This is a genomic window from Thiothrix sp. UBA5583 (genome assembly GCA_002425225.1).
GTDB classification, from domain to species: Bacteria; Pseudomonadota; Gammaproteobacteria; order Thiotrichales; family Thiotrichaceae; genus Thiothrix; species Thiothrix moscowensis.
On the sequence record DILV01000032.1, the window covers coordinates 1 to 57,051 of the forward strand.

At 54.3% G+C, this 57,051-nt stretch carries 58 protein-coding genes (1 of these 58 only partly in view); 33 read left to right on the plus strand and 25 right to left on the minus strand.

Annotated features, from left to right (window positions below):
* A partial coding sequence (locus tag B2U47_RS13705) for a restriction endonuclease subunit S (RefSeq protein WP_296688417.1) occupies window positions 1-872 on the plus strand: 872 nt, incomplete at its 5' end.
* A gap of 199 nt (window positions 873-1,071) precedes the next feature.
* Here B2U47_RS13705 and B2U47_RS13710 read toward each other — a convergent pair.
* From B2U47_RS13710 to B2U47_RS13725, 4 genes are all read right to left on the minus strand, one after another.
* The gene (locus B2U47_RS13710) at window positions 1,072-1,881 is read right to left on the minus strand and encodes a DUF2189 domain-containing protein (protein WP_296678908.1); all 810 of its coding nucleotides are present in this window, start codon (window positions 1,879-1,881) and stop codon (window positions 1,072-1,074) included.
* Window positions 1,882-2,016: 135 nt separating this feature from the next.
* Window positions 2,017-2,439 (minus strand): nuclear transport factor 2 family protein, encoded by a 423-nt coding sequence (locus B2U47_RS13715; protein WP_296678911.1) that lies wholly within the window; start codon window positions 2,437-2,439, stop codon window positions 2,017-2,019.
* A complete protein-coding gene (locus tag B2U47_RS13720; protein WP_296678913.1) occupies window positions 2,439-3,182 on the minus strand; it encodes an SDR family NAD(P)-dependent oxidoreductase in 744 nt (247 codons plus the stop codon). The genes B2U47_RS13715 and B2U47_RS13720 overlap by 1 nt, the downstream gene beginning before the upstream one ends.
* Before the next feature lie 4 nt (window positions 3,183-3,186).
* Complete coding sequence (locus B2U47_RS13725) at window positions 3,187-3,768, minus strand: glutathione peroxidase (RefSeq protein WP_296678915.1); 582 nt, start codon at window positions 3,766-3,768, stop codon at window positions 3,187-3,189.
* Window positions 3,769-3,954: 186 nt separating this feature from the next.
* On the opposite strand from B2U47_RS13725, the gene B2U47_RS13730 reads away from it, so the two are divergent.
* Window positions 3,955-6,162: a response regulator gene (locus B2U47_RS13730; protein WP_296678916.1), complete on the plus strand. Its 2,208-nt coding sequence runs from the start codon at window positions 3,955-3,957 to the stop codon at window positions 6,160-6,162.
* Between the two features lie 52 nt (window positions 6,163-6,214).
* Here B2U47_RS13730 and B2U47_RS13735 read toward each other — a convergent pair whose 3' ends face one another.
* On the minus strand, window positions 6,215-7,903 hold the full coding sequence (locus B2U47_RS13735) for a potassium channel family protein (RefSeq protein WP_296678919.1): 1,689 nt from the start codon (window positions 7,901-7,903) through the stop codon (window positions 6,215-6,217).
* Between the two features lie 15 nt (window positions 7,904-7,918).
* Window positions 7,919-8,302, minus strand: coding sequence for a DUF6394 family protein (locus B2U47_RS13740; RefSeq protein WP_296678921.1), 384 nt, complete (start codon window positions 8,300-8,302; stop codon window positions 7,919-7,921).
* 197 nt (window positions 8,303-8,499) lie between these two features.
* Here B2U47_RS13740 and B2U47_RS13745 point away from each other — a divergent pair, with 197 nt between their 5' ends.
* The 6 genes from B2U47_RS13745 (at window position 8,500) to B2U47_RS13770 (ending at window position 14,393) form a co-directional block, all read left to right on the plus strand.
* Window positions 8,500-9,501, plus strand: a complete 1,002-nt coding sequence (locus B2U47_RS13745) for a glycosyltransferase family 2 protein (protein WP_296678922.1) — start codon at window positions 8,500-8,502, stop codon at window positions 9,499-9,501.
* Window positions 9,498-11,057 carry an ArnT family glycosyltransferase gene (locus tag B2U47_RS13750; RefSeq protein ID WP_296678924.1) on the plus strand — a complete coding sequence of 520 codons (1,560 nt, stop codon included), beginning with the start codon at window positions 9,498-9,500 and terminating at the stop codon, window positions 11,055-11,057. The genes B2U47_RS13745 and B2U47_RS13750 overlap by 4 nt, the downstream gene beginning before the upstream one ends.
* Window positions 11,047-11,802: a phosphatase PAP2 family protein gene (locus tag B2U47_RS13755; RefSeq protein ID WP_296683433.1), complete on the plus strand. Its 756-nt coding sequence runs from the start codon at window positions 11,047-11,049 to the stop codon at window positions 11,800-11,802. The genes B2U47_RS13750 and B2U47_RS13755 overlap by 11 nt, the downstream gene beginning before the upstream one ends.
* A gap of 10 nt (window positions 11,803-11,812) precedes the next feature.
* Entirely contained in the window at window positions 11,813-12,880 is a 1,068-nt protein-coding gene (gene lptF, locus B2U47_RS13760) for an LPS export ABC transporter permease LptF (RefSeq protein ID WP_296678928.1), read from the plus strand.
* The gene (gene lptG / locus B2U47_RS13765) at window positions 12,877-13,944 is read left to right on the plus strand and encodes an LPS export ABC transporter permease LptG (RefSeq protein WP_296678930.1); all 1,068 of its coding nucleotides are present in this window, start codon (window positions 12,877-12,879) and stop codon (window positions 13,942-13,944) included. Before lptF ends, lptG begins: the two co-directional genes overlap by 4 nt.
* 272 nt (window positions 13,945-14,216) lie before the next feature.
* Complete coding sequence (locus B2U47_RS13770; protein ID WP_296678932.1) at window positions 14,217-14,393, plus strand: PD-(D/E)XK nuclease domain-containing protein; 177 nt, start codon at window positions 14,217-14,219, stop codon at window positions 14,391-14,393.
* A 126-nt stretch (window positions 14,394-14,519) separates the two neighbouring features.
* Here the strand turns inward: B2U47_RS13770 and B2U47_RS13775 are convergent, their stop codons facing one another.
* The 7 genes from B2U47_RS13775 to B2U47_RS13805 form a co-directional block, all read right to left on the minus strand.
* A complete protein-coding gene (locus B2U47_RS13775) occupies window positions 14,520-14,747 on the minus strand; it encodes a hypothetical protein (RefSeq protein ID WP_296678934.1) in 228 nt (75 codons plus the stop codon).
* 135 nt (window positions 14,748-14,882) lie between these two features.
* Window positions 14,883-15,848, minus strand: coding sequence for a hypothetical protein (locus tag B2U47_RS13780; RefSeq protein ID WP_296678935.1), 966 nt, complete (start codon window positions 15,846-15,848; stop codon window positions 14,883-14,885).
* A 132-nt stretch (window positions 15,849-15,980) separates the two neighbouring features.
* Window positions 15,981-16,667: a lysozyme gene (locus B2U47_RS13785; RefSeq protein ID WP_296678937.1), complete on the minus strand. Its 687-nt coding sequence runs from the start codon at window positions 16,665-16,667 to the stop codon at window positions 15,981-15,983.
* Between the two features lie 45 nt (window positions 16,668-16,712).
* Window positions 16,713-17,354 (minus strand): M23 family metallopeptidase, encoded by a 642-nt coding sequence (locus B2U47_RS13790; protein WP_296678939.1) that lies wholly within the window; start codon window positions 17,352-17,354, stop codon window positions 16,713-16,715.
* Between the two features lies 1 nt (window position 17,355).
* Window positions 17,356-18,366, minus strand: a complete 1,011-nt coding sequence (locus B2U47_RS13795; RefSeq protein ID WP_296678941.1) for a hypothetical protein — start codon at window positions 18,364-18,366, stop codon at window positions 17,356-17,358.
* Between the two features lie 174 nt (window positions 18,367-18,540).
* Entirely contained in the window at window positions 18,541-19,182 is a 642-nt protein-coding gene (locus tag B2U47_RS13800; RefSeq protein WP_296678943.1) for a LuxR C-terminal-related transcriptional regulator, read from the minus strand.
* A 157-nt stretch (window positions 19,183-19,339) separates the two neighbouring features.
* On the minus strand, window positions 19,340-19,432 hold the full coding sequence (locus B2U47_RS13805) for an RtcB family protein (protein ID WP_296679795.1): 93 nt from the start codon (window positions 19,430-19,432) through the stop codon (window positions 19,340-19,342).
* A gap of 122 nt (window positions 19,433-19,554) precedes the next feature.
* Here B2U47_RS13805 and B2U47_RS13810 point away from each other — a divergent pair, with 122 nt between their 5' ends.
* Together B2U47_RS13810 and rtcR are read left to right on the plus strand one after the other, a co-directional pair.
* Window positions 19,555-20,277 (plus strand): MipA/OmpV family protein, encoded by a 723-nt coding sequence (locus B2U47_RS13810; protein WP_296678945.1) that lies wholly within the window; start codon window positions 19,555-19,557, stop codon window positions 20,275-20,277.
* 6 nt (window positions 20,278-20,283) lie between these two features.
* The gene (gene rtcR / locus B2U47_RS13815; RefSeq protein ID WP_296678948.1) at window positions 20,284-21,885 is read left to right on the plus strand and encodes an RNA repair transcriptional activator RtcR; all 1,602 of its coding nucleotides are present in this window, start codon (window positions 20,284-20,286) and stop codon (window positions 21,883-21,885) included.
* 31 nt (window positions 21,886-21,916) lie between these two features.
* Here rtcR and B2U47_RS13820 read toward each other — a convergent pair whose 3' ends face one another.
* Window positions 21,917-24,190: an NADP-dependent malic enzyme gene (locus tag B2U47_RS13820; RefSeq protein ID WP_296678950.1), complete on the minus strand. Its 2,274-nt coding sequence runs from the start codon at window positions 24,188-24,190 to the stop codon at window positions 21,917-21,919.
* A 443-nt stretch (window positions 24,191-24,633) separates the two neighbouring features.
* On the opposite strand from B2U47_RS13820, the gene B2U47_RS13825 reads away from it, so the two are divergent.
* The 9 genes from B2U47_RS13825 to B2U47_RS13865 all read left to right on the plus strand — a co-directional run bounded on the left by B2U47_RS13825 (window position 24,634) and on the right by B2U47_RS13865 (window position 35,999).
* A complete protein-coding gene (locus B2U47_RS13825; RefSeq protein ID WP_296678951.1) occupies window positions 24,634-25,527 on the plus strand; it encodes a (Fe-S)-binding protein in 894 nt (297 codons plus the stop codon).
* 34 nt (window positions 25,528-25,561) lie between these two features.
* On the plus strand, window positions 25,562-30,490 hold the full coding sequence (locus tag B2U47_RS13830; protein ID WP_296678953.1) for a 2-oxoacid:acceptor oxidoreductase family protein: 4,929 nt from the start codon (window positions 25,562-25,564) through the stop codon (window positions 30,488-30,490).
* Window positions 30,491-30,663: 173 nt separating this feature from the next.
* On the plus strand, window positions 30,664-32,016 hold the full coding sequence (gene rsxC, locus B2U47_RS13835) for an electron transport complex subunit RsxC (protein ID WP_296678955.1): 1,353 nt from the start codon (window positions 30,664-30,666) through the stop codon (window positions 32,014-32,016).
* Window positions 32,013-33,056 carry an RnfABCDGE type electron transport complex subunit D gene (locus B2U47_RS13840; RefSeq protein ID WP_296678957.1) on the plus strand — a complete coding sequence of 348 codons (1,044 nt, stop codon included), beginning with the start codon at window positions 32,013-32,015 and terminating at the stop codon, window positions 33,054-33,056. The genes rsxC and B2U47_RS13840 overlap by 4 nt, the downstream gene beginning before the upstream one ends.
* Window positions 33,053-33,712: an RnfABCDGE type electron transport complex subunit G gene (locus B2U47_RS13845; protein ID WP_296678959.1), complete on the plus strand. Its 660-nt coding sequence runs from the start codon at window positions 33,053-33,055 to the stop codon at window positions 33,710-33,712. The genes B2U47_RS13840 and B2U47_RS13845 overlap by 4 nt, the downstream gene beginning before the upstream one ends.
* A complete protein-coding gene (rsxE, locus tag B2U47_RS13850) occupies window positions 33,709-34,353 on the plus strand; it encodes an electron transport complex subunit RsxE (protein ID WP_296678961.1) in 645 nt (214 codons plus the stop codon). The genes B2U47_RS13845 and rsxE overlap by 4 nt, the downstream gene beginning before the upstream one ends.
* Window positions 34,346-34,933 carry an electron transport complex protein RnfA gene (locus tag B2U47_RS13855; protein ID WP_296678962.1) on the plus strand — a complete coding sequence of 196 codons (588 nt, stop codon included), beginning with the start codon at window positions 34,346-34,348 and terminating at the stop codon, window positions 34,931-34,933. Before rsxE ends, B2U47_RS13855 begins: the two co-directional genes overlap by 8 nt.
* Window positions 34,930-35,130 carry a chemotaxis protein gene (locus B2U47_RS13860; protein WP_210219118.1) on the plus strand — a complete coding sequence of 67 codons (201 nt, stop codon included), beginning with the start codon at window positions 34,930-34,932 and terminating at the stop codon, window positions 35,128-35,130. The genes B2U47_RS13855 and B2U47_RS13860 overlap by 4 nt, the downstream gene beginning before the upstream one ends.
* 14 nt (window positions 35,131-35,144) lie before the next feature.
* Window positions 35,145-35,999, plus strand: a complete 855-nt coding sequence (locus tag B2U47_RS13865; protein ID WP_296678969.1) for an oxidoreductase — start codon at window positions 35,145-35,147, stop codon at window positions 35,997-35,999.
* A 62-nt stretch (window positions 36,000-36,061) separates the two neighbouring features.
* Here B2U47_RS13865 and B2U47_RS13870 read toward each other — a convergent pair whose 3' ends face one another.
* Window positions 36,062-38,932, minus strand: a complete 2,871-nt coding sequence (locus B2U47_RS13870) for a toll/interleukin-1 receptor domain-containing protein (protein WP_296678971.1) — start codon at window positions 38,930-38,932, stop codon at window positions 36,062-36,064.
* A gap of 160 nt (window positions 38,933-39,092) precedes the next feature.
* On the opposite strand from B2U47_RS13870, the gene B2U47_RS13875 reads away from it, so the two are divergent.
* Entirely contained in the window at window positions 39,093-39,398 is a 306-nt protein-coding gene (locus B2U47_RS13875; protein WP_296678973.1) for a ribbon-helix-helix domain-containing protein, read from the plus strand.
* Window positions 39,395-39,811: a putative toxin-antitoxin system toxin component, PIN family gene (locus tag B2U47_RS13880; protein ID WP_296678975.1), complete on the plus strand. Its 417-nt coding sequence runs from the start codon at window positions 39,395-39,397 to the stop codon at window positions 39,809-39,811. The genes B2U47_RS13875 and B2U47_RS13880 overlap by 4 nt, the downstream gene beginning before the upstream one ends.
* Window positions 39,812-39,824: 13 nt before the next feature.
* Here B2U47_RS13880 and B2U47_RS13885 read toward each other — a convergent pair whose 3' ends face one another.
* Together B2U47_RS13885 and B2U47_RS13890 are read right to left on the minus strand one after the other, a co-directional pair.
* A complete protein-coding gene (locus B2U47_RS13885; protein WP_296678977.1) occupies window positions 39,825-40,283 on the minus strand; it encodes a PIN domain-containing protein in 459 nt (152 codons plus the stop codon).
* Complete coding sequence (locus tag B2U47_RS13890) at window positions 40,261-40,506, minus strand: DUF6364 family protein (RefSeq protein ID WP_210219112.1); 246 nt, start codon at window positions 40,504-40,506, stop codon at window positions 40,261-40,263. Before B2U47_RS13890 ends, B2U47_RS13885 begins: the two co-directional genes overlap by 23 nt.
* Before the next feature lie 129 nt (window positions 40,507-40,635).
* Here B2U47_RS13890 and B2U47_RS13895 point away from each other — a divergent pair, with 129 nt between their 5' ends.
* From B2U47_RS13895 to B2U47_RS13920, 6 genes are all read left to right on the plus strand, one after another.
* The gene (locus tag B2U47_RS13895) at window positions 40,636-41,826 is read left to right on the plus strand and encodes an ATP-binding protein (RefSeq protein ID WP_296678980.1); all 1,191 of its coding nucleotides are present in this window, start codon (window positions 40,636-40,638) and stop codon (window positions 41,824-41,826) included.
* A gap of 10 nt (window positions 41,827-41,836) precedes the next feature.
* Entirely contained in the window at window positions 41,837-42,460 is a 624-nt protein-coding gene (locus B2U47_RS13900; RefSeq protein WP_296678982.1) for a LysE family translocator, read from the plus strand.
* Between the two features lie 267 nt (window positions 42,461-42,727).
* On the plus strand, window positions 42,728-43,735 hold the full coding sequence (locus tag B2U47_RS13905) for a TRAP transporter substrate-binding protein (RefSeq protein WP_296678983.1): 1,008 nt from the start codon (window positions 42,728-42,730) through the stop codon (window positions 43,733-43,735).
* 170 nt (window positions 43,736-43,905) lie between these two features.
* The gene (locus B2U47_RS13910; RefSeq protein ID WP_296675690.1) at window positions 43,906-44,526 is read left to right on the plus strand and encodes a TRAP transporter small permease; all 621 of its coding nucleotides are present in this window, start codon (window positions 43,906-43,908) and stop codon (window positions 44,524-44,526) included.
* Complete coding sequence (locus B2U47_RS13915) at window positions 44,523-45,806, plus strand: TRAP transporter large permease (RefSeq protein WP_296675692.1); 1,284 nt, start codon at window positions 44,523-44,525, stop codon at window positions 45,804-45,806. Before B2U47_RS13910 ends, B2U47_RS13915 begins: the two co-directional genes overlap by 4 nt.
* Before the next feature lie 12 nt (window positions 45,807-45,818).
* Window positions 45,819-46,310 carry a universal stress protein gene (locus B2U47_RS13920; protein WP_296675693.1) on the plus strand — a complete coding sequence of 164 codons (492 nt, stop codon included), beginning with the start codon at window positions 45,819-45,821 and terminating at the stop codon, window positions 46,308-46,310.
* A 189-nt stretch (window positions 46,311-46,499) separates the two neighbouring features.
* Here the strand turns inward: B2U47_RS13920 and B2U47_RS13925 are convergent, their stop codons facing one another.
* The 4 genes from B2U47_RS13925 to B2U47_RS13940 form a co-directional block, all read right to left on the minus strand.
* On the minus strand, window positions 46,500-46,829 hold the full coding sequence (locus tag B2U47_RS13925) for a hypothetical protein (protein WP_296675696.1): 330 nt from the start codon (window positions 46,827-46,829) through the stop codon (window positions 46,500-46,502).
* Between the two features lie 24 nt (window positions 46,830-46,853).
* Window positions 46,854-47,453: an EndoU domain-containing protein gene (locus B2U47_RS13930; RefSeq protein ID WP_296675697.1), complete on the minus strand. Its 600-nt coding sequence runs from the start codon at window positions 47,451-47,453 to the stop codon at window positions 46,854-46,856.
* Between the two features lie 84 nt (window positions 47,454-47,537).
* Window positions 47,538-48,239 carry a hypothetical protein gene (locus B2U47_RS13935; protein WP_296675700.1) on the minus strand — a complete coding sequence of 234 codons (702 nt, stop codon included), beginning with the start codon at window positions 48,237-48,239 and terminating at the stop codon, window positions 47,538-47,540.
* Window positions 48,236-48,775 (minus strand): RNA polymerase sigma factor, encoded by a 540-nt coding sequence (locus B2U47_RS13940; RefSeq protein WP_296675703.1) that lies wholly within the window; start codon window positions 48,773-48,775, stop codon window positions 48,236-48,238. The genes B2U47_RS13935 and B2U47_RS13940 overlap by 4 nt, the downstream gene beginning before the upstream one ends.
* 157 nt (window positions 48,776-48,932) lie before the next feature.
* On the opposite strand from B2U47_RS13940, the gene soxB reads away from it, so the two are divergent.
* Window positions 48,933-50,678 carry a thiosulfohydrolase SoxB gene (gene soxB / locus B2U47_RS13945; RefSeq protein ID WP_296675706.1) on the plus strand — a complete coding sequence of 582 codons (1,746 nt, stop codon included), beginning with the start codon at window positions 48,933-48,935 and terminating at the stop codon, window positions 50,676-50,678.
* 78 nt (window positions 50,679-50,756) lie between these two features.
* Here the strand turns inward: soxB and B2U47_RS13950 are convergent, their stop codons facing one another.
* On the minus strand, window positions 50,757-51,077 hold the full coding sequence (locus B2U47_RS13950; protein WP_296675709.1) for a hypothetical protein: 321 nt from the start codon (window positions 51,075-51,077) through the stop codon (window positions 50,757-50,759).
* 100 nt (window positions 51,078-51,177) lie between these two features.
* Here B2U47_RS13950 and B2U47_RS13955 point away from each other — a divergent pair, with 100 nt between their 5' ends.
* The 3 genes from B2U47_RS13955 to B2U47_RS13965 are packed head-to-tail and all read left to right on the plus strand — an operon-like array spanning window position 51,178 to window position 53,655.
* The gene (locus tag B2U47_RS13955; RefSeq protein ID WP_296675712.1) at window positions 51,178-51,831 is read left to right on the plus strand and encodes a protein-L-isoaspartate O-methyltransferase family protein; all 654 of its coding nucleotides are present in this window, start codon (window positions 51,178-51,180) and stop codon (window positions 51,829-51,831) included.
* A complete protein-coding gene (locus tag B2U47_RS13960; protein WP_296675714.1) occupies window positions 51,800-52,153 on the plus strand; it encodes a rhodanese-like domain-containing protein in 354 nt (117 codons plus the stop codon). The genes B2U47_RS13955 and B2U47_RS13960 overlap by 32 nt, the downstream gene beginning before the upstream one ends.
* Window positions 52,154-52,173: 20 nt before the next feature.
* Entirely contained in the window at window positions 52,174-53,655 is a 1,482-nt protein-coding gene (locus B2U47_RS13965; RefSeq protein ID WP_296675717.1) for a TolC family outer membrane protein, read from the plus strand.
* A gap of 6 nt (window positions 53,656-53,661) precedes the next feature.
* Here the strand turns inward: B2U47_RS13965 and B2U47_RS13970 are convergent, their stop codons facing one another.
* A complete protein-coding gene (locus B2U47_RS13970; protein ID WP_296675719.1) occupies window positions 53,662-54,057 on the minus strand; it encodes a hypothetical protein in 396 nt (131 codons plus the stop codon).
* Window positions 54,058-54,087: 30 nt separating this feature from the next.
* Window positions 54,088-54,279 (minus strand): hypothetical protein, encoded by a 192-nt coding sequence (locus tag B2U47_RS13975; protein ID WP_296675722.1) that lies wholly within the window; start codon window positions 54,277-54,279, stop codon window positions 54,088-54,090.
* 149 nt (window positions 54,280-54,428) lie between these two features.
* Between B2U47_RS13975 and B2U47_RS13980 the strand changes: the two genes are divergently transcribed.
* Window positions 54,429-55,001: a DUF1415 domain-containing protein gene (locus B2U47_RS13980; protein WP_296675729.1), complete on the plus strand. Its 573-nt coding sequence runs from the start codon at window positions 54,429-54,431 to the stop codon at window positions 54,999-55,001.
* Window positions 54,998-55,555: a rhomboid family intramembrane serine protease gene (locus B2U47_RS13985; RefSeq protein WP_296675731.1), complete on the plus strand. Its 558-nt coding sequence runs from the start codon at window positions 54,998-55,000 to the stop codon at window positions 55,553-55,555. The genes B2U47_RS13980 and B2U47_RS13985 overlap by 4 nt, the downstream gene beginning before the upstream one ends.
* A 3-nt stretch (window positions 55,556-55,558) precedes the next feature.
* Here B2U47_RS13985 and B2U47_RS13990 read toward each other — a convergent pair whose 3' ends face one another.
* On the minus strand, window positions 55,559-57,051 hold the 3' portion of the coding sequence (locus B2U47_RS13990; RefSeq protein WP_296675734.1) for an ABC transporter ATP-binding protein. The gene runs 292 nt beyond the window's last position; the window shows 1,493 of its 1,785 coding nt (coding positions 293-1,785); its start codon lies off the right edge, out of view; its stop codon occupies window positions 55,559-55,561.

Below are 57,051 nucleotides of genomic sequence, written 5' to 3' on the forward strand. Positions count from 1 at the left end.
GGGAAGGGCTGGGGATGGGGGGTATGCCCGCATGGGCACGCATCGCCACCCATTTCGACACCTTGTTCACCACCGAACACAGCATCGACCAGCTCAAGCAAACCATCCTGCAACTCGCAGTCATGGGCAAACTCGTCCCGCAAGACCCCAACGACGAACCCGCCAGCCAATTGCTGCAAAAGATTGCTGCGGAAAAAACCCGCCTCATCAAAGAAGGCAAAATCAAAAAAGAAAAACCGCTGCCAGCGATTACTGACAATGAAAAACCATTTGAATTACCGAATGGGTGGGAGTGGTGTCGCATTGGTGCTTTTACTAGTATTGGAACAGGAGCTACACCTGCAAGATCCAACATTGATTATTATCACCCGGCGGAAGTTAATTGGGTAACAAGTGGTGAAACTTCAGAAAACTTTATTTTCAATGTGAATGAGAAGATTTCACTGAAAGCAGTGGAAGAGACAAATATTTCAATTTATCCTATCGGAACACTTATTATCGCCATGTATGGGCAGGGAAAAACAAGAGGGCAAATAACAGAATTAGCAATTGAAGCTGGAACTAATCAAGCATGTGCAGCGATTCAACTTATTGAACAGGCATTGGAACACAGACGATTTATAAAATTATTTTTTCAGAAGTCATATGAAGAATTGAGATCATTTTCTGCTGGTGGAGCACAACCAAATTTAAATTTAAGTAAAATATCAAACACTGTTGTGTCATTACCACCCCTCGCCGAACAACACCGCATTGTCGCCAAAGTCGACGAGCTAATGGCATTATGCGACGCAATGAAAGCGCAAATCAGCGCAGCCCAGGCAACACAGTTGCAGTTGGCGGATGCGCTCGCAGCGCAGCAAGTCATGTAAAGATTACGGCGCTATCAATCCCCAACAATCTTACAAATTACTCAACATACTGAGTAATTTTACTCGCCACACCAGAAACAACAAGGCTGATCCCAGACCCAACACAAAAAATCCTTGCCGGTAAAACGCTCTCATCTACCCGGCAAGGAAATCTGGCCACAAACAGCCAATCACACAACCCTCAGGAATGGGCCGACGTTCACTTCACCATATCGCGGTAAGCGTGCCAGCTAGCATGGGCAATCAATGGCATGGCGATAATCAGGCCAATGTTAAAGGTCAGGATGCCCGCACCAATCACCACGCTAATGGTCAGCGCCCACAACAACATGGTCAGCGGGCTTTTCAGCACGACACGGACACTGGTGGTGGCTGCTGTCACAATATCCACCTTGCGTTCCAGCAACATCGGGGCGGTGACAACACCGGTGATGAAAGCGAACAAAGCAAACAACAGGCCAACGCCAAAGAAGGCCAGCACAAACATCCAGCCATCATTCATCGTGATCAGCGCATTCCACAACCCTGCATAACCTTCGGCAGACACCGCGACCTGATTAAAGAAAATGCCGGTAATCACCGCTGACAGGCGTACCCAGAACACCATCAGCATTCCCAGCATAATGGCGTACAAACCCAGACTGATGCTATTTTCGCGGATGCCGCCGAGGGAAGTCATGAAACGTGCGGGCTGACCCTGCTCAATCTGGTGGCTGAGCGCATACAAACCCAGCGCCAGGAAAGGGCCGACCAGAAAGAAACCAGTGGTAGCCGCCACGAAAAAAGCCGGGTTGCTGGCAGACACCATCCCCATCAATACCCCGATCAGGGCAAAGATAATGCCGTAGGCCAGACTGGCGGAAGGGTTCACCTTGATGTCATCCCAACCTTGCCGTAACCAGCGCTGGATGGCTGCCGGTTCAACGTGTTGCACAGGGTAACTTTTAAACAGTTGCTCGGCATGGGGAGCCACGGAAGCCGTAGCCGGTTTGCTGACATACTGTTCCATTTTTAACCTCCTTTTGAAACGAATGGCTGAATCAAGTTATTTCCTAGCTTTTTACTCAGGATTGGCCAGACTATAACCCTTAGCATCAGTAGCAGCAACAAACCCCGTAAAAACAGAGGTCAAGCCAGCACAGCCTCACTGCGGCGTAGCCAGTTTGCCCCGCAACCAATGCATCAGCCACCCCAATACCGGCAACTTGCTGTAAACATGCTCTGCCGGATCCCAGTAATCTACATGCTCCAGCGCCAGCCCCGCCGCATTGAAGCGCACCACACTCGTACCAGGAATCTGCCAAGGTTCACCCTTCAGGGTTTGAAAGTGGTAATCCCAACGGATGAACAAGGTTTCCCCATTCACTGCCCATGCCTGCACCACAAAGCGCGAATCACGGGTAGTGGCGTACATGTGCGCAAACACCCGCGTAATCGCCTCCACCCCGCGCACATCATTAAACGGGTCTTTGAACCGCGCATCCGCCGCAAAAATATCCGCCAAGACTGCCAGCCCGTCAGGTTGCAGCGTGGTAAAGGTTTGCAAATAACGCTCGATATGCCGCATCACAGCGCTCCCTTGGTCAGTTTGAAATACAGCCAGTACGGCAAGATACGCAGCAGTTTCATCACATACGCAAAGCGCTTGGGGAACACAATCTCGAAGTTGTGGCGCGGCAACTCACGCAGGATGGCTTGCGCAGCATCCTCCGCTTCCAGCAGAAACGGCATCTTGAAAGTATTTTTGTCGGTCAGTGGCGAGCGCACAAAACCAGGGTTGATCACCCGCAACAACACGCCTTTGGCTTTCAATTCCAGATGCAGCGATTCCGCCAGACTGATCACGGCTGCTTTGCTGGCACTGTAGGGGGCTGATTTGGGCAAGCCTCGATACCCGGCAATACTGGCAGTGACCAGCACCTGCCCACGCCCCTTGGCCAGCAGCAACGGCAACACCGCCGCCAACCCGTTGACCACACCCAGGTAATTGACTTCGCACAACTGGCGGAACAAACCGACATCAAACGCCGCTAGCGGCATTGGCGTGTAATCCCCCGCATTCAACACGCACAGTTCAATCTCACCGCACTCCCGGCTAATCGCGGCGGCGGCAGCGTGCAGAGCCGACACGTCGGTGACATCCAGCGGATAGGGCCGCAACAAGGGGTTACGTGCCTGCATCGCCTGCAATGGCTCAAGGCGTCGCGCACTAATGGCAACACTCCAGCCGTCAGCGGCGAGTGCAAAGGCAAGCGCTTGCCCAATGCCGGAACTCGCCCCCACCAGCCATGCCACCCGTTGCTGTGACATAAGGCTATTGCGCGGCGGGCAAATTGGCTTCGATCAGTTTCACCAGCTTGTCACTTTGCGGGGTCACAAAGCTGCTGAAACTGCCGATCAGTTCGCCCTTGGTGTTCAGGACGTATTTGTGGAAATTCCACGCCGGGTATTCGCCCGCCATCTCACCCAAGGTTTTATACAAGGGTGAAGCGTTGGCTTTCGCCGCGTGGGTTTTCTCAAACATCGGGAATTTCACCCCGTAGGTTTGCTGGCAGAAATCCTTGATTTCCTGTTCCGAGCCGGGGTCTTGCCCCGCGAAATCATTGGAGGGGAAACCCAGCACCACCAAACCCTTGTCCTTGTAATCGCTGTACAGCTTTTCCAGCCCCTCGAACTGCCCGGTAAAGCCGCACTTGCTGGCGGTGTTTACGATCACCACCACTTTACCAAGGTATGCTTTACACAGGTTTACCTCCTGCTCATTACCCAGTTCCCGCAGGGTGAAATTGAGCGCGGCGGGGCAACCGCTATCGGTGGGCGTGCCTTGTACTGGTTCAGCCATCACGTTGGCAGCGGCGAAAAAGCTCATTGCCAGCCCCAGAAATTGTTTCAACATGAATTCACCTCAGTCGTATCAGCGTGCAGCCAGTATGACACGGGCAATTGTGCCCGCCCGAATAGCGTTACAATAAGTGAGGCAGATAGTCGGGAATGTATGGAAAACCCCCATACACTGGCGGTATTCTGCCTGTTACCGTAACCTCACAAACCATAATAACGATAAAAACGGATAGCAGCGCACATGATGAGCAACCGCCTTTCCAAGCAAGCACCCGACAGTGATGCCCCCGCCCAGCGGAACACCCTGCTGCAAGCCGTTGCCGGTGCAGTCAGCCTCCTGTTATCCAGCCAGGATATTGACCTTGCTGTACAACAGGCTCTGGCAATCATTGGCAAGGCCACCCAACAGGATCGGGTGTACCTGTTCGAGTATCATGTTGACCCGGTTAGCGGTGAAAACCTGATGAGCCAGCGCTATGAATGGGCACAGACCAACGTCAGTATCCAGATCAATAATGCCGACTTGCAGAACCTGTCATTCGACGCCCTGTTTCCGCGCTGGTTGCAGTGGCTGTCACGCGGGCAGGCGGTCGCAGGGCTGGTGGCACATTTTCCGCAAAGTGAACGTTCCATTCTGGAACCGCAGGACATTGTGTCACTGATGGTGGTTCCGGTCATGGTCGGTGGGCAATTCTGGGGGTTCGTCGGCTTCGACAACTGCCACATGGATTACCACTGGAGGCAAGAGGAACAGGCCATCCTGACATCAATGGCAGCCTCGCTGGGCGCAGCCATCATGCGCCACCGCGCCGAAGCCGCCTTGCTGGAATCCAACCGCAAGCTGGAACAGGCCACCGCCCATTCACTGGCGCTGGCAAACCAGGCAGCAGAAGCCAATAAGGCCAAAAGCCTGTTTCTTGCCAACATGAGTCACGAAATCCGCACGCCGATGAATGCCATCATCGGCATGAGCCACCTTGCCCTTGCCACCCGGCTGGACAAACGCCAACAGGATTACGTGCTACAAATCCAGAACGCTGCCAACTCCCTGCTGCGCATCATCAACGATATTCTGGATTTTTCCAAAATCGAAGCAGGCAAGCTGGCACTGGAAACCACCGCGTTCCGGCTGGAAGATGTTGCCACCCACACCATTACCCTGTTGCGCCAACAAGCACTGGCAAAAGGTCTGGAACTGTTGCTGGATGTGCGTGCCAACGAGTTGCTGGGGGATGCAGGCACGTTTCTGGGCGACCCGTTGCGGCTGGAACAAATCCTTACCAATCTGCTGACCAATGGTGTCAAGTTTACCGACAGCGGCTACGTGCTGCTGAGCATCGACGTACTGGAAAAAACTCCGGCAGCTTACTGTCTCCAGTTCCGGGTGGAAGACAGCGGCATCGGCATGACCCCTGCGGTGATGGACAACCTGTTTCAGGAGTTTTCCCAGGCAGACGGCTCTACCACCCGCAGGCATGGCGGCACAGGGCTGGGGTTGAGTATCGTCAAGCGCCTGCTGGATCTGATGGAAGGCAGTATCAGCGTCACCAGCACACCGGGGCAAGGCTCCTGTTTCACCTGTACCCTACCCCTGGCAAAGCCCTCCAGCCAGAACGCCGGAATCCCGAACAACACACCCCGCCAGCGTAAGGCACTGGTAGTGGATGACCATCTGCCCGCCCGTGCCGTGTTGCGGCGAATGCTGGGGCATTTTGGTCTTGATTGCCAGGAAGCAGAATCAGGCGAAGTTGCCCTAGCAAAGCTCACACAAGCAGATAGCGCTTACGATTTCGTTTTCACTGACTGGGTAATGCCCGGTATGGGCGGCGAAGAACTCATCAATAGCATCAAGACCCTGCCTGATATTCACCAGCCCGTCATCGTGGTAGTGTCCGCCCACGATCTGGAACAAATTCACACCTACTGCGAACGCCAGCATATCGTGCATTTCCTGCCCAAACCGGTATTGCCAAGGGATTTGTACCCGATCATCCAGCAAGCTGTCGCTGACACAACCCCGGCTAGGCACACCGAGGGCAACGATGATGCCAACCTGATCCGCGACATGCGTATTCTGGTGGTGGAAGACAACCCGATCAACCAGTTGATTGCTGCCGAAATCCTCACCCAGTACGGAGCCAACGTCGATTGCGCCAACAACGGGCAAGAAGGTGTGGCGATGGCCACGGCTGCCAATGGGCAGTATGACGCAGTATTGATGGACATCCAGATGCCGGTCATGGATGGTTACGAAGCCACCCGCGTACTGCGTTCCCAGCCGCGTTACACCGACCTGCCCATCATTGCCCTGACCGCCAATGTCATGCAGGAGGAACGTGAGCGCTGCCTGAGTGTGGGCATGAATGCCCATGTTGCCAAACCGTTCCAGCCGGTAGAGCTGTTGCACACCCTTGCTGCCATTGCCGCCACCCGCAGGACAAGCGCTTGAAAACCTGAGAGGCAATTACGCATAAAGGGAATTTGTCAGTGAGGCGGTTGTGTTAACAATAACGTAACAAGCGCCTCCACACATCCCCACCGGAGGTTTCCTGACCTGTCAACAGATAATGCAGGACATTTTCGTTCTGGGTTGCCCATTGCATATCATGGCTGGTCGGGTAGGAAGCGCACATCAGCAGCCGGTCACTGACTGCCAGACCCGTATCAGCATCCGGTAAAACCATCACCTGTTCCTGACGTTTCAATAATAACGGGATCACAGGTAATTGTGCTTCACGCTTGCGCGGGTCACGCAGCAAATCCCGCAGGGTCACACCATGCGCCAAACAACCTTTGTACAGGGCGGGTGTGCGGGTCTTGTTGATCTTGATTTCCCACAGGTAAGGTACTTCATCGGTGGTTACGCCCAGAATCCGGCTCACCAGCAGGTTGGCCCAGTCGTCATCACGGGCTTTCACTGCCTCGAGGAAATGGCTGATCAGCGGGGTACGCAACAGGGCAAAAATCTTGTGGGCGACAACATCACCACGTTTCATGATCAGGTTGAAATTGGCTTTGTCAAAAATGATGCCGTTATCACGCTGGTTCTGGCGTGCCACCATGAAAATGTCTGGTTTCAGCTCCCGCGCCGTCATCAGGATGGAAAGGTTGTTGGCGTCGTTATCAGTTCCGGCAATGATACCCACGGCACGCTTCAGACCCGCATCCAGCAGGGTGGAAGCCTCCACCCCCGAACCTGCAATCGTGCCAGGTGGTGCATTGGTACGCACGGGGTCAGTTTCGATGACCTGCATCTGGATGCCTGCCTGCTGCAAATGGCGACACAACGCCTTACCAAAACGCCCGTAGCCAGACAAAATCCACACACCGGGTTCCGGGAACAGTGGTTCACGCAAGACCTCATGTGGCACGCCCGTCATCCAGGTGAACAGGGTATACATGCCGGGGGAATGGATCGCCATCGCCAGCCGTCCGGCAAAGGTTTCAAACGGGTCGATGACTTCGTTTTTACCGAAGGAACGGATATTCGCCCCTGCTTCCGCCGATTCTACCCGCGCCAGCACGCGCAGGTCTGGGTTGAGCAGATAGGCACTCAGGGCCACCATCTGGTTGGTCTGGTCGGAATCGGTCAGGGCAATGATACCTACACAGTAGTTATGGGTAATGCCTGCCATTTCCAGTACTGCCGGTTTGGCTGCATCTGCCAACAAACCCAGTGGGCGGCGGATATAATCATTGAGTTCCAGTTCATTGATGCGGTTTTCATCCCGGTCAATAACCACCGACTTGATGCCTTCGTCTGCCAATGCCTTGACCAGAATCCCGCCGGTATCACCGTAGCCACACACCAGATAAAACGGAGTACGCAAGCGTTTCACACTACGCTGAAAGGCATACTCGGTACGCAGCCTGCGGAATGCCGGGTCTTGCAGCACAGTCAGTAGTGAACCAATGCTGTACAGCCAGCCGATCACAGTCAGATGGATAACAAACACCATCCACAGGCGTTGTGCTTCCGTAAAGGCATAGGGGATTTCCCCGAAACCGATGGTGGAAGCCGTGTAGCTGACGACATACAGTGCGTGGAAAAACGACATGTGCCACGGCTGGCCTTCTGCATCTTGCCCCGGAATCAGGGTAAACCCCAAGACCGACACTGCATACATCAGGATCAGCACAATCAGCGGCGCACGCATCCGCCGCAACAGCACATAAAAAATGTCAGGCATGGCTGCCTCCTGCGCTTAGCGACGTACTGTCATGGTTTCAGCAACCAGCAGGATGACGGAGACAATGTTTGCCAACAACGCCCCACCGGAGAAGGACACCACCGCCACCGTTGCTTCGGTATCCATCCCTGCTGGACTGATGTGGGCAGCATAGCCCCAGATCAGGGCTGCCATCAGCAACTGCAAATCTGCTACCAGGCTGGTTGCCAGAAAAATTGCGCCCAGATGGGTACGGTCGCCAAATTTCAACACGGTGGCAATCAGGCTGACGACCAGAGCGGCAAACAGTTCGTACACGTTATGGTGGGCAATATTGTCAATGTCGCCAATGAAAAAACCGAAGTTGAGCGTCAACGCCAACAGGATGAAAAAACCGAAAATTACCTTTTCCGAATTCATGAATGCCTCTCAACAAAATGGATCGCAGCGATGCCCCAAAGCATAGCATCATTACTTTGCCAAACTGGCTGAAATTGCCAGGTGCGACTGAACTTGCTCTCTCCACCACAGCCAACGGCGCACCCGCAGGATGCTGTCGCCCTTGCGCCGGTTTAACGTATAATCCTGCGCTAACCTGATAACTGGACTTTGATTCAATGACAACTTCTGTTGATACCGTCAGCATCATCGTGCCGTTCTACAACGAGGAGGGCAATGTCCTGCCGCTGGTGGAACGGGTTGGTGAGGCACTGGCGAACTTTTCCTGCCCGTGGGAACTGGTGCTGGTCGATGACGGCAGTACTGACCGGACGCTGGATCGCCTGCACGAAGCCGTCAGCAAACACGGCAAGCACATCCATATCGTTGAGCTGCAACGCAATTTCGGGCAAACCGCTGCCATGCAGGCGGGTATCGACGAAGCACGCGGCAGCCTGCTGGTCACGCTGGATGGCGACTTGCAAAACGACCCAGCAGATATTCCCGGCATGATCCAGGAGTTGCACGAGCGTGACCTTGACCTGCTGGTCGGCTGGCGCAAGAACCGCAAGGACACGTTGGTAATGCGCAAGATTCCATCACGCATTGCCAACCGCCTGATCCGCGAAGTAACCGGGGTACACCTGCACGACTACGGGTGCAGCCTCAAGGTTTACCGCGCTGCTGCCATGAAAGGCGTGCGCTTGTATGGGGAAATGCACCGCTTCATCCCGACCTGGATTGCCACGGCTGTGCGCCCTTCCCGCATTGGTGAGCGAGTGGTCAACCACAATGCGCGTTTGAGCGGGGAATCCAAATACGGTATTTCGCGCACCTTCCGCGTGATCATCGACCTGTTGTTCATGTGGTTCTTCATGCGTTTCCGCGCCCGCCCGGGGCATTTCTTCGGCACTATCGGGCTAGCATTCGGCCTGATTGGCTCGTTGATCCTGTTCTGGCTGGGTATCGACAAATTCCTGCTGGGCAATGACATTGGTACACGCCCGATGTTGCTGGCAGGGGTCATGATGGTGATAACTTCCATCCAGTTCATCACCACCGGCATCATTGCCGAGTTGCTGACGCGGGTGTATTTCGAGTCATCCAACCGCACCCCGTATATCATCCGCCCACCGCGTGACGCAGACCAGCGCGGCTGGCACGAGCCGCCTGCCGCATGAGACTCGCATCCGGCTTGCGTCACTGGTTGCTGCAAAGTGGTGACGGTTTCCTGTTGCCACTGGTAGTGCTGGCATTTTTCTGGCAACTGGGTGCTCCTGCACTGTTTGATCTGGATGAAGGAGCGTTCACGGCGGCTACCTGGGAAATGTTGCAGCGGGGCGATTTCATCACCACTTACCTGAATGGTGAGCCGCGTTTCGACAAGCCTATCCTGATCTACTGGCTGCAAGCCATCAGTGTGTCGCTATTCGGGCTGCATGAGTGGAGTGTGCGCCTACCGTCAGCACTGGCGGCAAGTGCCTGGGTGATGGCGACCTATTACTTCGCCAAACCACGGATGCCGCAACAGAATGCGATGCTGGCTGCGGTGATGGTAGCCACTTCCGCCATGATCATCATCATCGGGCGGGCAGCCACCGCCGACGCAGTACTCAACCTGCTGATTGCCCTGAGCCTGTTCGACATCTGGCGTTACTGGGAAAACCCGACCCGCATGATTCTGTTCCGGGTGTTTTTCTGGCTGGGGCTGGGCTTTTTGTGCAAGGGGCCGGTGGCGGTTGCCATTCCGTTTGTTACCAGTGCTTTTCTGTATATCAGCCACGGACAGTGGAAAAACTGGCTGAAAACCGTGTTCAATCCTTACGGGCTGGTGGTGTTTCTGGCAGTGGCAGCGCCGTGGTACATCCTTGAATACCGGGATCAGGGGCAGGCTTTCATCGACGGTTTTTTCCTCAAACATAATGTCAGCCGTTTCTCGGACACGATGGAAGGGCATGGTGGGGTAGTCTGGTACTATCTGCTTGCCTTGCCGTTCATCATCATGCCGTTTGGCGGGTTGCTGATGCAGTTGAGGAAGCCAACGACCGTAACCTTTGAACACTTCCTATGGTTCTGGTTTGCCTTGGTGTTCTTGCTGTTCTCGCTTTCCAGCACCCAGTTGCCGCATTACCTGCTGTATGGCATTACGCCCTTATTGCTGTTGCTGGCGAAACACTGCGGGGAAACCCCCAACCGCTGGTTGGCGCTGGTTCCGCCAATCCTGCTTGCCGGGGTATTGCTGTTCCTGCCGGAACTGCTAGCAACAGCAGCAGCGCAAAATCCGGGTGAGTATTTCCAGGGATTGCTGGAACAATCCCTCAAGGTAACGGGCACACACTACCGTGCAGCCACGCTCATTTACCTGCTGGCACTGCTGTTGCTGCTGCTGTGGCCCAGGGTGCAAAATTTCTGGCGACTGGTAGGAGCTGCCGTATTGCAAACCCTGTTCCTGACCAGCATCCTGATTCCGGTGGTGGCGTGGATTCAGCAAGCCCCAGTGAAGGAAGCCGCCCGTTTCGCCCGCCATTACCTGAACGATTCGGTAGTGGTGATGGATGGGCTGAACATGCCCAGTTTCACCACCTACCGTGAACGGGTGACACCGCAACGCCTGCCGCAAGTGGGTGAATACGTATTTACCGAAAGGGGTTCACTGCAACCGGCAGAAGATTATCAGACAGTGTTCCGTCAGGGCGGCGTGATGCTGGCAAAGCGGGTGAAAGACAGTGCGCGATAGGCTTGAAACAGTGGGTGTACCCGTCATGTTACTGGCATTACTGACGCTCATGCTGGCTATGCTAGACCTCAATATGCCACTGTTTCTCGACCTGCAACCCTGGTTGCGGTTGTTGCCGGATGCTGCGTGGGCAAACCTTACCCTGCTGGGCGATGCGCTGGTATCGCTGGCCTTGCTGAGCCTGCTGGCCTTCCGCTACCCGCAACTGCTTCCGGCTGGCTTGCTGGCGGGTCTGATTGCCACGCTGTTCACCCGCAGCCTGAAACCATTGCTGGCGATGGAACGTCCGCTGGCAGTGCTGGGCGAACAGGTACACGTGATTGGCATCGACCTGCAAAACTTCAGTTTCCCTTCCGGGCATACCACCGCCGCTTTTGTGCTGGCAGGCGTGTATGCGCTGGTGTTGCAGCGCGAGCGCGTAACTGCGGTGCTGTTCCTGCTGGCCTTGCTGGCGGGCATCAGCCGTATTGCGGTGGGGGCACACTGGCCGCTGGATGTGCTGGCAGGTGGCGCTTTCGGCTGGTTTTCCGCTTGGGCTGGCTGGCAACTGGCAAGCCGCTGGCAGTGGGCAAATACCCTAGGCGGGCGTCGACTGCTGGCAGGGCTGTTCCTGCTGTTTGCCCTGCTCCTGTTTGGATTGGAGAGTGGCTATCCACAGGCATTCTGGTTACAGATGACGATTGCAACATTGGCAACCTTAGCCTGTCTGACTACACTCTGGCAAACATGGCGCAAACCCGCCTGACGGATTCCACATGATCATCAACCGCTACCTGTTCAAGGAAATTGCCCTCAGCTTCAGTGCCACCCTGCTGGTGCTGACCCTGATCATTGTCGGCAATACCTTCGTGCGCTTGCTGGCGGATGCCAGTACCGGCGACCTGCCCGCCGATCTGGTCGGTAGCCTGTTGTGGTTTGGCTCGCTGAAACAGTTGATCCGGTTGGTTCCGGTTGCCTTACTGATCGGCATGATGCTGGCTTTCAGCCGCCTGTACCGTGACTCGGAAATGGCGGCATTACGCGCCGCCGGAGTTGCACCACGCCATTTTTACCGGGCAATTTTCAGCTTTGTCTTGCCCCTCAGCCTGTTGTTGGCAGCGCTGGTGTTGTTCGTCTCGCCCTGGCTGGAACAGCGTAGCCTCGACTTGCGCCGCGAAATCAACGAACGCCCGGAAGCCGCCGGAATTCCTGCGGGTGAATTCGTCACCTCCGGTTCTGCCAGTAACAATTACACCGCACTGGCGGAAAGTATCGACCCCAGCCACACCATCATGGAACGCTTTTTCATCCGTGTGCAGGATGATGCCAAGGAAGTATTGATTTGGGCGCGTTCTGCGGTGCTGTTCATCGACTCGGGCAGCGGTGAACGGGTGCTGCAAATCCGTGACGGCTACCGCTATGAAACCGACCCGCTACAAGGCGGCATGACCGTGGTGAAATTTGCCGAACACGGCTTGCGCATTCCGTTGCGCAATTACACCGGCAACAGCAATCTTGGCTCGATCCCCTCGCAAACGCTCTTTCAGGCTCCCGACCTGCCTTCCCAAGCAGAACTGCAATGGCGGGTTGCGGTGATCCTCTCCGCGCCCTTGTTGGCAATGGTCGCCTTCCCACTCAGTTACACGGCTCCCCGCCAGGGGCGTTACAGCAAAATTGCGGTCGCTATCCTGTTGTATGCGCTGTATGCCAACCTGCTGGCTACCGTCAAGGGCATGATTGAACGCGGTGATTTTCCTGCCTTCCCCGGTTTGTGGCCCATCCATCTGGCGATGCTGGGGCTATCTTTCTGGCTGTTGCGCAAGTATTACGGGAAACCGGCATGAACATCCTCGAACGTTACCTGTGGAAAAGCGTACTGACCAGCATCCTGCTCACTTGGCTGTCGCTGACCATGCTGGACAGTTTCTTCGCTTTCCTCAGCGAACTGGGCGATGTCAGCGCAGAAACCCGTTATGGCAATCTGCAAGCCTTCATCTATATCCTGTGGGGTGTACCGAAACGCCTGTATGACTATTTCCCCACCGCCACCCTGATCGGCAGCCTGCTGGGGCTGGGCAATCTGGCAGCCAACAGTGAACTGACTGCGATGCGGGCAGCGGGCATTTCCATCCGCCAGATTGTGCTGATGACCATGAAACTGGGGCTGGCGCTGGTGATCGTGGTATTTGTGCTGGGTGAATGGGTTGCGCCGCGTGCCGAATCCGTCGCCAACAGTTTCAAACTGCAAATGCAGCAAAAGCAGATGGCTGTTGGCAATCAGGGCTTGTGGCTGAAGGATGGCAACCGCATTCTCAATATCAGCAAGCTGTGGTCGGAAAAGAAACTGGAAGGCATCGCCATTTACCAGATTGACCCGCAAGCCGGGCGCATCGACAGCATTACCCGTGCCGCCAGTGCCGAGCGTGATGCCCAGGGCTGGTTGCTGCGCGACATCCAGCAACAGATCATCCGTGCTGATGGCATCACCCAGACAAGCCACCAGGAATTGCGGCAGGAAAAACTACTGCCCGAACAGGTACTCACCATCGCAGCGGTCAAACCCAACCAGTTGGCAGCCAAGGAACTGGCAGATTTCATTCAGCACCAGCGCGACAACGAGTTGAACAGCAGCCGTTTTGAGCAGGCTTTCTGGCAGCATTTCACCATACCGCTTTCCACGCTGGTGATGCTGATCATTGCCGCTCCATTCGTGTTCAGTTTCCAGCGTAACGCTGGGGCTGGGCAGCGGATTTTCATCGGTATCCTGATCGGGATCAGCTTCTTCCTGCTTAACCGTATTCTGGGCAATATCGGCATTGTGTATGGCATCCCACCGCTGCTGTCCGCCACGCTGCCGCTGCTGGTGTTCCTTGCTGGTGGGCTGTGGATGCTGCGGCGGGTGCGCTAGCCAGCATGGTGCTCTGCTTGATAAACGCGAGTTCAAGAATTACTGGTTTGAAACCGGCACACCCACTTTTTTGATCGAACAGATCAGAGCACGCAAAGCTGCCACGCCCAATCTGGGTCAGTTGAGTAGTCAAACAGCGTATCGCGTTGCACGAGTTGCTAAGCAAAACAATTTTAACGGGCTGAAAAATCTGTTCCACAGTTTTTTTGCCAGCATTTCTCACCACTGGTATGCCAATAACGACATCCAGCGATACGAAGGTTTTTACGCCAATGCAGCCAGAAGGCAATGCCTTGCAACAGATCAAAGAACGTGGCTATGCCGACGAGTATCGCGGGATGGGGCAACCAATCCATTTGGTGGGGATGGAGTTCAGCCGGGATTCGCGCAATGTTGTCAGTTTTGGCGTTGGGCAGGGGCTTCTTGCTGGGGGGGTAAGCATACCGTAGTAAAACTGGTGTTCAGTTACGAATTTTGTCGGGTTTGAGTGGAAAGAGGATGGCCTGCTGGGGGTGAGTCGCAGGCCGTGGCACACAGAACATAAATTTATGTTTCATGATAGCATGTCAAGATGCTCAGATAGAATTAGCTATCTTTACACCGCCAATAAACCCAAACAATGCAAGAATCATTGTCAGGATTCCCGCAATAAGTTCCTCCATCCCAATTATATGTTTAGTAACAAAATAACTAAAAAAACCTACCAAAGCTGCCGCCAAAAGACCAAACGCCACCTGTTTGGCAAACACATAAACGACACCTATCACAAGTATGGCGAGTGCCAGAAAAATAATAGTATCCATATTACACCTCTCCCAACAAAAAAACCGTGGTTTTTTATTTGCAGTCCACCAAAATAAACACTCCCCCTGATACAGCACGCAAATCAATGGATAAACGTCTTTCGGGATAAGTTTCATTAGCTATCATATAAAAATCTAATCTAGAGACTTATCACCCACATGCTGCATATTTTTATCTTCTATTTTATCCAAGAAACTAGGCACAAACCTCTCACTAAATCCAGCCAAGGTTGACATAAAAGCAAGAACCCAGAAATTTTTATCATCAAACATCCATAAATATTTAGTTGGAGGGATATGATTATTTTCAAAAACCGTGTCAATAAACGGAAACACAATTCCACTCCTCAACGCCACATATAATATTATCGCAGCAAACATACCCGTCATAACCCTGATCACTGACTCACTCCAATGCACTATCCGACCAGCCGATGGATCTACTTTCATCTGATGTAACCTGACGAGAATAGAAAACTGTGCCCCAATAATTCCAAATCCCATAGAAGCAAGCGCCAACATAATATGACTATTTATTGAAATCACCCATAAAAGCAAACACGCAAAAAGTGACACAGCAGAAGTTGTTATACTCGCCTGCACCATCCAGATACGTGCTTTTTCTTTAGCTCTTGAAACGATAAATTGCCTAGTTATCTCCACGATTCTGCGTGCACTTTCAGCCTTATTGGAACTGACGAGAGATACAGCATGACCTAACATTGATGCCCAAGCTGCCCGCTGACGGTTACTAAGATAATCTACTGGTAAGGCAGAAACATTTTCAACGTCCACTAAAATCTTACTTGTTTCCATATCCAAATCTTGTTCACACTTATCTCCCAATCGCCAACGCAAGTTATCTTTTCTATCCCAGTAAACAATATAATTTTGATCATGTTCACGAAGAATATTTTCTTCACTTTCATCTTTAAGGTTTTTCCAAATTTCGCGGCGTAAATCTTCATTTAAGGGCACAGCAACAGAAAATCCATATCCATTAGCCACTGATTCTTGACCAATAGATCGGACTCCCGGCAAACTATTATCTGTTTCTGCAAAAGAATTTTCAGGCAATTCTTTCACTACGTCATTAAACATGACAAACCTCACTTAAAGACCCATAGTCAATACAACAATAAGTAATCGAGCCAAAGTTTTCGCGCACCACGAGATTACACGCTATTTTAACTTATAGAATAAATCTGAGAAAACGCTTTCATGGCCACTTACTCACCACGGCTTATAAATATTTTCTGAATAAATATTCCATTCGCATTCCCTTCTATTTTTTAACCCTTCATTCTCTTTTTTTTGCGATTTATTATAAGCATACCAAGCAGATTGCAACGTCGAATAAGCTGTCTTGACACCAGGGTTATTTATCATCTTAACTACTGATGAGTTTTTAAATGCACCCGACCCAATATTAAAAGCCAGCATCACCAGAGCATCAAACTGATATTGCATTAGCTGAACAGTCACAAAGTCAGTCACATTTTTATAGAAACTTGACAAATCACTTTCAAACAAAGTCTCCGCATACTCTTTGGTAATTCCGTCCTTGAAAAAACTCCACTCACTCTGGGGAATCAAATGCCCATATCCTATCGTTGCTCCCTGCGTCCATTTTGATATAATCAACCCTGTTTGATCATCATAGGGTTTCAAGTTAAGTCGCTCAATAGATTTAAGCAAATCCAGCCCTTTGTCACTCATTACAGATGGATAAAAAACTGCACCACTGCTTGTTATTGACTGCTTAGGAAGCACCATATACCCCCCCAAACTTTCAACCACGCTAAAAGTCCAGCCTTGATGATGACCTTTCATTTGCCTGAGCCTTTTTTCCGCATCATCCTTTGTTTTACACATAATCTTTTCCGGCATCCAACTCACATTATTAGAAACGCTTGGCATAAAAACCTCCCATTATTATCCAGCCAATATATCGCCCCAAGAAAATCAAATTAAAAGTCGGCTATCATCAAGATAATTCGTCGGATCAATCAAATCAGATCGTCGCTCAAATACCGTTCCGGGCTGGGTCAATTTTCCATTTGCTGTTCCTTTATACATTTCAAGATGCAGCATTGACCTACCTGAATTAAGTTGACCTACACGAGCAATAAACTGACCACGAATGACTTGCTTGCCCTGTTCAACTCCCGCTGGAAGGTCACAAGATATTTCACAATAACGGATAATTACTCCATCCTTGCTTTCGACTTCCAGAGCATATGTACCATCATAAAAACAATATGGCCCTCTGATTACAACGCCATCTGCCATTGCAAAAATCTTTGTTCCTGGCGGAGCAATCAAGTCACAACCAGCATGTTTTCTTCCCTCGTTACGATCGGCACCAAACTTTCTGCATCCAACATGATAATCTATGCTATCATCCGGTCTTTTCAAAAACGGGAAACAAAGATACGTCGAATTCAACTTATCATTCTGATCTTCGGGTGGTGTTGCAACAACGGAGAATGGGGGAGAATCACCCACAATTTCAACCTCCCAGTTTTCGTGAAGCCGCTTCAGTTGTCGGTATCTATTTTTTGCCAACTCGAGCGTTTCACATGGAATAACCTGTTGAGTTAACATATCAATTCTCCTTTTCCCCCAAACCCAATTCGTCAATTATAACTTTTTGCAGCGATGCATATTTAGCATTTGCATTTCCTTCGTTAATAAGAGCAACCGCAGATACAGAGTTATCAGTCGATCTAGAATCAATAATACTTTGAATTTTTCCAAGCCTAGCAAACTCTTCATTTTCATCCTTTGCATCAACCACATAAGTGTCCAGTATTCGTGCATAAATTCTACTTTGCTCAGCACTCGGTGCAACAACAACATCATCACCAACCTTATGGAAAGGTTTATCCTTATCAATAACCGACGACTTTTCCACATGTACTAAGTGATGGGACAATGCTTCCCCCTCAGATATAAAGCCAACAGAATCAGGAGTCAAACCGGAACTCTCCAAACTCTTATCTACCGAAAAAGCAACATTATTATTAAGCCTCATTAAAGCTCCCATAATAGTTCCAGCCTGATAATATTCATCAAGATGACGCAACGCTAATGGAAGCGGATATGTTTCATCAGAATAACGTTTCAAATTACTCCATATTTTTTCTGCTATGTGACTTCTGTCACGCTGCATTTGAATTATTAAAACTGGCAACGTCCTATCAATTAAAAGATCCTTAGTGAATGCCTGTCGCCCACCTTTCAATGCAGTATCCAACCCCGCCAATACTTTTGTTGTCTGACTTGGCTCCGCAACAGAAGCCCAACCGCTCAACAACAGGCTAACAAGATCAGTTCCAAATGCACCACCTCTAAGCTCCTGTACAAGATCATTTGTATAACTTGCAAAGTTTATATCTGATACATATAGCCGCGCAGAAACAATCTGGTCTCGAATTACCCTACGCTGATCATAATCTTTCTCATTAAAATAAGCCAAAACCTGTTCAGAACCAGCCATAGGTAACAATGTATTAATTTCAATTTTTGGATCAACAACTGCTTCAGGCCCACCTGAAATACTAACGCAGCCTGAAAAAACCAGAGCACACATCAACACAACTACCGAAGAATGCATAAGAATGCCCTATTTAAAAACCAGTAAAAACCCAAGGACACCACATTGCAAGCTATCCTTCAGGAAACTCTTTATGCATATAATATTTTTTTCATAAACTTAAAAAATAGGCAAAAAGACCAGTGAATGGCATATGAGCATTAACAACAATGTGGATATTTATTGACAATTTAATTACACCAGCATTAAACGAGCGGCCGCCTGCACCGCTTCAGTCCGATTCCTTGCACCCAATGCCCGGAAAATCGCGCTGACATGCAATTTGACCGTGCCATCCGAACACTGTAACCGCTCGGCAATCGCTTTGTTTGGCAACCCCTCTGCCATCAAGGACATAACTTCACGTTGGCGGGGAGTCAGCAAATGGGTTGCTGCTGGAGCAGGAAGCCTGACAGCAGGGCTGGCAAACTCCCCCAAGTTGTCAATCAACAAGGAAGGAGAGAGATATACCTCTCCCGCAAGCACAAGATGGATGGCATTGCGCACATCCCCGGCTCCCGCTGTTTTGGCAATATAGCCGCTCGCCCCCTGCTGAAGCAGCTCTTTGGCAACCGTAGGGTCAGCCAAGCAGGAAATAATCACGATTTTGCTGTCCGGTGATGTCTTGCGCAGTATTGCCAACCATTCAAGACCCTTCAGCCCCGGTACAGACGCATCAAGGATAATCAATGCAAAACGTGCATACATACTCAACACGCCTTGCGCTTCCGCAACGCTATTCGCTTCAAATACCGTTGCTTCCGGGTACATCACCTCAAGATGAATGCCTAACGCTTCGCGGAACAGTGGTTGCTCATCCACAATCAAAATACGCATAGCCAGCCCCTCCAAACAGATTGGCGACCCTGACTCCCTAACTAATAGTATAGGCAACCAATATTACGGATAGACAAAAGTAATAATAATTTTCTCGAATAAATTTTATATATCTCACAATATGACAAATAAAAAGATCGCCTAAAATGAGACCTCTTCAGCACATGGTTGGGATCACGCTGCCAATAGTTGCCCCCTTACCCACATGGACATCGGGCATGGTGGCAATCCATTTGTGGATAAAATGCATCCGTTGAAGAGACAACAGAATTATCTTTTGGAATAGACTCGTAACGAGGTAGATATTTCACCCTCATGTGTAATCCGGCAGGTGTGCTACACTCCTGCCATTACCTCCAACGAGACATAACGATGAAAACCAGACTGTTACCACTGCTGTTGTGCATTCCCGGCGCTGCACTGGCTGATTCCCTGTTGCCCGCCGATCTGGGGTTGGGCGTTACCGTTAGACAATCTCCGTTTGTCGGTGGCGACACCAGTACAGGCGTCGCCCCCGCCACCCCTGACCGTGATGGTTTCGACATTTCCGGCCTGAGCGTAGATTTCGGGCAAAGCGAAACACAACGCTTTTATGCCGGAGTCGGGCTGGATGAATGGGATCACAAACGCGGCGACAGCCCGCAACTCAGCGACATGCGTAAACTCGACCGCGCCATCAATCTACGACTGGGTTCTGCCTGGAAACTGCCTTCCGGGGTGCTGAATGCCGAAATCGGCAAGGATGTCACCGCCCACAAGGGCACGCAAGCCAAAGTGCGTTACACCTTCAACTCACTGTCAGACAAACTGGTGGTGCGCCCCTATGTGGAAGGCCAGTGGCTCTCATCCGACCTGACCGATTACTACGTGGGTGTGGATGCCACGGAAGCCAAGGTAGGCCGCCCCGCTTATCAGGCCAATGACAGCCTTGCCATGAAAGCTGGAGTCAAACTGGAAAAGCCCCTGACAGGCAAATGGACACTGGTCGGCAGCGTGGATGCCACCCATTACGATACCGCCATTTCCGACAGCCCGATTGTGGCAAAAGATACCGTGTGGGGAGGCAAAATCGGTCTGGCTTACCAATGGCGTTAAACGCAAATGCCTGCGCGTAACGTCGTCATCGGCATTCTGGGGTCGCGCCTCGACCATCAGGGTTTGGGTAAGCGCCGCCATTCACGCTGGCGGCCTACTGTCGGCATCGTCATGCAGCCGGATTTCCCGGTGGATGAATTCGTCCTGCTGCACCATGCAGACGAGGCAGAACTGGCGGGCAGTACCCTGCGTGACATGCGGGCACTCGCCCCCGCAACCCGCTTTGCCGCGCATGTGCTCAATTACAGCGACCCGTGGGATTTCGGCGAAGTCTACAGCCAGTTGCACGATTTCACTCACCAATACCGTTTCGACCCGGAACAGAACAACTACTACGTGCACATCACCACCGGCACGCATGTGGCGCAAATTTGCCTGTTCCTGCTGACCGAAGCCAATTACATCCCTGGCAAGCTGCTGCAAACTTCCCCCAGCAACGAAGGCGTGCAGGGAGCCATCCAGATCATCGACCTCGACCTGTCGCGTTACGACCAGATTGCCTCACGCTTTGCCCGCGAAACCCAGGAAGGCATCGCCTACCTGAAAGGCGGCATCGACACGCGCAATGCCGCTTTCAACGCCCTGATCGTGCAACTGGAACAGGTGTCGATCCGTTCCACCGCCCCCATCCTGCTGACCGGCCCAACCGGGGCGGGCAAGTCGCAGCTTGCCAAACGCATTTTCGCCCTGAAAAAACAGCGCGGACAGGTCAGCGGCAAACTGGTGGAAACCAACTGTGCCACCCTGCGCGGCGACAACGCCATGTCGGCATTGTTCGGGCATGTGAAAGGCGCTTTTACCGGCGCACTTACTGCCCGCACCGGCCTGCTGCGCGAAGCCGACAAAGGCTTGCTGTTTCTGGATGAAATCGGCGAACTGGGGTTGGATGAACAAGCGATGCTGCTACGTGCCATCGAAGACAAGGTATTCACCCCGTTCGGTAGCGACCGTGAAACCGGCAGCGATTTCCAGTTGATTGCCGGAACCAACCGCGACCTGTTCCAGCGGGTGCGCGAAGGCAAATTCCGCGAAGACCTGCTGGCACGCATCAACCTGTGGACATATGAACTCCCCGGCCTGCGTGAACGGCTGGAAGATATGGAACCGAACATCGAATACGAGCTTCAGCAATTCACTCACAAAGTTGGGCACAAGGTCAGTTTCAACAAGGCTGCGCGGGAACAATACCTCGCTTTCGCCCATTCTGCGGCAGCAAGCTGGCGAGCCAATTTCCGCGACCTCAATTCCAGTATTACCCGTATGGCAACACTGGCAAATGGTGGACGCATTACCGAAGAAATTGTCAGCGTGGAAATCGGGCGCTTGCGCTACGACTGGGGTGGTTTCCATGAGAAAACCCCCGCCAGCAGTGCTGACAGCCTGTTACGTGAAGTGCTGGAGGCGGAAGTACTAGCAGGCATCGACCATTTCGATCAGGTGCAACTGGTGGAAGTGATCCGGGTATGCCGTGAGTCCAAAACGCTGGCAGAAGCAGGCCGCACCCTGTTCAACATCAGCCGCACCCAGCGTGCCAGCAGCAATGACTCACACCGATTGCGGGTGTATTTGCAGAAATACGGGCTGGCATTCGCTGAACTGACCGATTGAAAGCCAGTTCAGCCGGATGCCAGCCGCTGCCTTATTGCTTGCGGCTAGCCGCCTCCACCGCCGCAAACGCCGCCATGTTCACAATCCCGCGCACCGTGGTGCTTTCGGTCAGGATATGCGCCGGGTAATTCGTCCCCACCAGCATTGGCCCGACCGGCAGACCATCTGCCAGCATCTTGGTCATGTTGTAGGCAATGTTCGCCGAGTTCAGATCCGGGCACACCAGCAGGTTCGCCGAGCCTTCAAAGGCGGAACATTTGAACAAACGGTCACGGACTTCCTGTGACAGCGCGGCATCGGCGTGCATTTCGCCTTCCACCACGATATGCGGGTATTTCTCGTGCAGGATTGCCAGCGCCTTGCGCATCTTGTCGGAATGCTCGTTCATGCGGCTGCCGAAGTTGGAATGTGACAGCAGCGCGGCTTTCGGTTCCATCCCAAACCCTGCCACCAGTTCCGCTGCCAGCGCGGTATTGTCGGCAAGCTGTTCGGCAGTCGGGTCAACCCCCGCGTGGGTATCGGTGAGGAAATACGTGCCCTGCTTGAGGATCAGCATGGTGACAGCCGCCACATCCGTCAGGCCGGGGCGAGCGCCGATCAGGTCACGCACGTAATGCAGGTGGGAAATGAAGTTGCCTTCCACCCCGCAGATCATGGCATCCGCATCACCACAACGCACCATCACCGCTGCAATCTGGGTAGTCCGCGCTGCCATCACCCGGCGGCTGTAAGCTGGAGTCACGCCCTTGCGGCACATGGCGGCATAATGTTCAGCGACGTGCCGCTCGAAATCGGGGTTGTTACGTGGGTCGACCACCTCGATATTTTCACCGATGGTCAGACGCAAGTCGTAGGCATTGATGTTTTGCTGGATCAGTTCCGGGTTGCCAAGCAGGATCGGCTTGCAGATGCCGTCATCCACCAGGATTTGCACCGCATTGATCACCCGCTGTGATTCACCTTCGGCAAACACGATGCGCTGCGGGTTGCGTTTGGCTTTCTCGAATACCGGTTTCATGGTCATGCCGGAACGGAACACGAAACTTTCCAGTTGGCGCTGATAAGCGTCGAAATCGGCAATCGGGCGGGTCGCCACCCCGCTATCCATCGCCGCTTTCGCCACCCGTGGCGGAATGATGGTCATCAGGCGCGGGTCAAACGGCTTGGGAATCAGGTAATCGCGCCCGAAGTGGAATTCTGCCCCACCGTAGGCGGATACCACGGCGTCGGAGGCTTCGCGCATCGCCAGATCGCCAATCGCTTCCACCACCGCAATTTTCATCGCTTCATTGATTTCGGTTGCGCCGACATCGAGTGCGCCACGGAACAGGAACGGGAAGCACAGCACGTTGTTGACCTGATTGGGGTAATCGCTGCGCCCGGTGGCGATGATGGCATCGGAACGCACTTCGTACACCAGTTCGGGGCGGATTTCCGGTTCAGGGTTGGCAAGGGCGAGGATCAGCGGGTTTGCCGCCATCACCTTGACGTGATGCTGCTTGAGCACGCGCGGGGCAGACAGGCCGAGGAACACGTCCACGCCGTCCATCACGTCATCCAAGGTGCGGGCGTCGGTGTCGATGGCGTAGGCAGAATTGTACGGGTTCATTTCATCCACACGCCCGGTGTAGATAATGCCGAAGCGGTCGTTGACGGTGATGTTTTCCTTCTTCAACCCCATTTCCACCAGCAGGTTGAGGCAGGCAATCGCGGCTGCACCTGCGCCGGAACACACCAGTTTTACGTCCTGGATATTCTTGCCCGCCACGCGCAAACCGTTGCGGATGGCGGCTGCCACGCAAATCGCCGTGCCGTGCTGATCGTCGTGGAATACCGGGATTTTCATGCGTGCTTTCAGGCGCTTTTCCACCTCAAAGCATTCCGGGGCCTTGATGTCTTCGAGGTTGATACCGCCGAAGGTTGGCTCCATCAGGGCGACGGCTTCCACCAGCTTGTCCACGTCCAGCGTATCCAGCTCGATGTCGAAAGCGTTCACCCCGGCGAATTTCTTGAACAGTACCGCCTTGCCTTCCATCACCGGTTTGGAAGCGAGTGCGCCGATCGAACCCAGCCCCAGTACCGCCGTGCCGTTGGAAACGACCGCCACCAGATTGCCACGGGTGGTGTAATTGGCAGCACAGGCCGGGTTGTCGGCAATCGCCAGACTCGCCGCCGCCACACCGGGGGAATAGGCCAGTGCCAGATCGCGCTGGTTGACCATGTTCTTGGTGGGGGTCACTTCGAGTTTGCCGGGGTTGGGGTAACGGTGATAATCCAGCGCGGCCTGGTTCAATTCATCGACCATAGTTGTTGTGCTCCTCTATCTCATGCATCTTTGATGGTTAATTAACAGACATGATGCCGTATGAAAGAATCGTACCCATCATGGACTGCCAACAATCTATTATTCTAACTGGATGATATATGTGAATTTTTATCTAGTTATCAGCAGCAATATGTATTGCCCGCCATGCTACCCACCGGCGGCATTCCGCCCCCGAAAAGCACGGCACACAGGCAAAATAGCGCCGCTGGTCTGATATTACCTGAGTTTTTTACGCTGCGGAAAAATGTTTGTCAGGAAGGAGTGGATACAGGAGAGGGATATTCGTTTCTATCCATTTCTGGCTATACCCCTATCTCTTTTCGTTGTGCAATGCAATATAAAATCTTGATATAGATCACTATTGCAGCGCACCAAGTTGGGTAATTTGAATGTCATGTTTCCCCAAAACAGGACATTGTATCGTGATTAACGTCAGCATTCTTTCCGCAGACACCGTAGTTGCCCTAGGTTACATGCTGGCCTTGGGGGTTTCTCTCGCCGTTATTCTGGCAATCGCTAACCGTTTCCTGTTTGTGTACGAAGACCCGCGTATCGACGAAGTGGATTCTGCCCTGCCCCATGCCAATTGTGGCGCATGTGGGGAAGCCGGTTGCCGCATTTTCGCCGAAAAGCTGATTGCGGGTGAGGTCAAACCCGGTCAATGCACCGTAAACGCACCTGCCAATAACGCTGCTATTGCCCAATTTTTAGGGGTAGAACTGGGCGTTCAGGAAAAACGTGTCGCACGGCTGGCTTGTGCCGGTGGCAATCACGTTGCCCATTCCCGCGCCTTGTATTCCGGGTTGCATTCCTGCCGGGGCGCGGCAATGGTCGGTGGCGGCGGTAAAACCTGTACGTGGGGCTGTTTGGGAATGGGCGATTGTGCAGATGTCTGTGAGTTCGGTGCTATCACGCTCGACAAAAACGGCTTGCCAGTGGTCGATGCCGACAAATGCACCGCCTGTGGCGATTGCGTCGATGTCTGCCCGAAAAAGCTGTTTGAACTGCACCCGGTCAGCCACCAGTTGTGGGTGGCTTGCAAAAACTTACACCACGGCGCAGAGGCTGAAGCCGAATGCGAAGTGGCTTGCAATGCCTGTGAGCGTTGCGTGAACGATTCCCCAGAGGGATTAATAACGATCAGGGATAACCTGGCAATCATTGATTACAGCAAGAATTCCCTGGCTTCCAAAGTCAGCATCCAGCGGTGTCCTACCGGTGCCATCGTCTGGTTGAGCAAACAAGGGAACATCGTCAAAGGCCATAAGGCAAAACCTGTCATCAGAAAACAGGCATTGCCGGTTAGCCGTGCATAAACCCTTTCACTTCTCACCCGTAGAGGCAGTCAATATGTTCGGATTCAAAAAAACTACCCCACCTACCGTCAAGTATCCCGGCACACGCATGGCAATGGACGGCAACGCCGCCGTCATTATGTGCGAACGCGAGGCATCGGATGCTGCGGGCGCATACCCGATTACCCCTTCCACCCAGATGGGCGAATACTGGGCAGAGGAAGTGGCGAAAGGTCACGTCAATACCTCCGGGCAACCGCTGATTTTCGTTGAACCGGAATCCGAACACGCGGCGGCTGCCGTGACTGCCGGGATGTCGATGACGGGCTTGCGTGCCACCAATTTCTCCTCCGCACAGGGTGTGGCGTTCATGCACGAATCCTTGTACGCCGCTGTGGGTAAACGTCTGCCTTACGTGCTGAACATTGGTTGCCGCGCCATTACCAAAGCCAGCCTCAACGTGCATTGCGGTCACGATGACTACCACTGCATTGACGACACCGGTTTCTTCCAGATTTTTGCCAAGAATGCACAGGAAGCGGCTGACCTCAACCTGATCGGGCGCAAGATTGCCGAACTCTCGCTGACCCCGGCGGCGGTCGCGCAAGATGGCTTCCTCACTACTCACCTGATTGAACCGCTACAAGTGCCGGAACGTGAGCTGATCGACGAATTCCTCGGTAGCCCCGCAGACATGATCGACTGCCCCACCCCGGCGCAGGAAATGATTTACGGCCCGAAACGCCGCCGCGTGCCTGAAGTGTGGAGCGTGGATAACCCAATGGTGGCAGGCACGGTGCAAAACCAGGATGCCTATATGCAGGCAACCGCAGCGCAACGCCCGTATTTCTTCGACCACATCCGCACCCTGTCCGAAACCGTGATGGCGGAATACGCCAGCCTCACCGGGCGTTACTACGGGCGCATTGCCGAATACCGCTGTGACGATGCCGAGTATGTCATCCTTGGGCAAGGCAGCATGATCGTGCAAGCGGAAGCGGTTGCCGATTACCTGCGCGATACCCGCAAGCTCAAAGTGGGCGTGATTAACCTCACCATGTACCGCCCCTTCCCCGGCGATCTGGTCAGCAAGGCACTCAAGGGCAAGAAAGGCTGCGTGGTGCTGGAACGTACCGACCAGCCGCTGGCAGAAGATTTACCGATCATGCGTGAAATCCGTGCCTCCCTCACCAAGAGCATGGAAAACGGTTTTGCCAGCCGTGGCGAACTGCCCTACCCGCTGTATGCCAGCTACAAAAGCGGCGAAGCCCCCACCTTGTATTCCGGCTGCTACGGCTTGGGTAGCCGCGACCTGCAACCGGAAGGCATTATTGGTGCTATCGAAAATATGCTGCCGAATGGCAAAAACCAGCGTTTCTTCTATCTCGGCATCGACTTCTACCGCAACGCCGCCTCGCCGCGTCAGGAAGTGTATTTCAACGAACTGCTGACCCGTTACCCGCAAATCAAGGATTTGTCGGTGTATGGCAGCGAAAATCCCAACCTGATGCCGAAAGGTTCGATCACGGTGCGGATGCACTCGGTCGGCGGCTGGGGTGCGATCACCACGGGTAAGAATCTGGCGATGACCCTGTACGACCTGCTCGGTTTCGACATCAAAGCCAACCCCAAATACGGCTCGGAAAAGAAAGGGCAACCGACCACTTACTACCTGTCCGCCGCGCCTGAACCGATTCGCTTATCGTGCGAATACCATTTCGTGGATGTGGTACTGTCACCTGACCCCAACGTATTCCTGCACTCCAACCCACTGCACGGGCTGGACAAGGATGGCGTGTTCATTATCCAGAGCAGCCTTGGTTCACCCGCCGAAGTGTGGGCGCAAATCCCGCGTCAGGCACAGAAATACATCGTTGACCACGGCATCCGCATTTACTACATCGACGGTTTCAAGATTGCCCGCGAAGAAGCTTCCAACGCCGAACTGCAATTCCGTATGCAGGGCAACGCCTTCCAGGGCGCGTTCTTTGCCGCTTCCCCCTTGATGGCGCGTAACAACATGACCCGCGACACCCTGTTTGCGGCGATTGAAAAGCAGTTGCGCGACAAGTTCGGCAGCAAAGGCGCACGGGTGGTCGAAGACAACCTCAAAGTCGTGCGCCGTGGTTTCGATGAAATCATTGAAATCACCGAAAAAACCGTCGGTTTGACCCCCGAAGCGGTACGCAAACAAGCCAGTTCCTTGCCGATCATGCTCAAGCAATTGCCGGAAGGTGACGGGCGTTTGTCCGACATCCACCGTTTCTGGGAACAGACTGGCAGTTTCTACCTCGACGGCAAAGGCAGCGGCAACCTTGCCGACCCGTACATGGCAACGGGCTTGATGCCGGTCGCCACCGGCTTCTACCGCGACATGACCCAAATCCGCTTTGAATACCCCGAATTCAAGCCGGAAAACTGCACCGCTTGCGGCAACTGCTACAGCGTCTGCCCGGATAGCGCGATTCCCGGTCTGGTCAACTCCATCAGCGACGTATTCAACTCCGCGATTATGACCATTGAGCGCGGCGGCAACCCGACCCGTTTCCTGCGCCGTGAAGTGCGTACCGTTGAGAAAAAGCTGCGCGGACTGATTGAGCAAAACGGCGAAGCTGCCAACGTCAACCAGCTCATCGACCACGCGGTGCTGGAAACACTGGCAGAATCCCCGTTGGAAGGGGCTGAAAAGCAGAGTCTGGAACGCGAATTCAGCCGCCTGCTCGCCACCATCGGCGACTTCCGTTTTGCCATTACCAAGCCTTACTACAGCACCCGCGAGAAAAAGCAGGCAGGCAGCGGCGGCTTGTTCTCCATCACCATCAACCCTTACACCTGTAAAGGCTGCATGGAATGTATCAAGGTCTGTGACGACCAAGCCTTGGTGGCTGCCCCGCAAACCGAATCAGCAGTGGAGCGGATGCGCAAGGAATGGAAATTCTGGCTGGAACTGCCCACTACCGCCCCCGAATTCAACCGCATCGACGATCTGGATGAAAAGGTCGGCGCACTCGAAACCCTGTTGCTCGACAAGCACAACTACCATGCCATGCTCTCCGGTGACGGCGCGTGTCTGGGTTGCGGCGAAAAGACCAGTATCCACCTGTTCACCGCCACCGTGACCGCCTTGCTGCAACCGCGCGTCAAAGCCCATCTGGAAAAGATCGACACCCTGATTAACCAGCTCGAAACCAAGGTGCGCATGACCTTGGCGAACAATATCAACCTCGGCGACACCGCTGCCTTCCGTGCAGCCATTGACGGCAACAAGGAACACGACCTGACGCTGGGCATCCTCTCGCATTCACTGGAAGCCGACGGCCCGACCCAGCCACTCAACCAGCAATGGCTGAAAGACATTACCAAGCTGCTGGATGCCTTGCGTAACCTCAAATGGCGTTACACCGAAGGGCAAACCAAGCAAGGGCGTGCCGAAATGGGCATTATCAACGCCACGGGCTGTACCTCGGTGTGGGCTTCCACCTTCCCGTTCAACCCGTACCCGTTCCCGTGGGCAAACCATTTGTTCCAGGACGCGCCGTCCATGGCGATGGGTATTTTTGAAGGGCATATGGCGAAAATGGCAGACGGTTTCAAAGCCATCCGCAAAGCCGAGCTGATTATTGCCGACAAATACGACCCGGCGGAACACGATGCCTTCTTGACCTACTTCAACTGGAAAGGCTTCAGCGATGAAGAATGGCGGTTATGCCCGCCCGTGGTTGCGGTCGGTGGTGACGGCGCGATGTACGACATCGGTTTCCAAAACCTGTCGCGTGCGCTGATGTCGGGGATGCCGATCAAGGTGCTGGTGCTGGATACGCAGGTGTATTCCAACACCGGCGGGCAGGCGTGTACCTCCGGCTTTATCGGACAGGTATCCGACATGGCTCCTTACGGCAAGGCATGGAAAGGCAAGACCGAAATCCGCAAGGAAATGAGCCTGATCGGGATGGCGCACCGCACCTCGTTCGTGCTGCAAAGCTCCATTTCCAACATGACCCACATGATTGAGGGCTTCATCGACGGTTTGAACAGCCGCCGTCCGGCACTGTTTAACCTCTACGCGGTGTGCCAGCCCGAACACGGCGTACCGGATGATGCCGCCGAACAGCAAAGCAAGCTGGCGGTGGAATCGCGTGCTTACCCGCTGTTCCGCTTCGACCCGGATGCAGGTGAAACCCTGCAAGACTGTTCCAGCATCGAAGGCAACCCGTCCATTGACACCGACTGGCCGACTTACACGCTGGAATACACCGACGAAAAAGGCAAAACCGCCAGCATGAAAGTGCCGATGACCTTTGCCGACTTCGCCCTCACCGAAGGCCGTTTCCGCAAGAGCTTCCGCAAAGCCCCACCGGAAACCTGGAACGACAATATGGTGCAGTTGCACGACTTCATCAAACTGGACGAAGACGAGCGCGACGGCAAGTTCCCCTACATCTGGGCAGTGGACGGCAAAAACCGCCTGATGCGGGTACTGGTGGCGCAAGAAATTGTCCTTTCCACCGAAGAACGCCGGGGTTTCTGGCATCAACTCAAGTCACTGACCGGGGTCGATCAGGTGGTGGATCTGGATGCGATCAAACTGCAAGCCAAAGCCGAAGTCGCGCAACAACTCACCGCCACCCTGATGGGCATGGCGGCGGGCAGCGTACCTGCGGGCTTACTGGCAAGCGGTGGTAATGGCGCATTGTCCCCGGCGGGTACTGGCACGGCAGCGGCTAACGCGGGCAGTTTCGAGCCAGTGTGGGTTGATACCCCGGAATGTACCGCCTGTGACGAGTGCATCAATATCAACCCAGCTATCTTTGCTTACAACGACCAGAAAAAGGCGATTGTGATTAACCCACAAGGCGGCCCCTTCAAAGACATCGTGAAAGCGGCAGAGAAATGCACGGCAGGTTGCCTGCACCCTGGGACTCCGCACAACCCGAATGAAGCTGGCTTGGACAAGCTGGTGGCGCGGGCGGTGAAATACCAATAAAGAGGGGAATCCCCCCCTCCCTAACCCTCCCCCCGCAAGGGGTGGAGGGGACAGGAGGCGCGACCTTCTTGCTCCCTGCCCCCCTTGCGGGGGAAGGGCTGGGGATGGGGGGGAATTACGGGGAGTAAGTAATCAGTGCGAAACCCACAGCAACAACGTAACAGGTAACTCAAATGCTTGCTCTGTTTGAAAAATTTCGCAAAGGCCGCTTCTCGCACGGCATTCACCCGCGTTACCACAAGGACGCAACGCGGGGGAAGGCGATCCAGCGGCTGGCGTTCCCGCCGCGCCTGATAGTGCCGGTGGCACAACACATCGGCGCACCTGCCAAGCCCGTGGTCAACGTGGGGCAGGAAGTGCTGCGTGGGCAAATCATCGCCGAGGCGGATGGTTTCCTATCCGTCCCGGTACACGCGCCTGCCACGGGTGTGGTCAGCAGCATTGGGCTGATGCCGAGTGCGGCTGGCCCCAAAGTGCTGTCAATTGTGATTGAGGTGTACAAAGCCTCATCCCAGTACGTGCTGTACGGCAACCCGGTCGAGCCGGAAACGCTAGACCACGACGAACTGATCCAGCGGGTGCAAGCCACTGGCATGGCAGGTCTGGGTGGGGCGGCGTTCCCGTCACACGTCAAATTGCGCATTCCGCACGGCAAGACTGCGCACACACTGGTGGTGAATGGCTGCGAATGCGAACCCTACCTCACCTGCGACCATCGGGTGATGCTGGAACAGCCCGCCGATTTGCTGCAAGGCATCCGTTACGCCCTGCATATCACCGGGGCAAAACGCGCCATCGTCGGCATTGAGGACAACAAAGCCGATGCAGCAGAAGCGATAAAAGCCGCCCTCAAACCCGACGACCCGATTACGGTGGAACTGGTGGAAACCAAATACCCACAGGGCGCGGAAAAGATGCTGCTGAAATCGCTGCTGGGCGTGGAAGTGCCTGAAGGTGGCTTGCCCATTGACATCGGCATTGTGGTCAACAATGTCGGCACGCTGGCGCAACTCGGCAAACTGTTACCCAAGGGCGAAGGGCTGATTGAGCGCGTCGTTACCGTGACGGGTACGAATGTCGCCAAAGCGGGCAATTACCTGATGCCGATTGGCACACCCGTGCGCTTTATCCTTGAGCAACTGGGCATTACTGCCGACCACGAAAAGGTGATCCTCGGTGGGCCGATGATGGGGATGTCGCTGCCCTCGCTGGATGTGCCGATTACCAAAGGCACGTCCGGTTTGCTGGTGTTTCAGGAACGCACTTTCATCGGCGAACAGGGCGAAACGGTCTTCCCCTGCATCAAGTGTTCGCGCTGCGTGGATGCCTGCCCGATGCACCTCAACCCGGCGCAAATGGGCTGGCTGGCGGGCAAACGCCACTACGCCGAGATGGAAAGCGATTTCCACCTCAACAGTTGTTTTGAATGCGGCTGTTGCAGCTTCGTGTGCCCCTCCAATATCCCGCTGGTGCAATATTTCCGCATTGCCAAAGCCGTCAACCGTGAACAAAAGGGGAAAGCATGAGCAAGAAACACATCGTCCTGCACACCGCGCCACACGTGAAAAAGCCGCAGGATGTGCCGACCATCATGCGCCATGTGGTGTACGCGCTGCTGCCGATTGTGGCGTTCGCGGTGTACCAGTTCGGCATTAGCGTGCTGGTACTGGTGATTGTCACCACGCTGGCTTGCCTTGGCACGGAACGCTTTTTCAACTGGATGGGCAACAAACCCAGCAGCCTGAGCGACTGGTCGTCCACCATCAGCGGGATTTTGCTGGCGTTGACCTTGCCACCCGGCTTCCCGTTGTGGATGGCGGCAGTGGCGGGGATTGCCGGGATTGCCATCGGCAAGGCGGTGTTTGGCGGGATCGGTTATAACGTGTTTAACCCGGCACTGGTGGGGCGGGCGTTTGTGCAAGCGGCATTTCCGGTGGCGATTACCACCTGGACTCCGGCATTTTTTACGGGGCGTTTCAGCGAGTTTGTGCCTTCCAGCCTGACCCTGCCATTTATGATGCCGCCGGAAACCGCCGAGTGGGTGAAACAGGTGGCAGTGGATGGGTTCACCGGGGCTACACCGCTGAGTTTGCACAAGTTCCAGCACATCAGCACTGCGCCGTTTGACCTGTATACCGGGATGGTAGCGGGTTCGGCGGGGGAAACGTCCGCGCTGCTGATTCTGGTGTGCGGGATGTATCTGGTGATCCGCAAGATGATGAACTGGCAGATTCCGGCATGGATTTTCGTCGGGGTGGCGGTCACGTCGGGCGTGTTGTACCTGATTAACCCGGAGAAATTTGCTGATCCGGTGTTCATGCTGTTTTCCGGCGGGCTGATGCTGGGGGCAATGTTCATGGCTTCCGACATGGTGGGTTCACCGCTGACACCCAAGGGCGTGATGATTTACGGCTTGCTGATCGGTTTCCTGACCGTGCTGATCCGCCAGTTCGGGAGTTTGTCGGAAGGGATTATGTACGCCATTTTGCTGGGCAATGCGGCAACACCACTGATTGATACTTGGACACAGCCACGGCTGTTTGGCGCACGGAGGAAATCCGCATGAGTGGCAGAAATAGCACGGCGATGATCGCCACGCTGGGGTTTGTGACCGCGCTGTCGGGCTTCCTGATTGTGACGGTGTTCCAAGCCACCAAACCAGCGATTGAGGAAAACAAACGCTTGGCTATCCAGAAAACGGTGCTGGAAGTGATCAAGGGCGCAACCGCTGACAAGCATTTCATCATCAATGAAAAAGGTGAATTGCGCGAAGCTGTTCCCGGCATGAAAGGCATCAATGTGTACGCGGGCTACGATGCCCAAGGCAAACTGGTGGGCGTGGCGGCGGAAGGCAGTGCGCAAGGTTATTCCGGTGCGGTGGACACCATTTACGCCTACACCCCAGCTTGCGAGTGCATCACCGGCATCAAGGTCATCAAACAAACCGAAACGCCGGGGCTGGGTGACAAGGTGATTACCGACAAAAACTTCGTTGCCAATTTCGACAAGCTGGAAGCCAAGGTGAATGCGGCGGGCGATGCGCTGGCAAACGCGATTGTGGCGGTCAAGCACGGCGCGAAACAGCACCCGTGGGAAATTGATGCCATCAGCGGGGCGACCATTTCCTCCAAAGCCATCGCCAAGGGGCTGAATGGCAGTGCGCAAGAGGTGCTGCCCAAGGTCGTACCGCTATTGCCGCAAATCGAAGGAGCCAAACCATGAGCCTGATCAAACAGGATGACCGCATCACGGTCGATACCTTTCTCGAAGGCATCTGGCGCGAAAACCCGGTATTCGTGATGATGCTGGGGATGTGTCCGGTGCTGGCTGTCACCAACTCGGCGGTCAATGCACTGGCAATGGGCTTGGCAACGGCATTCGTGCTGGTGGCATCAAGTTTGCTGGTGTCGCTGTTCCGCAACCTGATTCCGTCGGAAGTGCGCATTGCCACCTACATTGTGATCATTTCCACCTTTGTAACCATCGTGGATTACACCATGCAGGCACTGAGTCAGGAGGTTTACAACGCGCTGGGGGCGTTCATCCAGTTGATTGTGGTGAACTGCATCATCCTTGGGCGGGCGGAAGCCTGCGCCTCACGCAACAAGCCTTTGAAATCAATGGTAAACGCGGCGGGTATGGGGCTGGGTTTCACGCTGGCCTTGCTGTGCTTGGGCGTGGTGCGTGAAATTCTCGGCAGTGGTTCGCTGTTCGGCTTGCCGCTGTTTGGTGAGCAGTTCCAGCCCTGGGTGGTGATGGTATTGCCACCGGGCGGTTTCTTGGTACTGGGCGGCTGGTTGCTGTTCTTTGAATGGCTGAAAACACGCAAACAATCTTTGGCGGAGGGTGTCACACATGGGTAGTACCGACAGCATTACCTTTATCTTTTTCAACGCTTTTTTGGCGAACAACTTTGTGCTGGCGATGTTTTTGGGGTTGTGCCCGTTCCTTGGCGTATCCGGCAAGCTGAATACCGCCGTGCCGATGGGTTTGGCAACGTCGTTCGTGATGCTGGTGAGTTCGGTGTGTGCGTATTTCCTCAATGAATTGCTGGTGGCGTTCAATATCGAATATTTGCGCCTGATCAGCTACATCGTGGTGATTGCATCCGCCGTGCAATTGGTGGAAATGACCTTGAAGAAACTCAGCCCTGCGCTGTTCCGTGCGCTGGGGATTTATTTGCCGCTGATTACCACCAACTGCGCGATTCTGGGGCTGGCGTTGTTCCAGACCTTCAAGGAATACAACTTCATGCAGTCACTGGCGTATGCGCTGGGCGCGGGGGCGGGGTTCATCCTCGCCTTGCTGCTGATGGCGGGGCTGCGCGAGCGGCTGGATTTGGCGAAGTTGCCGAGCGTGACCCAAGGGGCGGCGTTGAGCCTGATTCTGGGTGGTCTGCTGTCGCTGGCGTTTATGGGATTTGCAGGACTGGGAGCGGAATGATGCGGGATTATCTGATTGCAATGCTGGTGATTCCGGTGTTGTTCGGCGCGTGGATTGTGGTGCAACGCATCGTGAAGGAATTTGCCTTGCGTCACCCGGAATTTGGCCCACCACGCGAGGAGGGCGGCGGCTGCGGGTCGTCGTGCGGGTGCAGCGGCAAGAAGGCGTGCAAGAACCGCGACAAACACGAACATTGAAGAGAGAGGATTTTATGACGGATACCAACGAACAAACTTACGGCAACACCTGCGAAGCCATCATCCGCTCCAGCAAGCGCATCACCGATACCAAAACGGATGAGGTGCGCGAGCTGGTGCTGACCGTCCATGACCCGGCGTTCCGGGCGATGGCAGGGCAAAATATTGGCGTGCTGATTGAGGGCAAACACCCGTTTGGCAACCGTTTCCATCACCGCTATTACAGCGTGTTATCGGTACAGCCGCATGGCGAAGGCTCAGACATCGAGATTCTGGTGCGGCGTTGTTCCTACATCGACGAGGTGTCGGGCGAAGAATACCCCGGTATTGCGTCCCACTATTTGTGCGATGCAGCACCGGGCAAACAGATTACCTTGACCGGGCCTTACAAGGCGGCATTCAAAGTACCTGCGGATAAAGCCAGCAATTTGCTGATGATCGGCACGGGGACAGGGATTGCGCCGTTTCGTACTTTGATAAAGTCGGTATACGCGCAGCATCAGGGCTGGCAGGGCAAGGTACGCTTGTTCTACGGCGCGAAAAGCGGGCTGGATGCGCTGTACATGAACGACCAGAACAACGACCTGACCAACTATTACGATCAGGCGACCTTTGAGGCGTATCAGGCGATTGACCCGCAAGCGTGGCGCGATGCGTCCGGCAATCTGGGCAAGAGTCTGGCGGAAAACGGCGCGAAAACCTGGGTGCTGATGCAGATGCCGAACACTTACGTTTACCTCGCCGGGTTGAAGAAGCAGGTGGCGGTGCTGGACAAGGTGATGGGCGAACTGGCAGGTTCGGCGGCGAACTGGCAGGCGTTGAAGAACCGGCTGGTGGCGGAGGGGCGTTGGGCGGAGTTGGTGTATTAAACACTAACCCACGAATCTTTGCTCCCTTCACCCCTTGCGGGGGAAGGGCTGGGGATGGGGGGTTAGATTCGGAGTGATAACCCCTGCAATTCCTCCAGCTCTTTATCGCGGCGGTGGTAGCCGGTTTCGTTGATGAGTTTGGCAGCGGCGGCAATGTGGTACGCAGGGTCAGCCGCTTCGCGGCTATTCCCCCCTTCCCCAACCCTTCCCCCGCAAGGGGGGAAGGGAGCAAGAGACTCCGCCACCAACAGCCGCGCCATCTCCAAATGATAATCCGTCAAAAACAGCCGCATCCCGCTGGGTTCGGCGATGTCGAACACTTCCTGCAAGTCCTGCCGGGCGCGGGCGAAGTCGCGGGTGTGGCGGTGCAGTGCAGCGCGGGCGAGCAGACCGTGGGGTAGCATCTGCTGGTATCCTGCTGCACGCAAACCGGCTACGGCCTGATCCAGCCACCCTTCGGCTGCCTCTTGCCCCTCCCCTGATAAGGGGAGGTTGGGAGGGGTTTCTTCCACCGCTTGCTGCAAATGCGCACGTCCGAGGGTGAGTTGGTCCAGGGCAATATCCAGCAACCAGTTTTGTGTTGTTACCCATCCCAACGTCTGTTCCGCCCGCTCCAGCACCTCCGCCGTGCTGCCCTGCGTCAGCAGCAGGTCGCAGTAGCGGAAACCCCGCAGCGAATACAGGCGCGGATACTCTGGCTGGTCTTCCTGCTGGAGTTGCTCCGCTTCCCGGAACAGGGCAAGGGCGGCGGCGGTCGCGCCAGCCTGATGCAGGGCATCGGCGTGGGCGGTGCGGTCGCTCATGCGCTCGAACATATCCCCGGCCTGGTCGGCGTAGCCCACGCTGCGTTGGCTGCTGGCTTGCGCTTGCGCCACCTCGCCGAGGGTGAGTTGCAGTTCGCTGAGGTTGCTGACCTGTGCTGCGGCTTGTTTCCAGTCCCCCTGTTTCGCCAGCATATCAAGGCTTGCCTGCATCGGCTCCAGTGCCTCACGCAGCCGCCCCAAGGCGCGTAAACAGAAGCCTGCCTGATTTAGCAACCAAGCTTTGTCCGCTTCTGTCAAACCCGCTGCGGGGGTGTGCCACGGGGTCGTGAAGAAATGCGCCACGGTGGCGAGGTCATCGCTGAAAGCACCGAGTTTTTTGACGATGTAAGCTTCTTGCTTGCGCCGAATACGAGGCCAGTAAACCTCCTCCAACGCCTGCTGGTGCAACCCCGCCGCACACCCATGCGCCCCCGCACTGAACAACGGCTGCATTTCTTCCAGCGTATCGGGCAATGGGTTCTCCGGCAGGGCTTTGTAGTAGCCGTACAGCCGTTCATGCGCTTGCTGCCACGCTTGCGGCTGCTGGGTTTGCAGTTGCCCGCCGAAGTATTCGCGGATCAGCGGGTGGCAGTCGAGGTCGCCGCCGCCGGACTGCTGCGACAACAAGTGGTGTTCTTCGCGCAAACTGGCGATGGCTTCCAGCCATTCGTCTTCATCAATGTCGGCGGTCAGGTGTGGAATCTGCGCATCCCACAGCATTTGCAGCACGTCTTGCCCGATGGGGTGGTCGAACAGCCCCAATAAGTGCAGCAATGCCAGTTCCGGCTCACCAGCAAACCATTCCGCGTAAGCCTGCATCACCTTGAAGGCGTGGCGGCTGTCGCGGTTGCCCGTGGCTTTGACCAGTGCCTTGAGCGTGTCGCGCTTGCGCACATCGCCCTGATGCCGCAGCCGCAACACATTCCCCAGCAAACTCAACGCCAGCGCATGACCACCGTATTCACGCACCGCCTTGCCCAGTTCCGCCGCGCTGCCTTTCACGCCCAGCGATTGCAGCAACTGGATGCCATCCGCCGCTGTCAGGTTTTGCAAATCGTGGCGGATGACGCTGGGCGCGTCACGGTCACTGAGTTCATGCAACGCAATCCGCGTGGTGATAATGCACAAACCGCACGGATGGCGGGCAAGCTGGCGCAGCAACTGGCGGATGGCTTTGTCCTTGAGTGCGCCGCGCATCGCCGCGCCGCCGTGTTGCAGCGGCTCCAGACCATCCAGCACCAGCACGTAGCGTTTGCCGTGCAGCAATTCGGCGAGGTGGTCGCCCTTGTCCTCCTCCGACGCAAACCGCTCGCGGGTCGAACCCAGCTTCGCAAACGCATGGCTGAAAAACGGCGTGGCGGAAGTCTGCTTGTCTTCGCTTGCACCTTGCGAATAGAACGACCATGCGATCAGCACCGGGATGTCGGCGGTGTGGTCAAGCCAATGGCGCAGGAGTTTGGTTTTGCCCGTACCACCGGGGGCAATAAACTGAATAATGCGCGTTCTTCCTCCCCCTCGCCCGCTTCGCGGGAGAGGGGGCTGGGGGGTGAGGGTTTCTTCCTGCCATGCGTCGTTGAGGAGTTGCAGTTCGGCGGTGCGTCCGAAGAAGCCGCCTTTGACGATGGGGAGGCGGTCGGAGTGGATGGAGGGCGTCGTCGGGGAGATTGTCGGGCTGAAGCCCAACCGACAAGTGCCCACTAGATCGTGTATCTTTTCTGCCAGCTTACACAGGATGTCATCCTGCTGATGCTCAACCAAGGTGGATAACGGTACGTTGTCGCGTGATGCCCCCTGCATGGCATTGAGCCAGCCAACCTTTTTCCAGGGACAGGGCTTTAAAATCAGCGGGATGACGCAAATCCCTTGCTGCTCTCGCCGCTCCAGCAAACGCGGGATTTCTTCCCCCCGGATGAATTTGGACGTGAGGAAATCGGCGCTGATCAGCAGGATGGCGACATCAGCGGTGTTAAGCGCTGTTTCGATTTCAGGATACCAGCTATCACCCAGAGCAATCTGGCGGTCTTCCCACACCGATAACAAGCCCTCCATTTCCAGTACGGCAAGCTGGGTTTGCAGGCGGTCTTTCCACGCCTCGTCTTTGTGACTGTAACTGATGAAAACCCTGGTCATGTGAGCAAGCCTGTTCACTTTACAATAGGCTTGATAATACCGTTTATCGGCGATTTTGTCCGGCTTTATGAACATTTGATCACCGCTTCCATGTGGCGATATTGACAATAATGAGTCAACATTCAAGACTCTAGGTATCGGCAAATAGGAGAGTCAAATCATGACCACGCTAAACATTTCTTTACCCGACAATATGAAAATGTGGATCAACCAACGGGTAACGGGGGGTGATTACAGCAATATCAGCGATTACATCCGCAGCCTCATCCGCCGTGACCAAGAGCAGCTACAAGCCCAGCGTGAGCAAGATGCCCGCAAGTGGCAACTGATACAGGACATCGCCCGCAAAAATCTGCAACAGCGTTTGGCGGAACCACCACCCGAAGAATTTGCCGACATGAGCGAAGCAGAGGTGATGCAAATGGTGCGTGAAGAAATCCACGCTTCCCGCAAAAGCAAAGCATGAGGATTGTCATTGATTGTAACGTCCTGATTTCAGCAGGGCTGACAGCGGGAACATGCCGCGCCGTGGTCCAAACGGCACTGGCACATTACGAGATAGTGATGTCACCCGATATTTTGGCTGAATATCAGGACGTGGTATCCCGCCCCAAATTTGCCCGTGTTCGTGACAAACTGGAAGGTTTCATGCTGGACATGGCACGGGTAGCTGAATTTGTTTACCCAGAGCCGCTTGCTTATCCACTCCCAGACCCAAAGGATGTGCCTTATTTGTTAGCAGCACTGGCAAGTGGTGCGAAATATTTGGTAACGGGCAATGGCAACGACTTTCCAGCGGATGTCTGCGTGGGTGTTGATGTGGTGACACCAGCGGCATTTCTCAGGCTTGATTTGCCGGATGAACCAATTTTACGTTGAGCAATTTATCGGCTTAGTCGTGTAAGTAACGCCCACCCTCTTCCTGCACCTGATTCAACAGCGGATTATGAATACGCACCCCACCAATCACCTGCCCATGATTGAGGTCTTCACTCAGCAGCGTTTCCGCCCCCGCTGCATGTGCCGCCGCAACTATCAGTGAATCCCAAAATGATAGCTGCGCCGTTTCCTGAATGTTGGAGGCTATCTGAATCAGCGCCGGGTCAACCTGCACGACTTCCCACGCTTCGTACAATTTCAGCTCGGCTCTGGCGGTCCCATAAGTCATCGGCTTGCGTAATTTACGGGTGGCATTGTTGTAGAACTCTTGCATGACCTGCGTGCTAATCACCCCGCAACGTTGTCGCCACAAATCCTGCACGACTTGTTTGCAGATTTCCTGCTTCCAGCCAGCCGCATGATCGTAGACATACAACAAGATATTGCTATCAACGAAAGTTTTTGCGGTCATACATTTCCTCGCGTGTTAAGTAATTGCCACCGCCGAAGTCATAACCTTTTTCCATCGAAGCTAGTGCTTGCTCCATCGCTTGCAGGTAGGCATCGTCTTTCTTTGCCAAACGCTCCAGCTCTGCTGTCAGCAAGGCACTGATTGACGTAGAACGTTGTGCTGCCAGTACCTTAATTTTCTGGAGCAGTTCTTTTTCCAACGAAAGCGTAATATTCTGTTTCATGTCATCACCTCCACGCTTTCATGTGTAGCACGCTTTTACGTGAAAAACAACGTGTGATAATTTTCGGATTATGCTCTAAACTAAACTTTAGACTAAAGCTGTTTTTTATTGAAATGGGTTTAACAGACGATGATTTCCCCCATCCTCCGTCAGACATCTGCCTTGATCCTCGCCCGACGGCAACCCGAATACCGCCGTTTCCTGCACACTTGCATCGACTTCGGCGAACAACTGATCGGCATCAAGGGCGCACGCGGTTGTGGCAAAACCACCGTGCTGCTACAACACGCGCAAAGCTGCGGCTTGGAAGCCTCGCGCATCCTGTACATTGCCTGCGACCACCCGGCGATGGTGGATGTGGACCTGTATGCCTTGGCGCAAACCTTTTACCAAGAAGGCGGGCAACTGCTGCTGATCGACGAAATCCACAAGAGCAAGGGCTTTGCCGTTCACCTCAAAGCGATCCGCGACACCTTTGATTTGCAGGTGATTTTTTCCGGCTCGTCGGCGTTGCGGCTGGAACACGAACTGGCGGATTTGTCGCGGCGGGCGGTGGTACATGAGTTGCCGGTGCTGTCATTGCGTGAATTCATGGAAATCGAAACCGGGCAACAGTTCGCGGCTTATGCCCTGCCTGACATTCTCGCCAATCACGGCAACTTGGCGGCAAACGTCATGCAAACGCTGCGCCCGATTGAGCAGTTCAAGAAATACCTGCGTTACGGTGCTTACCCGTTCTACCGCGAATCGCTCGATAATTACACCAGCAAGCTGCTGGAAGTGATCAACCTGACGATTGATTCCGACCTTGCCAGCCTCTACAGCATCGCCCCCGACAAACTGGATAAGCTGAAAAAGCTGCTGTATATGCTGTGCAGCACTGATCCGGTGGAATTGAACATTTCCAAACTGAGCGCGGGGGTGGGTACGTCCTGGCCGACACTTTCGCGCTATCTCGACAGCATGAGCGCGGGCAGTCTGGTGCATATCGTGCGCGGTGGCAGCGGAATGCGCACCGTCAATAAGCCGGACAAGCTGCTGCTGGACAACACCAACCTATTTTACGCGCTGTGTGCCAGCCCCAATGTCGGCTCGCTACGCGAAAGTTTTTTTGTCTCGCAACTGGGTTATCAGCATCAGGTGCATTACCACGACAAGGGCGATTTTCTCGTGGATGACCGCTGGGTATTTGAAATCGGGGGTGCGGGTAAGACGCTCAAACAACTGGCACAGCACCCGGATGGCTATGCGGTGGTCGATGATGTGGTCATTGGCGATGGCAGGCGGATTCCGTTGTGGTTGTTTGGGATGTTGTATTGAGTTACGTGAAATGCTCTTAACCGACTGGTTTTCCCTGCTCGCTATCTGTTTGATGGGTGCAATGTTCCCCGGTGCAAGCCTTGCCGTGGTGCTGCGCAACACGCTCAATCATTCACGCTTGCACGGCATGGTGACTGGCATTTCCCACGCGCTGGGCATCGGTTTGTACGCGCTGCTTTCGGTACTCGGTCTGGTTTTGCTGCTGCAACAATCACCGCTGCTGGTCAAAGCCATTAGCTACGCGGGGGCTGTTTACCTGTTGTGGCTGGGCTATCAGGGCTTGATCGCGAAAGCGCACACCGGGCGGCACGCCGCTATTCAAACGCATCAAACCACGCTGCTGGACGCTGCCCGTGACGGCTTGCTGATGGCGTTGCTCAACCCCAAGGTAGGGCTGTTTTTCCTCGCGCTGTTCAGCCAGTTTGTGCAGGAAAACATGAGTTTTGCCGCCAAAGCCGTGTTCGTCAGCACCATTACGCTGGTGGATGGCGGCTGGTATGTGCTGGTGGCAAGCGTCCTGTCCCGCAGCCGCCTGCTCGACACCTTACGCCAGCAACAGGTATGGGTGGAACGCATCCTCGGTGGCATCCTGATCTTGCTGGCACTGAAAATCCTGCTGGGTAACGGTTATTGAGCCGTCTGTTATTTGTTGCCATGGCTGACAACATAAAACTTGTGTAGACACCTGCCAGACACTGGCGGAATTCCGCCGCCATACCTTTGCCATTATGGCGGAATTCCGCCGTTCGTCGGCTTCTTCCCGACTTACCAGCCCAACCAGCGCAACACCTAAATAATTGTTTTTTAATATTATTAATTTTATTTTCAGCAGTATTGTCCAGATTGGCACGTTTCTTCCAATACCAATGGCGTGTTTAACCGCAATTCATTGGAGAGAGAGATGAAAAAGACCCTGTTGACCCTGACTACTGCCGTTGTCCTCGGCTTGTCCAGCATGTACAGCTACGCTGCTGACCCGATCGTGATCAAGTTCAGCCACGTGGTTGCACCCGATACCCCGAAAGGCAAAGCGGCTGACAAGTTCAAGGCGTTGGCTGAAGAAAAGACCAAAGGCGCAGTCAAGGTTGAAGTTTACCCCAACAGCACCCTTTACAAAGACAAGGAAGAAATGGAAGCCCTGCAAATGGGTGCGGTGCAAATGCTTGCGCCTTCATTGGCAAAATTCGGCCCATTAGGTGTAAAAGAGTTTGAAGTATTCGACCTGCCGTACATTTTCCGCAACTACGACGACCTGCACAAAGTTACCCAAGGCGAAGTCGGTGCTGGCTTGTTAGCGAAACTCGAACCCAAAGGCGTGAAAGGTTTGGCGTATTGGGATAACGGTTTCAAAGTCATGAGCGCGAACAAAGCGCTGCAAACGCCGGAAGATTACAAAGGTCTGAAAATGCGCATCCAGTCTTCCAAGGTGTTGGAAGCGCAAATGCGGGCATTGGGCGCAAACCCACAAGTCATGCCGTTCTCCGAAACCTACCAAGCCCTGCAAACCGGGGTTGTCGACGGTACTGAAAACCCGCCATCCAACCTGTTCACCCAAAAAATGCACGAAGTGCAAAAGAATGCGACTGTCACCAACCACGGCTACTTGGGTTATGCAGTAATCGCGAACAAAGATTTCTGGGAAAAACTGCCAGAAGACGTGCGTAAAGGTCTGGATGAAGCAATGAAAGAATCCACCGATTTCGCCAACCAAATCGCCAAGGAAGAAAATGACAAGGCACTGGAAGCGGTAAAAGCCTCCGGCAAAACCGAAGTCTACGTCCCGACCGAAGACGAAACCAAAGCCATGCAAAAAGCCTTGGCACCTGTCCATGCCGAAATGGCTGAGCGGATTGGTAAAGACGTAATCGACTCCGTTTACAAAGCGACCGGGTTTGATCCTTCCAAGTAAGAGGGGGGAACCCCTCACCCCCACCCCTCTCCCTCAAGGGGAGAGGGGCTCAGAGGAGAGCGGTTGTATTGACCTTATTTCTTGTTCCCCCTCGCCCCTTGAGGGACGACCCTGTAAGGGGGCTGGGTGCGGGGGCTAGGGGGTGAGGGGTTTCTTAGGAGGAGAAATGTATGAAGTGGCTCGATCATCTCGAAGAAGTGTTGATTAGTGTCTTGCTGGCGGCTGCCACCATCGTGATTTTTGTGGCAGTGGTACACCGTTACGCGTCCGGCTTGCCGCTGGGAGCGCTCCAGGATTTTTTATTAAGTATTCACCTGAGCTGGGCGCAAGAATTGTGCATTATTTTGTTCGTGTGGATGGCGAAATTTGGCGCGGCTTACGGGGTGCGTCAGGGCATCCACGTTGGTGTAGATGTGGTGGTAAACAGCTTATCACCTGACAATCGCCGCATCACCACCATCATCGCCTTGTGTGCGGGCGCATTCTTTACCGCATTAGTCGCCGTGCTGGGGTTCAATCTGGTCTGGCATAACGGCATGGCTTACGCGGTGTTAAGTACGTTGGGGATGGAAACCGCCCCGTATTACGAGGGCCCTACCACGCCGGATCTGGAATGGCGTACTTGGGTGGTATACCTCGCTGTACCCATTGGCTCGGCGTTGATGTGTTTCCGTTTTCTGCAAGTGCTGGCGAATTACTGGCGCACCGGCGAATTGCCGCATCATGACCACGGGCATGTGGATGGCTTGCACGATACCGATCCATTCCCCGTAGTGGAGCAAAAGCCATGACTGCATTAATCATTTTCACCTTATTGATGTTATTGATGCTCACCGGAATGCCCGTGTCGATTGCACTGGGTTTAACGGTCATGACTTTCCTGTTTACCATGACTTCTGTGCCGGTGGAATCGGTGGCGTTGAAGCTGTTCACGGGGATTGAAAAATTCGAGATCATGGCGATTCCGTTTTTTATCCTAGCCGGTAACTTCCTCACCCATGGTGGGGTGGCAAAACGCATGGTCAATTTTGCCACGTCGATGGTCGGGCATTGGTTCGGTGGTTTGGGCTTGGCGGGGGTGGTGGCTTGCGCTTTGTTTGCCGCCGTTTCTGGTTCCAGCCCGGCAACCGTGGTGGCGATTGGTTCAATTTTGTTACCAGCCATGGTACGGGCAGGTTTCCCCAAGGAATTCGGCGCGGGGGTGATTGCCTCTTCCGGTGGTTTGGGAATTTTGATTCCGCCCTCTATCGTGATGGTGATGTACGCAGTGGCAACCAACTCGTCGATTGGTGCGTTGTTTATCGCCGGGGTGGTTCCGGGGATTTTGCTGACGCTGTTTTTGGGTGGCATTACCTGGTATCGCGCCCGCAAAGGCAATTTCCCGCGCCAACCCAAAGCCAGTTGGATGCAACGCCTGAAAGCTTTTAAAGATTCGGTGTGGGGTTTGCTGCTGATCGTGGTGGTGATGGGCGGGATTTACACCGGCATATTCACCCCGACGGAAGCAGCGGCGATGAGTGCGGTATACGCCTTTGTGATTGCGGTATTTGTCTACAAGGACTTGAGCCTGAAAGACATACCGCGCGTGCTGCTAAATTCCGCCAGCATGTCTGCCATGTTGTTGTACATCATCACCAACGCGGTGCTGTTCTCCTTCCTGTTGACCAATGAAAACATTCCGCAATCATTGGCTTCGTGGATGACGGAACAAGGCATGGGCATTATCACCTTCCTGATTGCGGTGAACATCCTGCTGCTGTTGGCGGGTAACTTTATGGAACCGTCCAGCATTATGCTGATTTTCGCACCGATTTTATTCCCGATGGCAATGGCACTGGGGATTCATCCGGTACATTTCGGCATTATTATGGTGGTGAATATGGAAATCGGGATGATCACCCCGCCGGTGGGTTTGAATTTGTACGTCGCCTCAGGGATTACCAAAATGGGCTTGTCAGCACTCACCGTGGCGGTATTGCCCTGGCTGTACACCATGTTGGCGTTCCTGATGCTGATCACGTATGTGCCGGAAATCAGCCTGTGGTTGCCACGGGTCTTGGGGATGCTGTAAGGAGCTAGGAGCATGAGTGAAATAAAACCGTTCCAAACCATTTTGTACGCCACCAATCTGGGCACACACATGCGCCCAGTATTCCGGCAGGCGATCAATCTGGCACGGATTCACAAGGCAAAGATCATTATGTTGCACGCGGTTGCACCCATTGGCACGACCGGCTCAGCGATCTTGTCGATGTACATGCCGGGCAAGGAAATCCACGACATCGAACAGGAAAGTATGCAGCAGGTGATTGAAACCATGCGCGAACGCCTGAAAAACTACTGTGCGGAAGAAGACGACATCTGCAAGGACAAGGACGAGTTGATCGACAAGATAGCGGTCAGCGCGGGCAATCCGGCGGATGTGATCAACTATTACGCAGAAACCCACGGGGTGGATTTGATCGTGATCGGCAGCCATACGCGGCAAGCAGGCGGGCATACCATGCTGGGGTCAACGGCGCGGACGGTGACGCAACACAGTAAAGTACCAGTGCTGATCATCCCCAACGGGTAAAAAACCTGTTGCAAACCGTTTTGTGTGGAAGTTACGCCTGCCCGAATTCAGCATCGGCAGGCGTTTTTTTTGTGCCGCACATGACCCGTTTCCCGTCACTTTACACTAGAACCAGCGATCAATAAGGAATGCGGGCAAGATAAAAAAACGAGTTGGCTGATCCCTTGATCGGGGCGACAAATTTTGGCATCACTGCTCCATGTCAGACTGCTGCTGACGCTCACGCCAATACGCCAGCGCTTCAGCAAAATCCTCCAGACTGATGCTGACAGGCTCCGCATAATCATCACCATACAGTTCCTCAACCACAACCTCCTGTGGCTGCAACTGCACAAAATAACTGTTACCGCTGAGGGAGTAAGGCTTGGCTGCGGGGGTTTTCCTGATCTTGTCCAAAGCTGCCTGCAAGGTAGCCAGCATGGTCAGGTTGCTTTGCACATCCAGCAGCAAAAAGGCAGCGGTAGCAGCATGGCCTGCGCCTTGTTGTTGCCATTGCTGCCATTCGTGTTCATGTATCATCGGGATTGTTCCTCAAGCAGCGGGTTAGCGTAGGGGAAACGCGGTGTTGACACCACCACGGGACGACGATGCACCTGCAATCAGATAAGGCGTGCCGTCAGCACTGCGGCAATAAGCATCTGACTGATCCTGTTTGGGGGCATTAGCCCCGCACCATGCCCACTTGGGTGCGCTTTGTGGGCAATCTTGCTGATTGCGGGCGGCATACCCGATGGTGTTGATCACTTGGGTAGGGGTGCAATGATCAGGATAAAAGGTGGAAAACTTGTTTTCGCTCTTGTTGCCGCCCCATTCCCATTGCCCGGCATAAATGCCCTGCTTGTTGGGTTTTTGGGTGATGCGTACATTGGCTACTGTTTGCGGATCATGGCCTTGCGGGCGTGAATGGAAACCTGCCACCCGCCCCTTGTTGTTCAACTCGCCGCAAAAGATATGCGCGTAATTGATCTCGACACCATTACTTGCCTTGACCCACTGATGTGAGGGACAGGTAACGCTTGCTGTGTTGGTGCTGGTAACGCCAGCGGTTGGCTGGTTGCTTTCCTGCGCGGGTTTGCAAGCCACCAGACCAATAGCGACCACACCCAGCGTTGCCCAAAACATTGGTTGATGGTGATGCCCCATGCCATCTACTCCCAGGATGCGAAAAAGGTGCATCCTAACCCATTCGGCGCAAAAGTGCCTGTCAGAGTGGCGGGCGGCTCGTGGCTAAATTGCAATATACCGCCACCCGTTCCGCATGTGCTGTACCACGAATTCTACCGCTGATGGCGCCACTTCCGTACCTTCCACCAGCTCCACCATCTCGTCACGTTGCTTGTAGGCATACAGGGTATTGCTGCACGCCACAAAACGCAGATGCGGGTATTGCTGGCTCATCTGAAAAATGCGCCCTTCGTGCCGGGTTGTCCCCAACCGCAGCAAATCAAGACCTTCCGCACTGGTGACTACGTATACGCTACCATCGGTTTTTGCCACTTGTGTCGCCAGCGTTTCTGCCTTGTTCAGGGTTTTTTCCAGCTTGGCAGGCTCGTGCGAATCGAGAAACACGATGAAACGATTGTCATGCGCGGCAGCATTGTCGAGCGTCAACCCTTCCACAGCATTCCAGCGTGAAAGGTAATGGTTACCTGCCGCCCCCGCCAGCAGGGTCAAGGCAAAAGCCAGCACATAACCAGCAGCCAGTCGCCAGTAGGTTGTGCTGCGCCGATGCGCGACAGGTGCTGTTGCTGAGGGCAACGGGTAAGCCGACTGTACCATGTGCCTGATGCGCTGGATTTCGCACAGTTCCTTTTGCAAGCCAAGGTCGGTTTCCAGCAGCGCCAGCACCTGACGGCTTTGCTCCGCATCCAGTTGTCCGTCAGCGAGGGCGTGCAGCCGGTCGCGGATGGAAGACTGTTCCCAATTCATTTCACTCTCCTTAGATAGCGAACATTGTCCGCCGTGCGTATGCCTTGCAGACGTTTTTTCATGTTGTCACGGGCACGGCTCAAACGGCTCATGACCGTGCCCAGCGGAATCTCGAGGATGAGCGCTACCTGTTCGTAACTGCACCCTTCCAGATCGACCAGGGTCATGACCTGACGCTGCCCCAGTGGCAGCGAAGCCACTGCTGCCTGTACCTGTTCCGACAACTGGTCGGAAGCAAAACGCTGCTCCGGGCAGTCGGTGCAGGTCAGTTCTATCCCGTCGATGTCAAATTCCGGGCGGCGGGTACGCAGGTACTCCATCCAGCAGTTATGCAGGATTTTGTACAGCCATGCCCCAAGACGCTCGTCATCCTTGAGTTGCTCCTGCTTTTCCAGTGCTTTGGTCAACGTATCCTGAACCAGATCGTCTGCCAGTACCGGGTCGCCGCACCAGGCTAGTGCCATGCGATGCAAACGCGGACGTTGTTCCGACAACTGACGGTCAAGCCGGTTAAAACGAAAATAATGGCTCAACATTCTTGTAATGCTCTCTAGCGGTTTCCACGGATGATGCCGAAAACCCGTGAAATATTCCAAAAAAGATGGAATATTTTGTACTTCACCCCGTCACTCTCCCATCGTGAAATCATTTCCTATCGCAAAACAACGTCAAACGTTTGAGGAGAGCAACAACGTGAGTATGAATCGCCGCGAATTTCTGCAAATGCTGGCAGCCGCCAGTGCCGCCGGTTTCAGCCTGAACAGTGCCTTTGCCGCCGACGCCAGCAAGGAAGGCAGCAAAACTGATGCAAAAGCCCCTTCCAACCCGTATGAGTTGCCCAAATTCGGCAATGTTTCGGTCATGCACTACACCGACTGCCACGCCCAGCTCCTGCCCATTTATTACCGTGAACCCAATGTCAACATCGGTATTGGCAAGATGAAAGGCGCAGTGCCGCATTTGGTCGGCGAGCATTTCCTGAAAAAGTACGGCATTGAACCCGGCACGATGGATGCTCATGCCTTCACCTATCTGGACTACGACGCAGCCGCGAAGAAATACGGCAAGGTCGGTGGTTTTGCCCACCTGAAAACCCTGGTGGATCAGGTACGGGCGCAACGCCCCGGCAGCCTGTTGCTGGATGGAGGTGATACCTGGCAAGGCTCCTGGACTTCCCTGAAAACCAATGCACAGGACATGGTGGATGCCCAGCTCGCCCTGGGTGTGAACGTGATGACTCCGCACTGGGAAATGACCTTCGGTGCTGATCGCGTGAAAGAAGTCATCGAAAAGGATTTTGCAGGCAAGATTGATTTCGTGGCGCAAAACGTGATCAGCAACGACTTTGAAGAGCCGGTGTTTGCCCCGTATGTGATCAAGGAAATCAACGGTACGCCAGTTGCCATCATTGGTCAGGCATTCCCGTATGTGCCGGTTGCCAACCCGCGCCATATGGTTCCTGACTGGAGCTTTGGCATCCGTGATGACCGGATGCAGGAAATGGTCGATGAGGCCCGAGGCAAAGGGGCAAAAGTGGTGATAGTCCTGTCCCACAACGGCATGGACGTTGACCTGAAAATGGCGAGTAAAGTTACCGGCATTGACGCGATTATGGGCGGTCATACCCATGACGGCGTATTCCAGCCAGTGGTAGTCGAAAACGCAGGCGGCAAGACCCTTGTCACCAACGCCGGTTCCAACGGCAAATTCCTTGGCGTGCTCGATCTGGAAGTGAAAGACGGCAAGGTGGCAGATTATCGTTACAAACTGCTGCCGGTCTTCTCCAACCTGTTGGAACCCAACAAGGACATGCAGGCACTGATCGACAAAATCCGCGAACCTTACAAGAAGGAACTGGCGGAAGAACTCGCGGTGTGTGACGAAACCCTCTACCGTCGCGGCAACTTCAACGGCACATTCGACCAGTTGATCTGTAACGCACTGATGGAAGGGCTGGATGCACCGATCGCGTTCTCACCCGGTTTCCGCTGGGGTACATCGGTACTGCCGGGTCAGCCGATCACATTCGAGCACGTGGCTGACCAGACCGCCATTACCTATGGCACTGTCACCCGCAACGAAATGGCAGGCGAAATGATCAAGACCATTCTGGAAGACGTGGCAGACAACCTGTTCAACGCCGATCCTTACTACCAGCAAGGCGGCGACATGGTGCGCGTGGGTGGCCTGAAATTCAGTTTCGACCCGACTGCCAAAATGGGTGAACGTGTCAGCGACATGGAACTGAACGGCAAACCACTGGATGCGAAGAAAACCTACCCGGTAGCAGGCTGGGCAAGCGTGCAGGAAGAAGTGCCCAAGAACAAGCAAATCTGGGAAGTGGTTGCTGATTACCTGCGCAGCAAGAAAACCATCGGTAAGATCGAACTCAACACGCCAAAGCTGAAAAATGTCGACGGCAACGAAGGTCTGGCTTAAGCATTCCTAACTCCTGCCGGGCTTATGCCTGTGCAGTTTGGGCGAACCTGCGGGTTCGCCTTTTTGTTGGCGTAATCGTTACGGGCACTGCCCTGCCACATACCCGCGCACTTTTGGGTCAGCGCAAGCGGTACAATCATTGGAAAACATCACCTGTTCCTCGGATGGGCAGGGTGTGGTCACACAGCGGATTCCCGTATCCTTGCTGGCGCAGACCGGCGCATAAATTTCGTAACAGATTTCAGGGCGTGGATTCTGGCAGGTGACGAAACCATTATCACCACTGCCTTGCCCCTTGATGGCGGAAATATCCGGTTCCTGGGCGTCTGAACGGCTACAACCGGACAGGGAGAACGCCAGTAACATGCTCCCTATCAGCAGCATTCCTGACTTTTGCATACATGACCTCGCGAATGGATTTGTTTTGTAACACTCAACAACTTGCAGCAACCCGCCGTAATCCGTACCCTTACCACATTCTTTTGCCTGGAGCCTGCACGTGAATCTGGAACAAGCCCGCTTTAACATGATCGAACAGCAGATACGTCCGTGGGATGTACTGAATGAGACCGTTCTCAGCACCATTGGTTTTATTCCCCGTGAGAATTTTGTCCCACCCGTACACCGGAAGCTGGCATTTGCCGACATCGAAATCCCGCTGGGGCACGACGAGTACATGATGCACCCGCGTATCGAAGCCAAAATGCTGCAAGCACTTGCCATCACCAAGAATGACACCTGCCTGGAAATCGGGACAGGCAGCGGGTTTGTTACTGCCTGCATGGCTCATCTTAGCAAACATGTGGATAGCGTCGACATCCATGAAGCGTTTACCCGACAGGCGGAAGAACGCCTGCTGGAAATGGAAATGAAGAACTACAGCCTGCACACCGGCAATGCCATGCGTGGCTGGACTTCAGGTCAACTATACAACGTGATTGCGATCACAGGTTCGGTTCCCGCCTATGTTGCACGCTTTGAAGAGCAGCTTGCACCTGGCGGTCGCCTGTTCATCGTGGTCGGTACGGGTGCAAACATGCAGGCCATGCTGGTAACACGTCAGGAAAACGGCGAATACACACGCACCAACCTGTTTGAAACCAGCCTCAAGGCACTTGACGGTGCCAGTAGCGGCAGCACTTTCGTTTTCTGACCCCATGCGCCAGTGGACACCCCAGGAACTTGCCGGACATCTGGAAAATCCCCAGCAAAAGGTACAAATGCTGGATGTACGCGAGCCTTGGGAATACGCTATTGTCCATTTCGAGGGCTCCACCCTTATCCCGCTGGGCAGACTGTTGCAGGAAATGGCTACACTGGACAAAAGCAAAGAATGGCTGGTGGTGTGCCACCACGGTATCCGTAGCGCACACGCCTGTTATTTCATGGAACGCAGCGGCTTTCACGTGATCAATCTGACAGGTGGCATTGATCGGTGGGCAAGGGAAATTGACCCCGACATGCCGGTTTACTGACCTATGAGACATATATCATCATGAAAACACGGACACTGGCACTACTGGTTGCAAGCACGTTCACTGTTGCCACACCGGCAGCCTTCGCCGAAAACCTGTTGCAGGTTTATCAGCGAGCCAAAGAATACGATGCCCAATTCAAGGCGCAGGAAAGCAACCATTTGGCTATCGTCGAAAAGAAACAGCAAGCATTGGCAAGTCTCAAGCCACAGGTCAACCTGAGTGGCAACGCTGCGTACAGCAGTGAGCGCAACAGCCTCACTGGCAATACAGTAGATGGCACAGCAGGCAGCTACACCCTGGGTGTCAGCAAATCGCTGTACAACAAAAACCTGAATGCGACCGTGGGCAAAACCGACGCCCTGATTGCCCAATCCACTGCCGCACTGGAATCTTACCGGCAAGACCTGATTACCCGCGTGGCAGATGCCTATTTCAGGGCACTGACCGCACAAGACAACCTTGAATTTGCTCGCGCGGAAAAGGCTGCCATCGGTCGCCAGCTTGAACAGACCAAGGCTTATTTCGATGCAGGCCGTTCCGCCATTACCGATGTCAAGGAAGCCGAAGCCAGCCACGCCGCAGCCAGCGCCCAAGAAATTGCCGCCACCCAGCAACTGGATGTTGCCCGCGAGCAATTGCGCGTGCTGACTGGCGGTTTCTACCAATCGCTGAATGCACCACGCACCAACATGCCGCTGACCATGCCGGAACCCAACGGCATTGAGGCATGGGTCAACACCGCCAAGCAGAAAAACCACTTGCTACGTGCCAGCAAACAGGCGATTGCCGCCCAGCAAAAGGAAGTGGAAGCCCAACGTGCTGCCAAATCCCCCACGGTCAATCTATTTGCCAACCACACAGGGGCGTATGCAGACAATGACACTTTCAACAACCGGCGCTCCAACGATTCATCAGTCGGTGTAAATCTGAGCGTACCACTGTATACCGGTGGCGCAATCTCATCCAAAGTGCGCGAAGCCCAGCACAACCTGCGTCAGTCACAACAGCAACACGATTTTCAGGAGCGCCAGACCGAGCAACTGGCACGTTCCGCTTTCCTGACCGTGCAATCCAGCATCAGTCAGACCAAAGCCGCCCAGCAGGCACTTAGCGCAGCCGAAACTGCCGCAGAAGCGACCCAGGCCGGTTTTGAAGTGGGAACCCGCACTGCGGTGGACGTGCTGAATTCCTTACGTGGCGTGTTCCGCGCCCGCCGCGATTATGCCAGCGCCCGTTACAGCTACCTGCAAAACCAGTTGGCACTGCGGCAGGCTGCCGGAACCCTGAGTGAGAAAGATGTGGCGTCCATGAGCGCTTTCATGACCGCCGCTCCCAAGCAAGTAGCCGCTGACAGCAGCCAAGACCAACCGGAAGCTACCGACCAGATCAGTGAACAGGTGAAGCCCGCAGCACCAGCAGCAGTGGAAAAATCCTCAGCAGCAGATGGTGGCTATCAATACTACGTCATGCCGGAGCAACCCGGCAAAGCAGCCAAGTAAGCCAGCTCAGGGTTTGAGGTAAGCAAACTTCCAGCGGCAACCGGATGCCGCCGCCAACACATCCAGCAAGGCGGCATCCGGCACAGCTTCCGCTTCATGCACATTGCCGATCAGCACCCATTGACGCACCCGCAACAGCGGCTTGCGGATGGGCTGGAATACCGTTTCGGCATCATCCACCGGCACACCTACGTAACAGAACGGCTTGACAGGGTGGGGTTCCAGCTCAATATCCGGCGAACATCCTAGAAAACAGACGTGTTGGAGAAACTGTTCGCCCGTTGCAAATACGCCCTCTTCCAGCGCTTTCCCCAACAGCCCCACCGCCTGCAAGACAGGCAAGACCGACGCAGTGGTTGCACCCTGCGGATAAAGCAGCAAACAGTAAGCGGATAATGGCATCAGGCAGCCCCCTAAAAAGCCGCCAGTGTATCACTTGACCGACTTGAGGCGCTGCACAAGCTGGTTGGCGGCTTCTTCCATCTGGAAACGTAACCATTGGTGGGTAGGGTCGCGTTCATGGCGCTTGTGCCACAGCGCCGTCGTCACTGAACCTTGCTCCAGCACAGTGAGGAATATTTGCAGGGAACGCCCATCCAGCGTCAGGTAATCTTCATCTTTCATAAAAATAATAGTAGCACCCGAATTTTGTTTTAGAAATTCAGGATTATTCCGTTCGATCAGGATTTTTTAGGGGATGGTCGGAAATAACCGGAACACCGTTTGGCAAACAGATGCTTTTTTCCCATCACCGGACAGGTTATGCTCAGATCATGAAATACAGCAATGCCACTTACATCGCCCAGACCCGCTATTGGCTGGAAAACGTTGTCCTCAAACACAACCTGTGCCCATTTGCGCACAAACCGTTCAAAGGAGGGCAAATCCGTTACGTTGTTACTGATTCCGCCCGCCCTGAATTCCTGCTGGAAGACCTGCAACAGGAACTGGAGCATCTGCGGACTACCCTGGTAGACGAAGTTGAAACCACCTTGCTGATCCATCCCAACACTCTGGTGGATTTTCTGGATTACAACGACTTTCTGGACATTGTGGATGCACTGCTGGCGGAAGAAGGCTACGAAGGCGAGTTTCAGGTTGCCAGTTTCCACCCCGATTACCAGTTTGCCGATACCCAACTGGATGATGCCGAAAACTACACCAACCGTTCACCCTGGCCGATGTTGCACCTGATCCGCGAAGACAGCCTGGAAAAGGCCGTTGCCAGCTATCCTGATGTGGATGCCATTCCTGAGCGCAATATCCAGACCATGAACACATTGGGCAAGCGCCACCACCAGCAGGTGCTGGAGGCCAGCCTGCAACAAGAAGAGGAACCCTCGTGACCAGTCATGTCCACCGCATCCGCGAAGAGTTGCCCGCAGTCCTGTTGTTCATTGCTGCCATTTGGGGAGTCTTCCTGCTGGATCGCATCTTGCCGCTGGAACGTTTCGGGCTGGTTCCGCGTGACTGGGGCGGCCTGATTGGGGTGGCGACCATACCGTTTCTGCACGCCAATTTCAACCACCTGCTCAACAACACTATTCCCCTGGTGGTGTTGCTGGCCTTGCTGGCAGGTTCACGGGCTGATTCGCGGGCGGTCGTCGTAATAACTGCTGTGTTGGGGGGATTATTATTGTGGCTGTTCGGGCGCAGCTATTCGATGCACATTGGTGCAAGCGGCCTGGTGTTTGGCCTTGCCGTGTTCCTGATTGTGTCCGGCATTCTGGAAAAACGCACGATTCCCTCTTTCATCAGCGTGCTTGTAACCCTGTTTTACGGCTCCAGCCTGCTGACCGGCATCTTGCCAGGGCAGGCAGGCGTGTCGTGGGATGGGCATCTGTTTGGTGGCATCGCTGGCGGGGTGGTCGCTTGGCTGTTGATGCGCAAGCCGGGTTAGCCTTTACGCATCCCCATACAGCTTCCGGTATAGCCCATCCTGCTTCAACAGTTGTTGATGACTTCCCTGCTCGCTGATCCCGCCGTCTTCAAACACGAAAATATGATCGGCCTGACGCACTGCACTCAAACGGTGTGCCACGATCAGAGTGGTACGCCCGCGCAGGAATTCTGCCATTGCCGCGTGCAATTGCTGTTCGGTAGCCGTATCCAGGGCGGAAGTGGCTTCATCAAGAATCACCACGCAGGGGTTGGATAAAATCATCCGCGCAATCGCCAGCCGTTGGCGTTGTCCACCGGACAAACGCATTCCCTGCCGCCCGACGATGGTATCCAGCCCTTGTGTCTGCGCACGGATGGTATCATCCAGTTGGGCAATGCGTAGTGCATCCCACAACTGCTCATCAGGCAAGTCACGCCCCAGGGTCAGGTTGGCTCGGATACTATCGTTGAACAGTGCCGGTTGTTGCAAGACAGTGGCAACGTGTTCACGCACGACATCCAAACCGATTGCCGTGACGGGTACACCGTCAAAATACAACTGCCCTTGCTGCGGCTGGTAAAGCCCCAACAACACTTGTACGAAAGTGGATTTGCCGCCACCACTTGCCCCCACCAGCGCAATTTTCTGCCCGGACTGGATAGTCAGATTGACGTTTTTCAGCACAGGTGGTTTGTCACCATAGGCAAAGGTGATGTTTTCTGCCCGCACGCTGACCGTGTTTTTACCCAGGAACGGGTTGTAGGTATGGGGATAATCAGGCTCAGGCGGCATTGCCAGCAAGGTATTGATACGTTGCAAGGCCGCTTTCGCCCCATACCAGCCGTACTGGATGGCCAGCACTTCCTGCACCGGCCCCATCATGAACCACAAGTAGCTGAACACTGCCAGCATTTCACCAATGCTTAGATCGGAAAACACCACCATCAACATGCTGACCGCACGGAACAGATCAAAGCCGGAAATGAACACGGTAAATGACAAGCGGCTGGCAGCATCACTGCGCCAAGCGAATTGTCCGGCATGGTTTCTTACCTCGTGCGCGTGGTCTGCCACCCTCCCAAAAAAGTTGCTGGCACGGTTGCTGGCACGGATTTGCTGGATGGTGTCGAGCGTTTCGGTCAGGGCTTGCTGGAACAGCTCAAACGCACTGTTTTCCTGACGTTTCAGGTCTTTGATGTATTTACCGAGCTTGAGAGTGATTAAAACCACCAGCGGGTTGAGTAACAGGATAAACAACGCCAGTTGCCAGTGCAGCCACAGTAACACCGCTGTGACTCCCACCAGTGACAAAACCGCCACGATGAATTTGCTGATGGTTGCACCGAGGAAAGTGTCAATGGTTTCCACATCCACCACCAGCCGTGAGCTGACCGTGCCGCTGCCGAGGGTTTCATATTCGCTCATGCGGATGGTTTCGATGTGTTGTAACAGCCGCTGGCGGATACGGTAGGTTAGATCCTTGCTGATCAGGGTGAATTCGCGGGTTTGCCAAA

Coding starts and splice junctions, on each gene's coding strand:
- B2U47_RS13710 (WP_296678908.1), bottom strand. CDS start 1,881: ATGGAACAGTATGTCAGCAAACCGGCTACGGCTTCCGTGGCTCCCCAT.
- B2U47_RS13715 (WP_296678911.1), bottom strand. CDS start 2,439: ATGCGGCATATCGAGCGTTATTTGCAAACCTTTACCACGCTGCAACCT.
- B2U47_RS13720 (WP_296678913.1), bottom strand. CDS start 3,182: ATGTCACAGCAACGGGTGGCATGGCTGGTGGGGGCGAGTTCCGGCATT.
- B2U47_RS13725 (WP_296678915.1), bottom strand. CDS start 3,768: ATGTTGAAACAATTTCTGGGGCTGGCAATGAGCTTTTTCGCCGCTGCC.
- B2U47_RS13730 (WP_296678916.1), top strand. CDS start 3,955: ATGATGAGCAACCGCCTTTCCAAGCAAGCACCCGACAGTGATGCCCCC.
- B2U47_RS13735 (WP_296678919.1), bottom strand. CDS start 7,903: ATGCCTGACATTTTTTATGTGCTGTTGCGGCGGATGCGTGCGCCGCTG.
- B2U47_RS13740 (WP_296678921.1), bottom strand. CDS start 8,302: ATGAATTCGGAAAAGGTAATTTTCGGTTTTTTCATCCTGTTGGCGTTG.
- B2U47_RS13745 (WP_296678922.1), top strand. CDS start 8,500: ATGACAACTTCTGTTGATACCGTCAGCATCATCGTGCCGTTCTACAAC.
- B2U47_RS13750 (WP_296678924.1), top strand. CDS start 9,498: ATGAGACTCGCATCCGGCTTGCGTCACTGGTTGCTGCAAAGTGGTGAC.
- lptF (WP_296678928.1), top strand. CDS start 11,813: ATGATCATCAACCGCTACCTGTTCAAGGAAATTGCCCTCAGCTTCAGT.
- lptG (WP_296678930.1), top strand. CDS start 12,877: ATGAACATCCTCGAACGTTACCTGTGGAAAAGCGTACTGACCAGCATC.
- B2U47_RS13770 (WP_296678932.1), top strand. CDS start 14,217: ATGCAGCCAGAAGGCAATGCCTTGCAACAGATCAAAGAACGTGGCTAT.
- B2U47_RS13775 (WP_296678934.1), bottom strand. CDS start 14,747: ATGGATACTATTATTTTTCTGGCACTCGCCATACTTGTGATAGGTGTC.
- B2U47_RS13780 (WP_296678935.1), bottom strand. CDS start 15,848: ATGTTTAATGACGTAGTGAAAGAATTGCCTGAAAATTCTTTTGCAGAA.
- B2U47_RS13785 (WP_296678937.1), bottom strand. CDS start 16,667: ATGCCAAGCGTTTCTAATAATGTGAGTTGGATGCCGGAAAAGATTATG.
- B2U47_RS13790 (WP_296678939.1), bottom strand. CDS start 17,354: ATGTTAACTCAACAGGTTATTCCATGTGAAACGCTCGAGTTGGCAAAA.
- B2U47_RS13795 (WP_296678941.1), bottom strand. CDS start 18,366: ATGCATTCTTCGGTAGTTGTGTTGATGTGTGCTCTGGTTTTTTCAGGC.
- B2U47_RS13800 (WP_296678943.1), bottom strand. CDS start 19,182: ATGCGTATTTTGATTGTGGATGAGCAACCACTGTTCCGCGAAGCGTTA.
- B2U47_RS13805 (WP_296679795.1), bottom strand. CDS start 19,432: ATGCATTTTATCCACAAATGGATTGCCACCATGCCCGATGTCCATGTG.
- B2U47_RS13810 (WP_296678945.1), top strand. CDS start 19,555: ATGAAAACCAGACTGTTACCACTGCTGTTGTGCATTCCCGGCGCTGCA.
- rtcR (WP_296678948.1), top strand. CDS start 20,284: ATGCCTGCGCGTAACGTCGTCATCGGCATTCTGGGGTCGCGCCTCGAC.
- B2U47_RS13820 (WP_296678950.1), bottom strand. CDS start 24,190: ATGGTCGATGAATTGAACCAGGCCGCGCTGGATTATCACCGTTACCCC.
- B2U47_RS13830 (WP_296678953.1), top strand. CDS start 25,562: ATGTTCGGATTCAAAAAAACTACCCCACCTACCGTCAAGTATCCCGGC.
- rsxC (WP_296678955.1), top strand. CDS start 30,664: ATGCTTGCTCTGTTTGAAAAATTTCGCAAAGGCCGCTTCTCGCACGGC.
- B2U47_RS13840 (WP_296678957.1), top strand. CDS start 32,013: ATGAGCAAGAAACACATCGTCCTGCACACCGCGCCACACGTGAAAAAG.
- B2U47_RS13845 (WP_296678959.1), top strand. CDS start 33,053: ATGAGTGGCAGAAATAGCACGGCGATGATCGCCACGCTGGGGTTTGTG.
- rsxE (WP_296678961.1), top strand. CDS start 33,709: ATGAGCCTGATCAAACAGGATGACCGCATCACGGTCGATACCTTTCTC.
- B2U47_RS13855 (WP_296678962.1), top strand. CDS start 34,346: ATGGGTAGTACCGACAGCATTACCTTTATCTTTTTCAACGCTTTTTTG.
- B2U47_RS13860 (WP_210219118.1), top strand. CDS start 34,930: ATGATGCGGGATTATCTGATTGCAATGCTGGTGATTCCGGTGTTGTTC.
- B2U47_RS13865 (WP_296678969.1), top strand. CDS start 35,145: ATGACGGATACCAACGAACAAACTTACGGCAACACCTGCGAAGCCATC.
- B2U47_RS13870 (WP_296678971.1), bottom strand. CDS start 38,932: ATGACCAGGGTTTTCATCAGTTACAGTCACAAAGACGAGGCGTGGAAA.
- B2U47_RS13875 (WP_296678973.1), top strand. CDS start 39,093: ATGACCACGCTAAACATTTCTTTACCCGACAATATGAAAATGTGGATC.
- B2U47_RS13880 (WP_296678975.1), top strand. CDS start 39,395: ATGAGGATTGTCATTGATTGTAACGTCCTGATTTCAGCAGGGCTGACA.
- B2U47_RS13885 (WP_296678977.1), bottom strand. CDS start 40,283: ATGACCGCAAAAACTTTCGTTGATAGCAATATCTTGTTGTATGTCTAC.
- B2U47_RS13890 (WP_210219112.1), bottom strand. CDS start 40,506: ATGAAACAGAATATTACGCTTTCGTTGGAAAAAGAACTGCTCCAGAAA.
- B2U47_RS13895 (WP_296678980.1), top strand. CDS start 40,636: ATGATTTCCCCCATCCTCCGTCAGACATCTGCCTTGATCCTCGCCCGA.
- B2U47_RS13900 (WP_296678982.1), top strand. CDS start 41,837: ATGCTCTTAACCGACTGGTTTTCCCTGCTCGCTATCTGTTTGATGGGT.
- B2U47_RS13905 (WP_296678983.1), top strand. CDS start 42,728: ATGAAAAAGACCCTGTTGACCCTGACTACTGCCGTTGTCCTCGGCTTG.
- B2U47_RS13910 (WP_296675690.1), top strand. CDS start 43,906: ATGAAGTGGCTCGATCATCTCGAAGAAGTGTTGATTAGTGTCTTGCTG.
- B2U47_RS13915 (WP_296675692.1), top strand. CDS start 44,523: ATGACTGCATTAATCATTTTCACCTTATTGATGTTATTGATGCTCACC.
- B2U47_RS13920 (WP_296675693.1), top strand. CDS start 45,819: ATGAGTGAAATAAAACCGTTCCAAACCATTTTGTACGCCACCAATCTG.
- B2U47_RS13925 (WP_296675696.1), bottom strand. CDS start 46,829: ATGATACATGAACACGAATGGCAGCAATGGCAACAACAAGGCGCAGGC.
- B2U47_RS13930 (WP_296675697.1), bottom strand. CDS start 47,453: ATGGGGCATCACCATCAACCAATGTTTTGGGCAACGCTGGGTGTGGTC.
- B2U47_RS13935 (WP_296675700.1), bottom strand. CDS start 48,239: ATGAATTGGGAACAGTCTTCCATCCGCGACCGGCTGCACGCCCTCGCT.
- B2U47_RS13940 (WP_296675703.1), bottom strand. CDS start 48,775: ATGTTGAGCCATTATTTTCGTTTTAACCGGCTTGACCGTCAGTTGTCG.
- B2U47_RS13950 (WP_296675709.1), bottom strand. CDS start 51,077: ATGCAAAAGTCAGGAATGCTGCTGATAGGGAGCATGTTACTGGCGTTC.
- B2U47_RS13965 (WP_296675717.1), top strand. CDS start 52,174: ATGAAAACACGGACACTGGCACTACTGGTTGCAAGCACGTTCACTGTT.
- B2U47_RS13970 (WP_296675719.1), bottom strand. CDS start 54,057: ATGCCATTATCCGCTTACTGTTTGCTGCTTTATCCGCAGGGTGCAACC.
- B2U47_RS13975 (WP_296675722.1), bottom strand. CDS start 54,279: ATGAAAGATGAAGATTACCTGACGCTGGATGGGCGTTCCCTGCAAATA.
- B2U47_RS13980 (WP_296675729.1), top strand. CDS start 54,429: ATGAAATACAGCAATGCCACTTACATCGCCCAGACCCGCTATTGGCTG.